The sequence below is a fragment of the Acinetobacter sp. NIPH 817 genome, assembly GCF_000368405.1.
In the GTDB taxonomy this organism is placed as follows: Bacteria; Pseudomonadota; Gammaproteobacteria; order Pseudomonadales; family Moraxellaceae; genus Acinetobacter.
The window spans coordinates 1394907-1452577 of record NZ_KB849420.1; the positions used below are offsets into that span (position 1 = coordinate 1394907).

The following is a 57671-nucleotide window of genomic DNA, read 5'->3' on the forward strand; positions in this document are numbered from 1 at the left end:
GGTGTAGACCGTCAAAAACCTGAAGATCAAGGTGCCGGTGACCAAGGTTTAATGTTCGGTTATGCAAGTCGTGAAACAGATGTTTTAATGCCTGCTCCGATTTCTTATGCTCACCGTTTAATGGAACGTCAGGCTGAACTTCGTCGCTCAGGCACACTTCCATGGTTACGCCCAGATGCAAAAAGCCAAGTTACTTTTGCATATGAAAATGGCAAGCCTGTACGTCTAGATGCAGTTGTTTTGTCTACTCAACATGATCCTGAAATTACTCAAAGCCAGCTTAAAGAAGCTGTTATTGAAGAAATTATCAAGCCGATCATTCCTGCGGAAATGTTCCACGCTGCGACTAAATTCCACATTAACCCAACAGGTATGTTCGTTATTGGCGGCCCTGTAGGTGACTGTGGTTTAACCGGTCGTAAAATTATTGTTGATACATACGGTGGTATGGCTCGTCACGGCGGTGGTGCTTTCTCTGGTAAAGATCCATCTAAAGTTGACCGTTCTGCTGCATATGCAGGCCGTTATGTTGCAAAAAATATTGTAGCAGCTGGTCTTGCTGACAAATGTGAAATTCAGGTGAGTTATGCAATTGGTGTAGCAGAACCTACTTCAATTTCAATTAATACATTTGGTACAGCAAAAGTTTCTGATGAGTTGATTATTCAACTTGTACGTGATCATTTCGATTTAAGACCGTTTGGTATTACTCGTATGCTGGATCTTATTCAGCCAATGTATAAACAAACTGCGGCTTATGGCCACTTTGGTCGCGAAGGATCAGATACTGCATTTACATGGGAAAAAACTGATAAAGTTGAAGCTCTTAAAGATGCTGCTGGCCTCTAATATAAAGTCATAAAAAAGCCCGCCAATGAGCGGGCTTTTTTACACTTCAAATTTCATAATATGTAGGGTTTGCTCTTCTAGCAACCATCCTTGATGCCATATCATTTGTAGCTCTGATCAAAATTTATTGTCTTGTGGTTTTATCATCCTGATTTAATACATCAAGTAATGTTGACTGCGTCGGAGTATCTTGATGGTTCTGGACGTAAATATGGACAACTTTAAATACAACGACAACCGCTAGACAAGCCATCACACAAAACACCCACAAACCATACGGGCTTCGAATATGTTGCGAACCACAATATGGACATGATTTATCAGTTGATGCCACAACTTTGTCGCAACACGCACAATGGTATTGATATAGCATAGGTAACCCTCCTTCCCTCATTTCAACCGTTGTTTTTTTAATAGGTTTGCTGCATTTTTAATTTATACATCCTTTATATTTATCCTATGTGAAATGAAAAGATAATTCAATCTGAATGAACAATTGAGTCAATTAAAAAATATTATTAAAATACAAAAATATAAGTTAAATATTATTTTTTTGGCACTATTTTTCTTATTTTGATATTTTGCCAAATTTGCTAAAATAAGCGAATAATCTCACATTTTAGGCAAATGCATGTCTCATACACAGCTGATTAATAAGGGTGGCTTTCGCGAAAGAGCAAACCGAAGTCGAGGTTATCAACAATCTGAAAACAAGCAAACCGCTCTACCTTCAAATAAATATCAACCACAGCCGAAACCACAAGAAGAAACTCAATTAGAAATAGACGATAGTGTTTCATCTGCTTCGGTTTCTCGAAATCAATAATAATTTTAGAAATAAAAAAAGCTTAAACCCATGAGGTTTAAGCTTTTTCATAACATAATTACTTATTAATCTTTATTTTTATGCTCAATTTTTTTGTGGTTTGGCGTAACATCTCGCGCTTCGCCATCAATAATGTTTGAGTCATGGTATTGGCCTTGACCACCACCTTGCTGATTCTGCATATCTTGCATTTGACGCATTAAATCAGCAAATGGATTTTGTCCTGAAGCATTACCGCCCATACCACCCATCATTTTATTCATCATAGCTTGTTGGCGTTTTGCAAGAGTTCTCATCGCTATGTTACGAAATGCAGTTTGAACACTAGGAATCAAAATTAAAACAGCCAAAACATCAGATACAAGACCAGGCAACATTAATAAGAAACCTGCAAAAGCGTAAGCAAGTTTTTTAGTTACAGTTGGGTCACTACCTAGCTGGCCTGTCATCTGCATTTGCTGTAATTGAGGCATAATACCAGCAGTACTTCTGCGAATAAGCCCCAAACCAATAAAGAAAGCAATAATGAACCAAAAGAACACGTACCATCCACTGATGAACTGTGCTACGCCAATCCATACGGCAATTTCAACAATCGCGCCCAGAACTACAATAAGAAGTAAATTCATGTAAAACTTTATCTATCTCAAAAAGAAAATTCATTGCAGTTTTATTTGACCTAACCCTATTTAAGTTTCACATAAGGATTAAGCATTTCTCTTAACTCTGATTGTTCTGTCTATTTTCTAAAAAATTAACAAGAACTATCGCATGGGAAAGAGTCTGCAATACTGGAGTACATTTGATTTTAACTCGATAAAAACAAACATGCTTTCTTATTAATGAGTGCTGTATCAGGTTTATCAAGTGCCACTTCAATCAGATTTTAAATTTTTTACTCTATTTGAGCGAAAAACTCTTCTAAAAAGAACATATTTAGTCAAAAAAGGTCTTATTTACTTAACAAAGTTCAGACTGTTCCTTTATTTCCGCTTTATCTTTAGAAAACTTTAAAAGTTCCACTAACATGTAGATTTCCCTAAATAGCTTACATTTTACCTATCTAAAGTCAGTTCTATCCAAGTTAAATTAATTAATAACACTTCACAAATTAAACTCAGTCAAAGCTATGTATAAAAAAGTCCTTGTCGTTGCAACAGCTACTCTATTTTTATCTGCCTGCTCTTCTAACACGGTAAAACAACATCAAATACATTCTATTTCCGCCAATAAAAATTCAGAAGAAATTAAATCTCTGTTTGATCAGGCACAGACCACAGGAGTTTTAGTGGTTAAGCGTGGGCAAACCGAAGAAATTTATGGCAATGATCTTAAAAGAGCATCAACCGAATATGTTCCCGCCTCTACCTTTAAAATGCTAAATGCTTTAATTGGACTTGAACATCATAAAGCAACGACAACTGAAATATTTAAATGGGATGGGCAAAAGCGTTTATTTCCTGATTGGGAAAAGGACATGACTCTAGGCGATGCTATGAAAGCTTCTGCTATTCCAGTTTATCAAGAACTAGCTCGTCGTATTAGACTTGATCTTATGACTAAAGAGGTAAAACGTATTGGTTTCGGTAATGCTGATATTGGTTCAAAAGTAGATAATTTTTGGCTTGTCGGTCCACTTAAAATTACACCTGAGCAAGAAACCCAATTTGCTTATAAATTAGCTAATAAAACTCTTCCATTTAGTAAAAATGTACAAGAGCAAGTCCAATCAATGGTGTTTATAGAAGAAAAAAATGGACGTAAAATTTATGCTAAAAGTGGTTGGGGATGGGATGTTGAACCACAAGTTGGCTGGTTAACCGGCTGGGTCGTTCAACCGCAAGGAGAAATTGTGGCATTCTCGCTCAATTTAGAAATGAAAAAAGGAATCCCTAGTTCTATCCGAAAAGAGATTGCTTATAAGGGATTAGAACAACTCGGCGTTTTATAATTTAGGCTCTATAGCCCAGTTTATACTTCACATTATAAACTGGGCTATTTTCAAAAATTCGAAATTTGAAAGCTTTATGATTTACCCATCAACTGGCTGCTGTGGCGTATTTAAATTTAACTGATAAAAAGCGGCATCCAACCATTGTCCAAACTTAAACCCGACTTGTTTAAAAGTACCTGCATGGATAAAGCCCATTTTTTCATGTAAACCAATGCTTGCCTGATTGGTCGCATCAATACAGCCTATCAATACATGTAGCTCAGCCTCTTGAGCACGCTTAATCAACTCTTGCATTAGAATTTTGCTTAATCCGCTGCCACGATGCTCATGATGAATATAAATACTATGTTCAACAGTATATTTATAGGCAGGAAAAGCCCTGAAAGTTCCCCAGCTCGCAAAACCCAACAACTTGTTTGTTTCGTCAATAATACCAATCACTGGAAAACCATTTTCTTTTTTAACTGAAAACCAGTTTTTCATCGATTCTTGAGAGCGCGGCACATAGTCATATAAAGCGGTAGAATTGATGATTGCCTCATTCAGAATCTCTAATATAGCCCCAGAATATTCTGCTTCACTACAATCAATTAAACGAAAATTAGAATTGAGGGAATAGGTCATAAAGATTCCTTAACGGCAGAAACAAGTTGATTAGAGACGACTAAAATATAGCGAGCGACTTGAGATGAATTATTGCTGTATATAACGGGCTGGTTGAGTTGCATTGCCAAGCAATCCCCTGTGCTTAAAGCATAAGAAGAATCACCTAATTGAATATCAATTCCCCCTTCAACTACCCAGAGTTGCTGTTGTACCACCTTGGAGGTTTCACTAATTTCATAAGTAATTCGTGACTGAGGCGGGAATTCGATTTCAACGATTTGAAATGGAGATTTCCAATTTGGCGGTGAAACCTGACGGCGAATATAACCTGTTTCGGGATCTTTCCATTCTGATTGTTGAGTACGCCGAACCATAGGTTGAGGTGATTGATTGTTTTGTGGGATATCAAATAGCTGAGTCAAAGGCACACCTAAACCATTTGCCAGCTTTTCAAGGACAACAGCTGTAGGACTCGCCTCACCTCTTTCAATGAGTGAAATTGCAGAACGACTTACCTGACATCGAGTTGCAAGAATATCTAAGGTATATCCACGTGCTAGACGCAATTCACGTACTTGCTGCGCAATGCGTATATTAATATCTTCCATCTGCCGACAGACTTTAATTCCAAAATTATAGATAAGTATTCCATTAAAATAGAATTACATCAAATGATTTTAGAAAATATAAATTGGTTTAATAAAAACCGAAAAATAACCATTCATCACAGCATTCTGTAAATTACTCATGCAGAACCGTTTTGGCTATGTAACAATATCCACTGAACTATTTATATAAGTCTTCACATGGCATTGATTATTGGTATTGACCCGGGTTCACGCTTAACAGGTTATGGAATCATTGAAAAAGATGGTAGTAAACTGCGTTTTGTTGATGCTGGTACAATCCGAACAGAAACTCAAGAAATGCCTGAACGTTTAAAACGTATTTTTGCTGGCGTTGAGCGAATTGTGAAATTTCATGGTCCCACTGAAGCTGCGGTTGAGCAGGTCTTTATGGCTCAAAACCCAGACTCTGCTTTAAAACTGGGACAAGCTCGTGGTGCTGCCATAGCCGCATTAGTTAATTTAGATTTACAAGTTGCAGAATATACTGCCCGTCAAATTAAACAGTCTGTCGTAGGGTATGGTGCAGCAGACAAAGAACAAGTACAAATGATGGTCATGCGGTTACTTAACTTGACGATTAAACCTCAATCCGATGCAGCCGATGCTCTTGCTGCCGCTATTTGCCATGCTCATGCATCGGGAAGTATGAGTAAACTTTCTGTTCTTAATGCCTTAGGTGGTATGGCGCGTGGACGAAGCCGCTCTAGCAGCCGTAGACGTTAAAACTTTCTTACTTAGTTCACTACTTGAGTAATTGCTTCATTCATTTGATAAGCCTGTAAACCACGCATACCTTGTTTTGCAAGTTCATCACCTGCCTGAGCATGAAGGGTAACAATCTCATGTAATGCAATTGCTTTATGGAACTGAGCTTTTAGACTTGCAATCATTCCAGCCAATACATCACCCATTCCACCAGTTCCCATACCGGCATTACCTTCGATACAAATATACAAGTTATCCTCTAAAATTAAGCTACCCGCTCCTTTAAGTACCCACTGACCCGCATATTTATGTTGCAAAGCATAAATTGCAGCAATTCGGTCATTTTCAATTTGTGCTGTAGAGGAACCAAGCAAGGTAGCAGCTTCTCCCGGATGAGGCGTCGCATAAACATGTACACCCAATTTTTCAGGCTGCTTGGCAAGAAACCATAAAGCATCTGCATCTAAAACAGTTTCTAGGTGTGTACTCTGATTTAACAAATTAAACCATTGCTGATAAATTTGCTGTGCCCAGTCATCTCGCCCTAGCCCCATTCCAAAACATACTGCATCAACTTGAGATAAAATCTCTCTAATATTTTCTTCATCTAAAGCATTAATATCACGGAGCATAATATTAGGTGCCCGCGACAAAATAGCTTGATGATGCTTTTGATGACAAATCATGGTCACCTTACCTGCACCTGCATGAAAAGCAGCCTCAGCAGCCATAATGACAGCGCCACCCATTTGCTCATGTCCACCAACCACTAAGACATGACCATAGCTCCCTTTATGACCAAAAGCCAAACGTTTAGGAAGCTTAATACTTGTCGGTGTCAAATAAGCTAATGGTTTCAGCTCTTCATCTACTGGAATTAAATTAACTAAATGAACTTGCCCCACATATTCTTTACCTTGACCTGTAAATAATCCTGCCTTAAGACCTAAAACAGTAAAGGTATGATCAGCTCGTATTGCAAAAGGTAAAGCACAGCCTGTATTTGCGTGCAAACCACTTGGTATATCAATCGAAACTTTTAAACCAGATTGTTCATTAAATTGTTGAATAGCTTGTTGCCAATTAGTATTTAATTCGCGATTTAAGCCTATGCCAAATAGAGCATCAATATGGCAATCGAATGTTCTTTTAATATCAAAATTTGAATGAATTTGAACTTTCTTTTCTATCGCAAATTGCGCTGCACAATGTAAATCGGTTGATTCACCCAATTGAGCTGCAAATATTTCAACGTGAAATCCAGCTTGTTTTAGATAACCTGCTATAAAGTAGCCATCACCTGCGTTATTGCCTTGCCCGCACCAGACAGCAATATTATTAATACTGCGCTCTTTAAAAAGCTCAATGAACTGCTGAGCGATTGACCAAGCCGCTTGTTGCATTAAACCTAATGAGGAGTTTTGTGCAGCAAACCAACGCTGCTCCCATGCTCGAATATCATCGCTATGATAAACTACCGCCTGCATATTATTATCCTCTTGCATTTTGGTTTATGACATCTTCCAACACATCACGCATTGCAGTGCAACAACTTGATCCTCACGAATTAAAAGCATGGATCAAAGCTCAAGCCTTAGACTTGGGTTTTGCTGATTGTGTCATTGCGAAACCAGATGCTCAAGAGCAAATGCCGCGTTTTTTAGAATATCTAGAACGTGGTTATCATGCAGACATGACTTATTTAGAAGAAAATCTAGAAAAACGAGCCGACCCTACATTATTAGTTCCTGGCACAAAAAGTATTATTTGCGTTCGTATGAACTATCTTGTGGAATCTCCCAAACCTCGATATGTACCTTTCGAACCAAATTCTGCGATTATCGCCCGTTATGCACGTGGCCGTGATTACCATAAAGTCATGCGTGGCAGATTGAAAACTTTAGCAACACGAATTCGCGAAAAAGTCGGCGATTTTGAATCTCGCCCTTTTGCAGATTCGGCTCCTATTTTTGAGAAATCATTAGCTGAAAGTGCAGGAATGGGTTGGACAGGTAAGCATACTTTACTCATTCATAAAAAGTCGGGTTCTTTTTTTGTATTAGGCGAGCTATTTACGTCACTCGATTTACCATTCGACGAACCGGCAACAGCACATTGTGGTTCTTGTAGCGCTTGTATTGATATTTGCCCAACGCAAGCGATTGTCGAGCCTTATATGCTAGATGCAAGGCGTTGCATTGCTTATTTAACTATCGAATACAAAGGAATTATTGCTGAAGAATTACGTTCAGGAATTGGTAATCGAATTTTTGGTTGTGACGACTGCCAATTAATTTGCCCATGGAATAGTTTTGCCAAAACTGCGTCCATTAGCGATTTCAATCCTAGAAATGGATTAGACAATATTAGTCTACTGGATATCTGGCAGTGGGATGAAGCCACTTTTTTAGCCAATACAGAAGGTAGCCCTATCCGCCGGACAGGTTATCAATCATTTAAACGTAATATTGCTATCGGATTAGGAAATGCTCCTTATTCAAAAGAAATTGTAGATCAGCTACACAAAGGCAAAAATTTACATGACGAAATCGTCAATGTGCATATTGATTGGGCAATTGAACAGCAACTTAATCAACTTCAGCTATCAAATTAAAAAAATGATGTTTTTTGCCCTATAGCTTTAATACGAATTCTGTATGATTATGTGTAGTGAATTAATGCCATCATCATGGATATGACAATGACTCTACGTAATGATTGGAATCGTGAAGAAATCCAAGCTTTATATGAACAACCTTTTTTGGATTTAGTTTTCAAGGCTCAGCAAGTACATCGTGAGCACTTCACTGCCAATTCGATTCAGGTCAGTACCCTTTTATCTATTAAAACGGGTAAGTGTCCTGAAGATTGCAAATACTGCTCACAATCCGCACATTACGAATCAAAATTAGAAGCAGAAAAACGTATCGCTGTAGAAAAAGTGATTAGCGAAGCAAAAGCTGCAAAAGATTCAGGTTCGTCTCGTTTTTGTATGGGTGCTGCTTGGCGTAACCCACATGAGCGCGATATGCCTTATGTTTTAGAAATGGTACGTGAAGTAAAAGCGTTAGGTTTAGAAACATGCATGACTTTAGGCATGCTTAACCAATCTCAAGCAGAACGTCTACAAGTTGCTGGTTTAGATTATTACAATCACAACCTAGATACATCTCGTGAGTACTACTCTCACATCATTAGTACACGTACTTTTGATGATCGTTTAAATACCCTAGATTATGTTCGCCAAGCTGGTATGAAAGTTTGTAGTGGCGGTATTGTAGGTTTAGGTGAAAGCCGTGATGACCGTGTTGGTTTATTGCATGAACTAGCTACCTTGCCAATTCATCCTGAATCAGTACCAATTAACATGCTTGTTCCAATTGAAGGAACACCTTTAGCAGATGTTGAAAAGCTTGATGTAATTGAGTGGATCCGTACTATTGCCGTTGCACGTATTATTATGCCGCATAGCTATATTCGTTTATCTGCTGGTCGTGAGTCATTAAGTGATTCAGATCAAGCATTAGCATTTATGGCAGGTGCAAACTCATTATTCTCTGGTGATAAATTACTCACCACACCAAATGCTGGTGAAGGTAAAGACCAAGCGTTGTTTAATAAACTAGGCTTAACCGCAGAAAAACCAAAACCTACAGTTGCTGACTTATCAGTAAATGCAATGAGTGCATAACTTAATGCAGTAGAACAAAAAGCCCTGATTTTTCAGGGCTTTTTGTTTATACAGAAGTAACTAAAATTCCGTAAGTGGCATTAAGAAATGTCCCTACCCGAATAATGTCTTTTCCTGCTGCATGCGTTATAGACAGCTCTTGGCTCAATACATCAAAATTAAAAGAATCAAAAACATCTTGATGGTGTAAGAGCCAAGTCACTGTATCTGCTATCTTATCATCCGCAATATAAGTTAAGGCCTTAAAGTCTTTACTCATAAATAACTCTTAAAAATAAATTTTATGAATTTTATATGAGTTCACTCTACCTTAAAAGAAAATCTAAGCTGCTTTAGGATTCACTAAAGAGCGACCTGACAATAAGCTTGTTAAAGCTTGCGGTGAAAATTCCAAAGAAAGTACATGATTCTTGAGATTAACAGAATGCTTACTAATCAATGGAAGTAAACCATCTTCTGTTTCAAAGACGTATTCATCTGCAATATTTAAGATACCCTCAAGATTAGTTGTACTTGAAGCAAGATCATGACTAAAGATGTCATAAATCGTCTGTAGGTTAAACGTTGTCTGCTGCTCCGTTGGGTGCTTAATCAGATAATCCTTTAAAAATAAAACTAGTTTATGAGCAAAGAAAAAGTAATTTGGTTTATAGCTATACTTCATACTATTCATGGAACGGAACTCCAGATTATCTTTTATTGAATTACAACTAAAACAGTAGGAATTGAATCTTAAAAAATTCTTAAAAAATAAATTTATTCACAAGATAAATTAAAAAATAATTTTATTATTTAAAAACATACAGTTATGCAAATAAAATATACTTTTTTACTCAAAAATATTTTAAAGTTAGATTAATTTAATAAAATACAAATACTTAAATATTACGAGTTTTTTAATTTTATTTTAAATAATGAATCATAAAGTATTTTACCAACTGATAAAAAATATATTTTAAAAAAATTTATTTATAAAAACAATTGATCAAAATATATATAAATATAATGTTCTTCTTGTTTTTTGGTTGAAAAGTGATATATTTCCTTCGCCTTACTTAAGCAGAATAAACTTGCTGGAAAGTAATGGATTTTATTTTAAAAGGCTATTCTGGGGATTTTATGAAAAAGTTTATTTTTATAGCAGCGGTTTCTCTCTTAAATATAACAAATGCACAAGCAGCAGATGGCACAATTACTATTAATGGTCTTGTCACGGATAATACTTGTACTATTGATACTGGAGATAAAAACTTAACAATTAATCTGCCTACAGTTTCATCTCAAACTTTAAAAAATACAGGTGATGTGGCTGGTCGTACCCCATTTCAAATTAATTTAACGAACTGTGCTTCTGCTGGTAAAGTTGCCACTTATTTCGAGCCAGGCGCTACCGTTGACTTTAATACTGGTCGTTTATTAAACCAAGCAACCTCGGGTGCGGCAACAAACGTGAATATTCAATTGCTAGGCAGTAATAATGCTGTAATCCCCGTACTTGCTACAAGCACGAATAGCACGCAGACCAACTCGCAATGGGTAAATGTTTCAGCAGGTGGTGATGCTGACCTTAATTATTATGCTGAATATTATGCTACAGGTGCTTCTACTGCTGGTACGGTAACGTCGCAAGTCAAATACACGATTATTTATCAATAAAATTAAAACTGAAGCTTCTATTTCTAAATAGAAGCTATCTCCTATCTATTATTCATTATTGAGAATATGGCTCATGCTTTTTCGTGGTCGTAAGTTTTTTTGGGGATTAGTTTGCCTACAGGTAGCACTGACTACCACAGGTCATACTGAAATTGTTTTGCATGGAACTCGTGTCGTTTATCCTTCAAATGCACGTGAGATCACATTACAACTAAGCAATAACGGCACAGCTCCGTCTCTTGTTCAAGCTTGGATTGATGATGGAAATGCAAAATCAACTCCCGATGAAGCAAATGTGCCTTTCATTATTACTCCTCCGATTTCACGAGTAGAAGCAACTAAGGGCCAAACTTTAAGAATTACAGCTCTACCTAATTCCTCTCAATTAAGTCAGCAACAAGAGTCCATTTTCTGGCTTAATGTTTTAGATATACCTCCTAAACCCGAAGGAAAAACTCAACAAGACCAAAGTACTCCAATTTCTAATAATTTTTTACAGCTCGCTGTTCGTTCGCGAATTAAATTCTTTTATCGACCTATAGATCTAAAAGAAAATATTGAACAGCTAAGTGAAAAAGTTCAATGGAAAATAAATGATCAATATCTTGTAGTAAAGAACCCGACTCCCTTTTTCCTCACTATCACTTCTATTTTTCAAGGAACTGAAAGCCATAAAGCAGACTTGTTACAACAAGGTTTAATGGTTGCCCCTTTTTCTGAAGATAAAATAAAACTTAAAAATAAAAATGTATCAGATATGCGCTTTGTATATATCAATGATTACGGTGGAAGAGTTGAGCATCCAATAAAGTTCTAAACTTACTGTATTACTAAAAAACCTAAATACCTATCATGAATAGGCTCTAAAACTATGTCTAAATGGTTTATACCTTATATATGTTTAAAAAGCCCTTTTACTTGTTATGTGGCCTCAAGTATTGCGTTATTTATACCTTTGGCAGCATATGCACAAAATAATGTTGATGTTTCAGGTTTCTCAAAAGCAGAATTTGATAGCAATTTTTTAGTAGGTAATGCACAAAAAATTGATATTGGTCGTTTCAAATATGGAAACCCCATCTTAGCTGGTGAATATAGCTTAGATGTCTATATTAATGGTCAATGGTTGGGTAAACGACGCATGCGCTTTAATGCCAGCTCTCCTAACGTAAATGCTGAAACCTGTTTTACAGAAACCATGTTACTAGAATATGGTGTAAAAGCTGATGTGCTTAGCCAACATTCTCATACATCCTCTCTTTCTTGTGATGCACTAGGTCATTGGATAGATAATGCTTTTTATTTATTTGATAGTTCTCGTTTAAGAATTGATATCTCTATCCCCCAAGTCACATTAGAAAAAAATGCACAGGGCTATATCGATCCACATCTTTGGGATCGAGGAATTAATGCAGCTTTTTTGACATATAACGCGACTGCTTATCGAATAGTTAACGAACAACATGAAAGTGCATATGCTTTTATGGGAACTAATCTTGGAGCAAATTTAGCGAGTTGGCAATTTCGCCATAATGGACAATGGAAATGGCAAAGCCAGTCTAGCTCTCAATCCAATAATTCTTCTTATACTTCAACAAATACATATATACAAAAGGCCTTTCCCCAGATTCATGGTGTTGTGACTTTAGGCGATTATTTTACTAATAGTGATTTTATCGATTCTTTACCGTATCGCGGCGTAAATATTTCAAGTGATGACCGAATGCTTCCAAACAGTATGCTCGGTTATGCTCCCAGAGTGAGAGGTTATGCAAAAACCAATGCGAAAGTCGAGGTTAGGCAACAAGGCAACTTAATTTATCAAACAACGGTACCACCCGGAAATTTTGAAATTAATGATCTTTACCCAACAGGATTTGGAGGCGAGCTACAAGTTTCGGTAATTGAATCTAATGGCGTAATTCAGAAATTCGCTATTCCCTATGCTTCTGTCGTCGAAATGCTACGTCCGCAAATGAGTCGATACTCTTTCACTTTAGGGCAATTTAGAGATTCAAACCTTGGCCTAAATCCTTGGCTAATACAAGGTAAATATCAACGGGGAATTAATAATTACTTCACAGCTTACAGTGCAGTTCAAGCAACGCAACAATATCTCTCACTCTTACTAGGTACAGCTTTTTCTACACCCATTGGAGCTATTTCTTTTGATGCGACCCAGTCAAAAGCTGAGTTTGATCATCAACCTAAAATGACAGGACAAAGCTATCGTTTAAGCTACAATAAGTTATTTTCCCCAACAAATACTAATTTAACATTAGCGACTTATCGCTATTCAACAGAAAACTACCTCAAATTGCGTGATGCAATTTTAATTCAAGATTTACAAAAGCAAAATATTGATAGCCTTTCCGTAGGCAAACAAAAAAGTGAATTTCAGATTACTTTAAATCAGGTGCTTCCAAAGCAATGGGGAAATTTCTACCTAGTTGGTTCATGGATAAATTATTGGAATCAACCCAAGACCAATAAACAGTTCCAATTAGGTTATAGCAATCAATTTAAAGATTTAACTTATAGTTTATCTGCAATGAGCAGCGAGATTACCGAAGCTGATGGGCGGGCTGGCCAAGATACTCAATACCTAGCGTCCCTATCCTTTCCCTTAGATTTTAAGAAAAATTCTCTAACTTTTAATAATGTTATTGGTGACGACAGTCAGATTTTAAGCTTCAGTGGCTTTTCAGGAAATCGCTTAAACTACGGCGCATCAATTTCTAATCAGGACCATGATCAAACCAACTTAAATATTAATGGTACCTATAAAACTAACTATACAACACTTGGTGCTTCATTCAGTCATGCAGATTCATACCAACAAGAAATGCTTAGCTTGAGTGGTAATGTTGTTGCACATTCTCAAGGAATTTTGTTTGGGCCAGATCAAGCCCAAACCATGGTGTTGGTCTATGCGCCGAATGCTACTGGAGCACAAGTCGGTAATACACCTGGGCTAAGTATTAACAAAAACGGATATGCCGTTATTCCGTATGTTACACCCTACCGTATGAATGACATTAGCCTTGACCCGCAAAATATGTCTACACAAGTTGAGCTAGCTGAAAGTAGCTTACGTATCGCCCCTTATGCAGGCTCAATCACTAAAGTCCAATTCTCAACAAAAAAAGGTTATGCACTTTTTATTAGTACAACAACATTGGATGGTTCACATCTACCTTTTGCCGCACAGGTATATAACCAGAATAACGAAGTAATAGGCATTGTCGCACAAGGTAGTCGCATTTATTTACGAACACCCTTAATCCATGACCGTTTATATGTGAAATGGGGAAATACGAGTACTGAAAAATGCGAGATTGAATACGATATAGCGGATCAAATAAAGCATAACAACCAACCAATTATTATGACAAAGGCAGTCTGTAAATGAATAATATTTTTAAAAAAATTGGTTTTTTAGCGGTGAGTCTATTTGCTTATAACCATACAAATGCAAATTGTACTTTAAGTAAAGGATTTACCACTGTCGATATTCCAATGACGATAGGTAAAATCGTAGTAAAACCAAACGATCCAATAGGAACGATCTTACAAAAGAATACTTTTACAATATCTCCTAATAATTCTACCGCCACTTGTAATCGAGCAAGTGATCAAATTATTGCAGCTCTCCCCTTAAATTATCCAATTAGTCCAATAGGCAATAATGTTTATGCAACCAATATTCCAGGTATTGGTATTCGTCTTTATCGCGAAGCAGCAGATGCTTCAGATTTTTCAGGATATTATCCTTATAGACGTACATTAACACCTAATCAAACATATACACTTTCCCCTGGATATTTTGTTATGGAAGTAATTAAAACTGCCATGACAACGGGTTCTGGAGCACTAGTCGCAGGCCGTTACAGTACTTATTACGTATCAGGACAACAGAATCGCCCATTTTTAACCACTACCGTATTAAGTAATGCCCCTATTCTTATTGCATCTTCATCTTGTGAAATTCAAAGTGGTGTAGATTCGCCAGTTCAACTCCCAACCGTGATGAAATCAGCCTTTAGAGCGATTGGGTCAACCCAAGGGGAACAGAATTTTAATCTATCGATCTTATGTAATGGTGGCGAAAACAACTCTGGTATCGCTACGAGCAATACGATCAGCTTAAGTTTTGATTATAATTCTGATACCTCCAATAATCAGGTGATTAACAACAGTGCTGCAAATTCAATAAAAGCTAACGGTGTTGGTGTTGAACTGTTATGGAATCTGAATGGAGCAAATAATCCGATTAAAAAAGCAACCAAACTCAATATAGGTAGCGTGAGTTCCAACCAAACTGTTGAATATGATATTCCTTTAACTGCTCGTTATTATCAGACCGCTACCAATGTGACCGCAGGTGAGGTTAAAGCCACAGCGACGGTGACGATTCAATATGATTAATATTCTCTATAAAACTACTAATCAAGTAAGCTTAATACTAATAAGGGAACTAAAAGGCTAATTTTTAGAACTTTGTAGTTCTATTAAAAAATCACATAAAAAAATGCTCATAAGCAAAAATAGCAAATGAGCATTAGTGATAACCACTTAACCTGAAATACAAATTGTGGGAAATAGATCACAATTTGCATAACTATAATTTCAAAAAACAGCTTAAAGATCAAGTCTTTTTTTTAACAAATATTCTAATAACCAACATAACATATTGTTTTAAATAAATTAAAAAAATAAATTTAATTCATGAGCACTATTTTATAGTGTTTCTAAAGAATTATCATTCTATTAATTAATAAAAACTTAATTTTAAGAAAAATTAAAATTCACTCACTAAGCCTAAAAAAAACAAAAATCCATTTATTTTCATAAATTTAGATTAAAACCATAAAAATTAAAATTTTAATGAATTACATAATTTATAATAAAAAAAACATAAATAAATTTAGAATTCCCCTTCAATTACAAATAATATCCTTAGACTTTTTATCAGAACGTAACATGCTCATTTTTTGGAAAATATTATGTATCTTATTACTAAGTCTAGGTGCTACAAGTATAGGTTTTGCGATTAGTAACATCGATCTTTTTCTTTTCTTTATAGGTTTCCTTTTATTAATCTGCTTTATCTTAGCTTTAAAGCAAGCACGTGAAGATGCAGGTTTCTTTCCTGACAATTAAAATATTATGAATTTCTAGGATATAGCATCAATACTAAAATCATGATTGAATGCGCCATATAGTCTATAGGAATGGTTGTAATCAAAATATGTCAAAAAGTTCTTCAGATGCTGGAATTTTTTTATTGATGACTTATCAGACTATGCAAAAGATGGGTTTAGATGCCGCATCTATTTTTGCAAGTGTAAATTTACCCAATCAACCACCCGATAAAAATATTCGTAGAGATAATTCTACCCAGCAACGGTTTTGGACAGCGGCTGAAAAAATTAGCCAAGATACAGACATTGGTCTGCATGTCGGTAGGCAAATGCCACCCTTCAGAGGCTTGGTAATTGAATATCTATTTTTGAGTAGTTCAACTTTCGGTGAGGGTTTGCAACGTGCTCTAAGATATCAGGCCATACTTACAGATGTATTTGACCTAAAATTAACAGTTAAAGAAGATGAAGCAATATTATCTGGTTTTGAACATCCCGTAAGACATTACCTTGAGTGTGGAATTGGTATTTTTCTTAATTTTTTTAAATATATTACAAATAACGAGTTTAGACCTAGTCAAATTACTTTATCTTATCAACAAGGTGCTTCAGCTAGCGATTATCAAGAAGCTTGGAATTGTCCCGTAATTTTAAATACAAATCAAGGCGCTATAATTTTTCCTAGTGCGTTATTAAATAAAACATCACCAGCAGCTGAACCTGAATTATTAAAAATTCATGAAACAATTGCTGAACAACAACTATCAACTTTAGAAAAGCATCAACTTGTTTATGAAATTGAGCGCTTGCTCAGCAATGGGCTACTCGAATCGGGAGAATTCGATCAAAAATTTATTGCTGAGAAATTAAATCGTAACCCACGTACTCTGCGTGCTGATTTACAAGCAATAAATACCAATTATGAGAAAATTTTAAACCAACATCGGGAAAAACTTGCTAGACGCTTGCTAGCACACACCCAAGAAACTATTGATCAGATTGTTTATTTGACCGGTTTTTCTGAACCCTCAGCATTTACACGGGCTTTTAAACGTTGGAGTGGTGAAACTCCAAGCGCATATCGCCAGCGCAAACAAAAACAGTCAAATTGATTCTAAAGGCAATTATTCTGCTGCCTATTAGGTCAAAGAGATAAAACTTCCTTCTTTTAGAATAGCTTTAAATTGTAATTGATGAGAAGTGATTAATATGCTCGGACTCCCTGTAGGTATTTTTGTTGCAAATGGTCTTGAATGGTACTTTCATAAAGTTTGGTTACATGAATATCCAAGTCAGTACCGTAATAGTCCTTTTTTCACCCATATCGCGCATCATAAGCGTGCTCGTTTAAATAGCTTTCAAGATGAAGGTTATGCCGAATCAATGTTTAAAAATGCTGAAATGTATAACGAAAAAACAGCTCTGCTTGGGTTAGCTGGGGCCGCTACTATTTTTTTACCTGTAGCACCCTTTTTTACTGCCGGGCTTTATTATGGCTTATGGAATTATTGGCGTGTACATTCAAAGGCTCATTTAGACCCAGAATATGCAAAGAAACGTATCCCTTGGCACTATGATCATCATATGACGAGCAATCAAAATGCTAACTGGTGCGTTACCAAACCTTGGTTTGACTATATTATGGGAACTCGGGTCACGACAGAAGCGTCTCAAACTGAAAGTAATCCTTTAGGTATCAAATTACCAAAGTTGTTAGAAAAACCGATTAATTTTGCTGCTCGACGCATACTTGCCAAATCGTATACCAAGATTGTTTTAAACTCCGATCAAGACCAATCTAATTTACGTAAAGGAATAGAAGTTAGTTTGTCTTAAAATTTTATCCAAATATAAAAGCTGCGGACTCCAGCAGCTTTTATATAAATGGATCGCAATTAAGAGATTAGACTTTAAAAGGCTCAAAACAAGACATAAGAAAATCCATTACTACTCGGATAGCTGGACTATGCCGTAAATCTTCATGTGTAACTAACCAAATTTCAGCACTCATCGGATAATCATCTTGTAATCTAACTAAATTGCTAATAGCGCCTAAAAAATCCGGTAAGACCGCTAAACCCACTTCTCCACATGCAGCTCTCCACTGTAACTCAGGATGGTTGGTCACCATTATGGGTTCTTTATGATCTAATCTTTCTTTTAACTTCTGCTGTTTTTGACCATGTACTCCCCCTACTTCTACACTAATCCATTCATAATTTTCAGGAGCTGTTGAAGCCAAATAATTTGGACTAGCATATATTCCAAAGGGTATTTCCCCTACTTTACGAGCTACTAAATTTTCATCTTTAGGACGGCCAAATCTTACCGCAATATCAGCCTTACTATGTTGTAAAGAAACATAATGAACATCACCGAGCACACGCAATTTTAATTGAGGGTAATAACGATAAAATCTGCCCAGATGAGGCATGATGAGATGTGCCGCAGTTAAAGGAGGCATACTAATAGAAACACTTCCCATCACTTCTTGCTGACCAGCCTGAGTTAAACGTTCAATTGAAAAAGTTTCTTCCATCATACGAGCAACCACCTGTGCAAGACGTTCACCATCAGGAGTTAGGATGTAGGTACGTGGTCTACGATCAACTAATTTAAGTTTTAAGTTTTGTTCTAGCTGGGCAATTCTTCTAGATACAGTTGCATGATCTACTCCCAATTTTCGGGCAGCAGCTGACAGTGACTTTTCTTCTGTAAAAACTGAAAAGTAATGTAAATTTTCCCAATCGATCATTGTGCAAATTTTCACATTAGAAGTGTATTAATATGGAATTGTACACCTTTATGTAATTGCCCAGAATAAAACCTTTCTTGATGGGAGCCTGTCCATGAACAGAACGGTGGCGTATGCCTATGCTGGTGTTGTCTTAACAATGTTTTTTTGGGGATCAGCATTTAATGCAATGTCTTATATTATTCAACATATGCCTCCGCTATCTGCTGCATCTGAACGGTTTTCAATTGCAAGCCTAGCCTTACTTCTGATCTTTTCAATAACAGGCCAACTAAGATGGGCAGCCTTAAGCCAGAATTTAGTTATCTACCTTGTGATTGGGGTAATTGGAATTGCAGGCTTCAACATAGGCTGTTTTTATGGATTGCAAACGACATCTGCCGTGAATGGTGCTCTAATTATGGCAACTACACCGTTAATGACTCTATTAATGACAATCATGTTAGATGGTGAAAAACTTACCACTAGTAAATTTTTAGGCGTTTTATTCGGCTTAAGTGGTGTGTTACTTGTGATTAGTCAGGGCCATATAACAACTTTACTTCACCTCAAAATAGACATTGGAGATCTATTTATATTATTGGGTGCATTTGGATTTTGTTTCGCAAATGTACTGTCTCGTCGTTATGTAAAAAATGCTACGCCGCTAGAAACAACGACTTTTTCTATGATGTTTGGGGCAATAACACTTGGTTTGTTAAGTGTGATATTTGAAAATCCTCTTTCAGCCATTGCATCTGCACCTGTAAATACACATTTAGCCATGGGATATGTGGTGATCTGCTCTACCATGATTGCTTATTTATTCTGGTTTAATGGCATACAAAAATTAGGTGCTGGTCGCGCTTCGGTATTTTTTAACTTTGTACCAGTATTCAGTATGATAATTGCTCTGCTTGCTGGGCAGACCCTTAATATCTGGCAGTTAGTAGGAACAGGTTTGGTGATGCTTGGTGTCATGAGTAGCGGAGGTTTTTTAAAAATTAAAAGTACTCCACTTCTAGCAAAACATTGTACAAAATAAGAAATATGCTGCTACATTAAAAATCTATCACTAATATGTAGCAGCGTTTTCAAATATAAAATAATAATAATTTCTTTAAGTTCTTATATTTTCAAACATATTCTTACCTTTGTAATGGCTTATACAAAAGCTCATCTTAATTATTCCGTTGTAACAAATACTGTATGTTTCTTTAAAACTTAATAAAAGATTGCCATATATAGTTTTAAAACAACCAAAGGAGATATTAAAATGAAGCTGGATTTTACAACAATTGAAAAGCAAGCCAAATTGCTACAAGAAGAGCAAGAAAAGATCGAGCAACGAGATCATGAATTTCAAGTTGCTTTAGATAAGCACAGGGAGACCCTGAAGAGTTTATTTAAAGATCTTTTCTCTGACCGAGAGGTTAAGACAGAAAATGGAGGCCACTTTTGTGTAAATTTTGGTGATTTCAAAATTTCTTTATTGATTGAAACTGCTAAATTTGAAAATGGTGTTCCTGTAAAATTAAACTCGGTAAATCCCGTTATTATTAAATGCAAAAAAGATAAGCCTATTGCAAAAGCACAGTTTACTGATGCAACACAATATCTAGATAACCATTTAGAAACTCCAAATTATCAATATTATTTTAAGCAAGAAGATAAAACCCAACTCGTGCAATTTTCTGAACTTCCTACTTATTTCCAAATCGTTTTAGATGCTAACGCATAAAGTTGAGCCCTCTATAGAGGGCTTTTTTATATATTATTTTTCTATTATTTAACTTTTTAAAAAATAAAATTCGTCAAATACTTTTTCTATTTATCTATGAATTATTTAAGCTACTTTTAGCTTTTACAGCCTCAAAAATTGTTTGATTATTCTTTAAATTACTTGTATATACATGTTTGTATTTGTTTGTACAAAGATTGAATTAATAAAAATAGAGTGAACTCTTAAAGGACAAGGAGAGTGAAATGGACTCATCGGCTGAGAAAGCAAATAGTAGTTTTATTGAAAACCGAAGCATTGATTTTATTCCAGAAAATGAAAGACATGGCGGAGTATTTGCTCAATTCACCCTCTGGTTTGGTGCTAATTTACAAATCACAGCCATTGTGACGGGTGCGCTAGCAGTTGTATTAGGTGGGGATGTTTTTTGGTCTATTATTGGTTTATTCGTGGGACAGTGTTTTGGTGCTGCCGTTATGGCACTACATGCTGCCCAAGGTCCTAAACTTGGCCTTCCTCAAATGATTTCAAGCCGTGTGCAATTTGGGGTATATGGTGCTTGTATTCCAATCATACTTGTTTGCTTCATGTATATTGGCTTTACTGCAACTGGAGAGGTATTGGCTGGTAAAGCAATTGCACATCTAGCACATGTCAGTAATACAACTGGTATCTTAATTTACGCATGTTTAATCATTATATTTGCAACGATTGGATATCGTTTAATTCATTTGGTAGGCAAAGTAGCCAGTATTATTGGTTTAATCGCTTTTGTGATTATCTTGACTCAAATTTTAGCACTTTCTGATTTTTCTGAACTCTTAGCCGTACGTCATTTCAGTTGGTCTTCATTTTTATTAGCAGTTTCACTTTCTGCTTCTTGGCAAATTTCTTTTGGGCCTTATGTTGCAGACTACTCCCGTTACCTTCCAACTAAAACGTCTTCATCTCGTGTATTTTGGGCCGTTGGCTTAGGTTCGCTATTGGGTTCACAAATTTCTATGAGCTTAGGTGTTTTGATTGCTCAGGTCGCAAACGGCAATTTTGTCGGAAATGAAGTTCAATATGTTGTGGGTATGAACCCAATTTCCCTAGTCGTGACCTTTTTATATTTTAGTATCGCTTTTGGCAAAGTTACTCTGACAACCTTAAATGCTTACGGTAGTTTTATGTGCATTGCTACGGTTTGGAATAGTTTTAAATCGACAAATCAAATCTCAAAAATAACAAGATTACTCATTGTCCTTGCTATGGTTGTGATTTCGACTTTTATTGCAATTATAGGTGAACATACTTTTTTAAGTGCTTTTAAAGCATTTATTTTGTTTTTACTTACCTTCTTTATTCCATGGAGTGCTATTAATCTGGTTGATTACTACTTTATCTCTAAAGAAGAATGTGATGTAGATGCGCTCTATGATCCAAATGGCAAGTATGGCCGTTGGAATCGAATTGGTATCACCTGCTACTTTCTCGGTATTTTGATCCAACTGCCCTTTATTGATAGTAAATTTTATACGGGACAAATTGCTGCAATGTTAGGAGGGATTGACTTATCATGGCTGGTAGGACTTATTTCTACAGCAGTGATTTATTATATTTTCGCCAAGAAAGCTCAACTTAAGTTTTCAAAACAGTTAGTCATTGATCAAATCAAATAATTAAACTAGAGATAAGCTATCAAAGTCACACACCTTGATAGCTTATTAAGCTGATTTAGTGACTATTCTTGCAATGCTTTAGCTTGTGCCGAAACAGGCAATCCAAATAACTTATCAAAGCTCCAATTAAATATAAAAGTATAGATAGGAATAATGATAATAAAGGCCAGATCTAACCAAAAAGCAGCAATCAGAGAAATATCCATCCACCATGCAATAAGAGGAATCAAAAACAAAACTAAAGTAAGCTGGAAACCAATAGCATGTCCAACTCTACGCTTAACTGTACGAACATTACTGCTCTGTCTAACCTCCCACTTCTCATATAAAATATTGTAGATAAAATTCCAAGTTACAGCGATGGTCGTAATCATGACAGAGAGTGGTCCTGTATGTTCCACACTATCACCTGCCAAAATCGCTAAACCAACAGATGAAATAATCATTCCGATGACTTCATAAGAAGAAACATAGACAATTCGACGCTTTACACCTTGCATAATAGGCAAACTCTAACTAATTCTTTATATTTTAATTTCAGTCAAAATCATATATAAAGTTAATAGCTTTCAGTTCTACTGATATCAAAATGAATTTTAACAGCGAAAATATTGAACTCTTTATTACTGTACTTGATACAGGCTCTTTCTCTGCGGCCGCCCGTAAACTAAATCGAGTCCCCTCAGCAGTCAGTATGGCGGTTGCTAATCTAGAAGCAGAATTGGGTTACACCTTATTTGAACGTACTCCACGCAAGGTCATTCCTACACCTAACGCATTAGCTTTGGAACCTCAAGCACGAATTATTTCTGAACAACTTAAACTATTTAGTACTCATGCCCATGAACTTTCTTTAGGACTAGAGAGTAAATTACGTATTGGTGTGGTCTCAGATGTAAATACAAAACTATTATTTTCTTCAATAAAGAAGTTAGCTGATAAATTCCCCTTACTAAATATAGAGGTTATTACTGCACCTCAAGATGACATCCTTAATTTACTTTATAGGGAAGAAATTAGTCTTTGCTTAGCTGGTTCAGACCTGAATATAAAAATGCGTGAAAATCTACAATTAGTAATGACTGAAACAGTCGTTGCTACTATCTCGTCTAGTCATGCTCTTCTACAAGAAAAAACAAAGCATTTTTCTATTGAAGAGTTAATCAATATTAGACAAATTGTAGTGGCGAGTAGCGACCATGAAATGACTGATTCTCGATCAATTATTGGTGCTATGTACTGGAAAACGAATAGTCTACAAACAGCAATTAATATGGTTGAAGCAGGACTCGGTTGGGGAAATTTCCCCTTATCATTAGTACAAGAAAAAATTGATCAAGGTCATTTAGTTCTTTTAGATTTTAAAAATACTAAAAATCATTTACCTCTATCCATTTACTTAATTTGGCTTCAAGACCGCCCCTTATCTAAAGCGGCTCGAGAACTCATTCAGATTATTCAAGAAAATTTATAATTTCTTATACTGTAGCTATGAACACACATGATCTTTCTATAGATTTATTCCTGATTATATATACTTACTTTTAAAATTTAGATTATTGCTCTAACCTATTTTCTCTATATTACAAAAAGCAAGAAGCCTACTTTAAAAAGTAGGCTTCTTACTGTATTTCAGGACTAAGCAATAGTTTTTTATTTTGGGAAAATACATTTGTACTTTATTAAAACCTAGCATTTTAGTCAAGAATAAATTCAATAAAATACAATCATTTGTATCGAGCGTGAAAGTAGTCACACTTTAAGTTTTGTATAGAAAACACATGAGAGAAAGAAAGAAATTTCAATTAAAAAAACTTCCAATTACCCCACCTAAAAACTTCTAATTTTTAATAAAATCAGATAAAGGTCTTAATTTTAAGGAGGCTCAATTTGCTCCCTTATTTTTTTGTATTTCCTCGTTAAAGCTTATGGATTTTTTTCCTATGCCCTAAACAAAATTAATTTCATAAATATTATCTTTGTACTCTTATTTTTTGAAAATTAATTAGAATTTTAGATTTATCTTACTCAAAAAATTAATTACTTTCATTAGATTTATTACAGTAACTATTAGACTGCAAAGAATAACCCTCATTAAAATGATATAGAATTGACTATGATAAGAGTACATCATTCTATAAATATGATTTTATAAAGTTGTACGTTTTCTAAATATTTAGCGTAGATAAATATTTCTTAAATTAAGTTTATTTAGAATATTCTATAGTCGTTATTGAACAAATATTTATAAATTCTGCGTAAGACATAAATGTATAAATTATGTTTGTAAACTTTTTTGAAAAACCATCTTTGCTCACATTTTAAGCAATATTCAATCAACCTGAAATTTGATTATTTTTCAAACAAAAGATGTTTTAAAAGAATTAACTATTCGAATGGATAATTAACTAAAACCCAATCACTATAAACTTCTGACTGGCATAAGTTCTAATTGATCGATAAATAACTAAGTTCACTTTACTCATGAAGTACTCATACGCTAGAATCACTCTCGCTCGTAATATTTAACCAAAATAACACAATATTTTTTGGGTCTTGTATACGCCTAGTTTAGAAAATGACTTGTGTTTGATTAAAAAATTGATTAGTATTGCACGCACTGAAAGGCCTTGAGATTTAAAGCTTTTCTGACTTATAGGGCCTATAGCTCAGTTGGTTAGAGCAGCGGACTCATAATCCGTTGGTCCCGTGTTCAAGTCACGGTGGGCCCACCAAATACAAACCTCATAAACTAAAAAGTTTATGGGGTTTTTTAATGCTTATCTAAATAGAATTCGTTTTACCGTTATAAACAATATTCAAAATTTAATTATCAAAATGTAAATTTTATTTTCTCTTAAAATTTTAACTGCTTTAAAATACGTTTTTCTAAACTTAATACTTCGATTTCTTCTATTAAGCTAAGATTTTCTTCCGCATAAGCTCTGTATGTTCTAATTGAGCGTCCCAAAATTTTTCCCATAAATCACAATACTCTAAACATAACTTTTCGATATAGTTATAATCTTCTTCCGTACAAGCTTGCATTAAGACATACCATAAGTCTTCTTCATGATCATCATCTGCGGCTTCGGCACTTTCATCTTCAGAAATACCATGTACATGATAATAGCCACCACCCTCTACCTCTAAACCTACAGCTTTAGTCGCTTTACGTAACGGTGGACTATAAAGAATCACCTCTTCTTCTGCGACTGCTAATAAGGCTGAAACAGCTTTATAGTCATCATAAGCATTTTCTAAAAACACTCTAACTTGATCTGCAATTTCAGTCGGCTGATAAGTCAAACGATCTTGTTCTGTAATACCAAAATCATTTAATACATCTTCAAATAAAGGATAGTGAGCATATTCAGGATTTCCCTGATAATAACCATCTTTGTCTAAACCAGGACGAAATCCAAACTCATCAAAAATATTTAGGCTCAAAAGAAAACGCGGAAACATTTTCGCACCAGCATGCAATCTTGGCTCTAGTTGTTTAGTTTGAAATTGGGCCATGAGCAATGCATCAGTAAAAGTTTGTACGATTGCATGGCGGTATTCTAAGTGTATTTTTTTTAAATTTTCTTTATTAATTTCTCCGTTATTTAAAATATCAATTGCTGGATGATGTGATACCGCATGCTTAGCAATTTTTTCTCTTAATCGGGTCAAAAAGTCTAAATTTTTTTCCCATAGTTCGGTAGAAATGCTTTGCTTCATCCCTGCGAGTGCTTTCTTTCTAGGGTTATTAAAATTCTCAAATTTCTTAGGCATATCTACTCTCATTAAACTTATTGAAGCCTGATCGATTTTTACATATTTTATTATAAAAACAATGACTTAAATTAATATTTAAATATGTTCCCTTATCAATCCATATTAGAATTAAAATCGTACGAAATCAAATAGAAAATTAAAAAAAACTTATGTTAATGATAATCATTATCACAATATCAACTTGAATCTAAGCCCTTTTTTTATTATGATCATTGATATTAAAATTTTAATTTTTCGATTAAGTTATAATTAGTTCTAACTATATGGAATAGTAATGTCAAAAAAAGAAGATATTATAAATACTGCTTTAAATTTATTTAATCAGATTGGCTACAATGCAACTGGTGTTGACCGTATTATTGCTGAATCTAATGTTGCAAAGATGACCTTTTATAAATATTTTCCTTCAAAAGAAAATTTAATTATGGAGTGTTTGCAACATAGAAACTTAAATATTCAAAATTCAATTAATGAACAATTAAATTTACGTCAAGATGCTAACCCGCTTGAGAAAATTCATATTATTTTTAATTGGTATATTGAATGGATCAATAGCGAAACATTTAATGGTTGCTTATTTAAAAAAGCATTTATTGAAGTATCTAAACAATATACTTCAATCCGTGAACCATTTTACGAGTATACAAAGTGGTTAACTCATTTATTACAAGATCAGCTCACTCAACTAGGTATAGAAAACCCTACTCCCCTTACTCATATCATTATTTCTATTATTGATGGAATGATTATTGATGGAACAACAGATAAAAAACTAATTAATGCTGAAAAAATTTGGCAGTATATTGAGTTTTTAATTAATGAAGAAATACCTCAACAGACTTCTTAATTTTAAAATTATCTAAGTTTATTATGTTTAAAGAAAAATAAAAAAGAACTTTTTAAATCTTCAAGCTTAGATAATGTTCATTTTTAATTGGCTACTTTAGCTTTCATAATTTTTCTAGGCTTTTTTACAAACTCATATTAGAATCCTGCAAATTTATCACCTTGCACTGATCTATGAAAAAATTTCTAGCTAACTCTATCTTTAAAGCTGCTGGTTGGACCTATAATGTAGATCCTAAAATTCTTGAAAAAAAACAAGTTATTATTGGATTTGAACATACCTCAAATCTAGATGCAGTGCTCTCTATTGCTCTCTTCCAAATTTTAGACATTAAGATTCATACTTTAATAAAGAAAGAACTTTTTAAGGGTCCCCTTAAGCCAGTTTTAGAAAAACTTGGTGGCATTCCAGTTGATCGCAAAGCGAGTAAAGATATTGTTTCTCAAATGGTTGAACAATTTCAAACTCATGAAACTTTTAACTTGGTGATTGCTCCAGAAGCTACTCGGGCGAAAGATGGTTCAGAACGTAAACCTATCCGTACAGGTTTTTGGCATATTGCGAAAGCTGCTAATGTTCCAATTGTACTCATGTATGCCAACGCCCGAAGCAAACAAGGCGGGATTCTAGGCAAAATTTATCCAACAGACTTACAAAAAGATTTAGAAACCATTAAAGAGCTATATGCTCAATTTGACATAGATGTCAAAATTAACTAGATCAAATTGGATTTGATTCGGCCTAATCTCACTCATTAGGCTTTAACGTTATTATTCTTATTCAATTGGCTAACAAAACGCAGGGCAACAGTTTTCAACAAAACCAAGCCTATGCTAATATTCCAGCACTTTTGCATTTTCTTTTTTGGAGTTCACGTCCATGGCGGGTCATTCTAAATGGGCCAATATTAAGCATCGTAAAGCGAAACAAGATGCAAGTCGCGGTAAAGTTTTTACTAAATATATTCGTGAAATTGTGACTGCTGCCAAACTTGGTGGTGGAGATGCTGCTAGTAATCCTCGTTTGCGTGCAGTAGTTGAAAAAGCTCTTTCAGTTAATATGACACGTGACACCATCAACCGTGCAATCCAACGTGGTGCCGGTGGTGAAGATAATGATGATTTAAAAGAAGTAACTTACGAAGGTTATGGTGTTGGCGGTGTTGCTGTTCTTGTTGAGACAATGACAGATAACTTAAACCGTACAGTACCAGATGTACGTCACTGTTTTAGTAAAACAAATGGTAACCTAGGAACTGCGGGTTCTGTTGCTTATCTATTTACTAAACGTGGTGAAATTACTTTTGAAGATGTTTCTTTAGAAGACAAAATCATGGAAGTTGCTTTAGAAGCTGGCGCTGAAGATATTGAAGTTTCAGAAGATGAAATTTTAGTAATCACTTCACCAGAAACTTTTGGTGAAGTTCAAGATGCTCTAACTGCTGCTGGTTTAAAATCTGACAACGCAGAAGTTGTTATGAGTCCATCAACTAAAGCTGAAATTACTGATGTCGACCAAGCAAAACAAATTCTTAAAATGATTGATATGTTTGAAGATCTTGATGATGTACAAAACGTTTATACTAACGTTGAGTTCACAGATGAAGTTTTGGCTCAGCTTGATGCCTAAATCAAACATTTGAATTGAAAAAACGCACCATTTGGTGCGTTTTTTTATAGTTTATTAAGTAAGTTATAGCAGTTAAAAACATTATATTTTTTAATCACAAAGCTCGAATGCAGCGCAACAACATTATCAATTTTTCCAATACGTCTTAATAAAATTTCACTGTAGTCATCCATGTTGCGTGCTACAAGTTCTAAAATAAAATCGGCACTTTGCCCTGTCACAAGAAATGCATTGGTCACTTCTGGAATTGCTTCTATTTCAGAAAGAAACTTATCAAATGTTTCGGTGTCATGCTTACTCAGTGACACTTGCAATAAAATGTGTAGGGTAAATCCAAGTTTACTAAAATTAATTTCCCTTTTGAGCTGCCCCATAACGTTGGCTTCAATCAGATGCTTAATTCGGCGATGCACAGAACTGACTGACAGATTGATCCGTTCTGAAAGTTCATTCAAATTTAAGTCTTCATGAGACAAAATTTCTAGAATTTGTTTATCAAAACGATCTAACTCCATTGTTATCTCCAGCCAGAATTTTACAGTGAGGACAGTATACCCTATACAACTCACCTGCATTTAAAATACAAAGGTTTAAAAATAGCTAAAACGTTTAATTCTTTTACACATTTTATTGCAGACGTGCATTTTAACCGTGCAAATAATGGAGCATATGGCGCATTTTAGAAAGTCAATTTCATGCTCTCATTTATTTTTTTAAATATAAGATCTTACTCGCCCCATTATTTAAACGTAGACCAATGATAATTATAGAAATTTGACTATTTTTCTAAATTCTTAAAGTTGGCATTATTATTGTTATGTATTTGCAGGAAAATTTTTTATCCATGTCGGGGAGTTCCTGTGAATAAGATCAAAACACTCGTGCTAGCAATGAGTTCTTTAGGCGCAATTAGCGTGACGATGCCTGTGCATGCCGCTACAGATGCTGAAGTTAACGCCTTACGTGATGAAGTAAAGGAGTTAAAACAACTCGTCCAGAAACTATCTGATCAACAAAAAACAGCTTTGTCGGTTAGTGCTCCAACAACAATTCCCGTAGCACCAGCTAATCCTACACCTCCTGTATCAAAACCAGGTTGGATGGCTATGAGCGATGGGCAAACCCAAGTTAAGCTTTATGGTAATGTCCGCGCAGATGCAACCTATGACTTTAAAGGTTCAAATGGCAGCATTTCAAATGGCGCTAACTATCCATTAAATAAAGATGATCCAAAACAAGACTCACTAAATGTATCTGCTGCAACTTCAAGAATTGGTCTAGACATTACTCGACCTACTCAGTACGGAGATTTAACCGGAAAAATTGAAGCCGATTTCATGGGCGGAAATGGCGATAATGGTAATGGTACCTTCCGTGTTCGCCATGCATATATGTCTTTAGGAAAATGGTTAGCTGGTCAAACCACCTCACCTTTTGTAAACACTGATACATCACCAGAAACAGTAGATTTTAATGGCGCTATTGGTACAGGTACTACACGTACAGTACAAGTTAGGTACACTCAGCCAATTAATGCACAACAGAAAATATTAGTTGCCTTAGAAGGTGGTGATGTTGAAAAAGCTGGTAATGCTGCCGGTGGAAGCCGCTTTCCTGCTTTAACAGCACGATATGATTTCAAAACTACGGATAATAAAGGCCTATTACAGTTACATGGTCTTGCCCATGAAAACCGCGTAGCTCCCAAAGATAGTGCTTCAGAAGAAAAATTCGGTTGGGGTGTCGGCGTTGGTGGTAAATATGATTTAACACCTCAAGATAGCGTGGTTGCTAACTACTATCATGTTAAAGGAGATGGCCGCTATTTACTTTATAGCAACTCAGCTTATGCCTATGACACAACAACTCAGGATATTAATTTAGGTGAATTTGATAGTGCTGTTATTGGCTATCAACGAAAATGGAGCCCTATCCTCCGCTCTACTTTTGCAATAGGTGGTATTCAATACAAAGATGATAGCATCTATGCAAATAGCAATTTAACCAGCACCAGCTATAACAAAGAAATTTATAATGCTTTGGTCAATTTAATCTGGAATCCGGTTAAAAATATTGATTTAGGTGCAGAATATACCTACGGTCAACGAGAAACTTTCGCAGGTGATAAAGGTGATTACTCTCGCGTCAATTTATTAGCAAAATATAGTTTCTAAAATTTGGATGTAAAAAAAGAGCCTTTCAAAAGGCTCTTTTTTTATTAATAGTATTAGTGCATGGCTTGAATTTTTTCTAAAAAGAGCTTCGCGCGCTCGTGGCGAGCATCTAAATTATCGAAGAATTCATGCGTTGGGCAGTCTTCTAAAATTTTACCTTCATCCATAAAAATTAAACGGTTAGATACTCTTTTAGCAAACCCCATTTCATGTGTCACACACATCATGGTCATACCTTCATGTGCAAGTTGCACCATTACTTCAAGTACTTCACCTACCATTTCTGGGTCAAGTGCAGAAGTTGGTTCATCAAACAACATACAGATTGGGTCCATGGACAAGCCCCGAGCAATCGCTACACGTTGTTGCTGGCCCCCAGACAATTGACCTGGAAACTTATCTTTATGTGCAAGTAAACCTACACGCTCTAAATATTTCAAACCTTTTTCACGAGCATCGGCAACTGAACGCTTTAACACTTTAACTTGAGCAATGGTTAAATTTTCCAAAACAGTCATGTGTGGAAAAAGTTCAAAGTGTTGAAACACCATTCCTACTCGTGAACGGAATTTAGCAAGATCCGTTTTTGGATCTTTCAGAGAAACTCCATCAACAATAATATCGCCTTGTTGAAATGGTTCTAACGCATTTACTGTTTTAATGAGTGTTGATTTTCCTGAACCAGAAGGTCCGCAAACAACAACGACATCACCTTTTTCAATACTCGTCGTGCAATCTGTTAAAACCTGAAAATCACCATACCATTTAGAGATATGTTGGATGTCTATCATTGGCATTTAAAATCTCCAATTAGCGAATGATGGCAATTTTTTGCTGTAAGCGTTTGACTAATTGTGACAGCACAAACGAACTACAGAAGTAAACTACAGCGACGATTAAATAGAATGTTGCTTTCGTTTCAGGACCATATGTATTGGCCAATGTATCTGCACGACCTAAAAAGTCTGGTGCACTAATCACATAAACTAATGAGATATCCTGAAATAAAATAATTGTTTGAGTTAACAATACTGGGAGCATGTTACGAAAGGCTTGAGGTAAAACCACGTAGCGCATTGATTGACCATAGGTAAAACCTAGCGCGTATCCTGCATTTACCTGACCTCTTGAAATAGACTGAATTCCGGAACGTACAATTTCCGAGAAAAATGCAGCTTCAAAAATAGCAAAAGTCACAACACTTGAAAACAATGGTCCCCAATACGTATCAGATTGAAACTCAAATATTTTTGGCAACAAAAAGTAGAATATGAAGATCACCTGAATCAGTGGAATACCACGAAACAGATCGACATAAAATTTTGCGAAATTACTTGCGATGGCATTGCTTGATAAACGCATCATTGCCAATGGGGTTCCGATTAGGATACCGCCCATCATGGCCAATACAGTCACGGTCAGGGTAAAAATGAAACCTTCTTTGAGTGCCGCGATCACATCAGGGTTATGTAATAAAGAAAAATCCATAATTACTTCCCTCCTGAACCTAAGCCAGGCACAGCCATTCGTTTCTCAATCCATGCCATGATAAATTTAATACTATAAGTAATAATTAAATAAACAGGCGTAGATAGAATAAGAATAATGATGTCCTGAGAAGTTTCTTCCCGCATGGTTTTTGTATAAGCAAAGAAGTTCAAAACACTCAAAGCATATAAAACAGCCGAGTTCTTGAAAACGTTCATTGCTTCAGAAGTAATCGTTGGCCACACTGTACGATATGCAACAGGTAAAATAACATAACGATAGCTTTGTGCAGTGGTAAAACCCATTGCAGAAGCTGCGAACTTTTGTCCACGAGAAACAGTATTAATACCGGCACGTATGTGTTCAGATACACGCGCAGCAGTGTAAAGACCTAATGCAAAAACACCAATAACCGCAGGTTGCTGATTTAAAATATTTTTCCACCATCCACCTGCAACCACGTCCCCACTGCCTGCACTTAAGCTGTCCGGTAAGAATTCCGGAAAAACAAATGCCCAGAAGAATAGCTGTACAATAAGTGGAATATTACGGAAGATTTCAACGTAACAATTGCCAATAAATGCGAGAGGTTTGTTAGGTAATGTACGAATTACCCCTAGGAGAGAACCTAATAAAAATGCGATAAGAAAGGCTATAACAGCTGTCCAAACCATAGTAAAGACGCCTGAACCTAACATTTGTAACCATGTGGGCGCTTCAGCATGAGCATTGTAGCTTGTACTACCAATTACTCTACAGACTGATTCTGCCCATGCGGCTTTATCGACACCATATTCATTAGACTCCGCACAGAATATAGTCCAGTTTAGCGAGCCGACTGACATGTTTGCCCCTTAAATGAATATCTTTAGGAAAATAGACCGCTTAAGCAAGTGAGTCTCACTTGCTTAAGTAAATTTAGGACAAAAAGATCTTGTTAGATCCCTGCATCTGTTGGGTGAGCTTTTAGTTTTTTATAAGATGAACTTTGTGGCATGTTCAAATTTGTATTTTTTGGTGGAATTGGCGATAAGAACCACTTCTTATATAAAGCGTCCATTTGACCAGTTTTCCATAGATTATTTACAGTACGGTCAGCAATCGCTTTGAATTTTGTATCACCTTTAGCAAGCATAATGCCATAAGGCTCTGATGAAAGTACTGGACCAACAATTGCGAAAGCTTTAGGTGTAGAAGATTTAGCAACTAAGCCAGCTAAAATATTATCATCCATAACAAATGCAGCAGCACGGCCTGACGCCATCATTGCAAACGAGTCAGAATGATCTTTACCATAGATATTTTGGATATTAAGCGCTTGGCCTTTTTCATTCATCTTGATGTATTTATCAGATGTTGTGCCTTGAGTTGTTACAACTGCCTTGCCATTTAAATCTGCCAAACTCTTAATGCCTGAGTTCGCTTTAACTGCCATACGTACTTCTGTCGCATAGTAGTTTGTTGAGAAGCCCACTTGTTCTTGGCGTTGCTTAGAGTTTGTGGTCGTACCACATTCCATATCAATATTACCTGCTAAAAGTTCAGGAATACGTGTTGATGAAGTTACTGCCTTGTATTCAACTTTTAGCCCAGGCATTTTCAATTCTTTTTTAATGTCATTTGCAAACTGGTTACAGATATCGACTGCATAACCTACTGGTTTACCTGCAACAACATATGAAATTGGGTCAGAAGATTCTCGGTGGCCAATAACGATTTTTCCGGTACTTTTAATTTTAGCTAATGTATCTGCTGCCTGAATTTGAGAAGTAGCGCCAACCGTACAAAGCATAAATGTTGAAACAATGAGAGAGGTTGCAGAACGTTTCATAAGAACTCCTTGATGATCATTCTCTCTATTTATCTATAGAATCATTCATATAGAGTAATAGAGTGATTTATTATTAAATTGCAATTATCGCGCCAACTTTTCCAAGTAGGACACATCCATTTGCTTCACTTATTTTATTCAGTCTGTTTTGCAGAGTTAATACCTTTAAAACTGCTAACATGTTTCTACTTTAATCTATGTTTTAATCTTCTGTCTATTATTAAGCTCATCTATTTACACTTTAATGTGGCAATTATTGATTACAATGTAAACATATGCACAATAAAGTGGCTTAACTTCAGCTAAAAACTGTTTTTAAAAAAATTGTATTTTGTGAAAAAACATAAAAATTAAAATTATTAAGTATTTAGACTAAAGTTGAATAATGAGCTAAATGAAGAAATTCCCACAGCAAAATAATATATATAAATGTTTTAATAAAAAGCATTTAGAAAATTGATAGTAATATTTAAGTTAATAACTGACCTTAGAAATATTACAAAAAAGCCCTGATAAAATCAGGGCTTTTTATAAAGTTTAAATTCCTCGCCAATCTACGCGTGCGTTTCTTTCGGTTTGATATATTCTTAAAACATATTGGCCTAGAGGTAAATCAAGCAAATATTTTTGATAATTGCTCCATTCCTCAGAAACCTGTTCTGCTTCTTCACGCTCCCATGGCGTGCCTTTCACCTCTAATAGTGGTGCAAGCATAGAACACACAGAAATATCAGCTAGACTTAAGCGATCACCCACCATATAACGTGCCTGATTTTCTATTAAGCAGTTATTGAGTTCATTTATGAGTTCATCCATACGCTCTTTGGACTGACCCACCAACTCCTCTTCAAGTTTATAGTTCTTCTTTACAAGGGTTTTGAGAAAAGGCTTCGATATTTTCTCAAACTGGCGTAAATAGCCTTGTTCACCCATCATAATTTCTAAAGCATGGTCTCCTTGCGCCAATGTATGAGCTAGAGCCCAACGGCGTACATGTATACCAAGCTCATCAGCTAAACTATCAATTTTCAGAGTTTGTTGTCTAAGTTGCTCATCACGACGCAAAAGCGCATGTTCTGGGTAGGTATCATCCAGATAAAGTGCAATCTTGGTTGATTCAGCAATCCATTGATGGTCATCTTTCAAAATTGGCAATAAATTTTGGCCTGTTTTGAGTTGCGCAAAAGCACGATGAAATCCTGGAATTAAGTTATGAGCCACATAATCAAGTTCTTTATGGTCTAACAACCAGCGAGCTTTCTCACAATAATGGGACAAAGGAAACTGATACAAAACCCGCATAAAATCTCCACGTTTATTTTTATTTGACTATTTGTACAAAAATGGTCGATGGTAAGTAGATACTTTAGAAGCTATTTTTATTTAAAACAATGGATATTGTGCTCATTTTTTGCTGACAGTTAGGTCTATATTTTTTATATCTTTTTTTACCGTACTTATAGCTCTTTTTCATATTAAAACTAATTTTATTATTAGCTTTACGCATAAAAACAATAATTAATTGATTTATAAAGAATTTTAATATCTTTATTTTCCCATTAAAAATCAAATAAAATGCTTTGCACTTTATTTCATAAGCTGAGCATAAGTCCTCGTTTAGTGGAAAAATATTTCTTTTGTAAGGTAATGACAGCAATACAAGGTGTCATTATGTCTAATTCTCTATCTAAAACGACGGCATACGTCCAAATCATTCAAAATGATCAACAAGCCATTAATGCTGCTTATCAAGTGGCTGATTATGCTTTAGAGGGTCGTAATACACGTGATCAACAACGCTTATTACCGTATGAGCAAATTGAAAGCTTTAGCCAAAAAGGGTTAGGCGGAATTCGCATTGCAAAAAAATACGGCGGAGCTTTTGTTTCCAATAAAACACTAGCTCAAGTTTTCCGTATTTTAAGTAAAGGTGATGCGAACGTTGGTCAGATTCCACAAAATCAGATTAGCCTTTTAAACCTGATCGAAATTATGGGCACAGAACAACAAAAACAATTTATCTTTTCAGAAATATTAGCTGGTAAACGTCTTGCCAACGGTGGTCCCGAACGAAATACCCATGACTCAAAAACTTTAGAAACCACACTTACCATTGAAAATGGCAAATATATTTTAAACGGTGAAAAGTTTTATTCGACAGGTACAAGTTTTGCACATTGGCTCGCAATTAAAGCGGTTCATCCTGAAGGTCATGTCGTTTTAGTCATTGTGAATCGAGAGGCTCAAGGTATTGAAGTCATTAATGACTGGAATGGATTTGGGCAACGTACTACAGCGAGTGGTACAGTTAAATTAAATAACGTTGAAGTTAATCCAGATCTCATTTTTGATGAACGCTTATTAACTAAAGCCCCTACTTATCGGGGTGCTTATTCTCAGTTATTACAAGTTGCAATTGATGTAGGTATAGCGGAAGCCGCTTTTGACGATACTTTATCGACTATTCATAAAGCACGCCCAATTATTGATGCAAATGTTGAAAAAGCCAGCTTTGAACATTACACCCTGCAAGAAGTGGGTAAGTTAAATATTTTGCTCGATGCTGCAATTCTACTGCTTGATGAAGCTGCTGAATATTTAGATGAACTTGACCAACTTCAAACTGTGACTGATGAACAAGTAGCAAAAGCTTCAATTTTAGTTGCTGAAGCAAAAGTCTATGCCAATGATGCGGCTCTACAAATCTCTGAAAAATTACTGGAACTGGGCGGTAGCCGTTCAAGTTTAAGCCAACATAATTTAGATCAACATTGGCGAAATGCGCGTGTACATACTTTACACGACCCTGTTCGCTGGAAATTACATGCCATTGGCAATTATTACCTTAATGGTCATTTCCCTGCCCGCCATGCTTGGATTTAAGGAGAAATTGTCATGACTTCATATCAATCGGTTCAAACTAAACAAACATCGGCATCAAACCAAGCACACATTATTCAAAATGATGCTGAAGCTTTAGAAATTGCCAAAGAGTTTGCCGAACAATTTAAAAAGACTGCAGTTGAGCGAGACGCTAAACGGATTCTACCGTATACCGAAATCGATGCATTGAGCCAATCAGGGCTGTGGGCAATTACAGTGCCAAAACAATATGGCGGTGCCGAAGTTTCAAGCCATACAGTTGCTAAAGTGATTGCACTCTTAAGCGGTGCCGATGGTTCAATCGGACAAATTCCACAAAACCATTTCTATGCCTTAGAAGTATTGCGCAATACAGGCACAGAAGCTCAAAAACAACGCTTATACGGCGAAGTTTTAAATGGCACTCGTTTTGGTAATGCACTTGCTGAGTTTAAAACTAAAACTTCTACTCACAAACAAACCAATATCCGCCCTCATGAAAATGGATATTTGATTCAGGGTGAAAAGTTTTATTGCACAGGAAGTTTATTTGCACACCGTATTCCAACTCTAGTTTTAGACGATGCAGGCCGAGAGTATCTAGCCTTTGTAAAAAGTGGTTCACAAGGACTAAAACTTGTTGATGACTGGTCTGGTTTTGGACAGAAAACCACAGGCAGCGGCACAGTTAAATTTGATCAGGTTTTTGTCGATGCAGATGATGTCATTCCTTTTGATACTGCATTTTTACAACCAACCTTAGTGGGCCCTTTTGCCCAAATTATGCATGCATCAATTGAGGTAGGCATTGCTCGAGCGGCCTTTGAAGAAAGCTTGCAAAGAGTACATCAAGCTCGCCCATGGATCGATTCAAATGTAGAAACTGCAAACCAAGATCCTTTAACAATTTATGAATTAGGGCGCATTGCCGTAGATGTACGGGCAAGTGAAGTGTTATTAAAACAGGCAGCTCAATCAATTGATGCCGCAAAAATTGAAACCACACCTGAAAGCATTGCAAAAGCATCCATTGATGTTGCCAAAGTACGTGCTCATAGTAGCGATACAGCTCTCAAAGCATCATCGAAGCTGATTGAACTTGCTGGTAGTCGTGGTAGTCAATCACAAGATGGTCTAGACCGTTTCTGGCGCAATGCACGTGTGCATACGTTGCATGATGCTGCACGATGGAAATATTACTTTATTGGGAACTATGTACTTAACGGTGTTCTACCACCTCGTCGGGGGACATTGTAATGACAGATGTTAAAGCGAAAGAAATTTTACTTAATGCCTTTGATATGAACTGTGTTGGACATATCAATCATGGCTTATGGACACATCCACGTGATGAATCACACCGTTTTAATGAGTTGAGCTATTGGACAGAGCAAGCCAAAACCTTAGAAAGTGGTTTATTTGATGGTTTGTTTATTGCAGACATTACAGGTGTGTATGACGTCTATCAAAACGGTATAGATCTCACTTTAAAAGAGTCTATTCAACTTCCAAGCCATGACCCATCCACACTCATTTCAGCTATGGCGGCAGTCACTCAAAACTTAAGTTTTGGAGTCACTGTGAACTTAAGCTATGAGCATCCGTATCAATTTGCCCGCCGCTTTGCGAGTCTCGACCATTTAACTCAAGGTCGTATTGGTTGGAATATCGTGACAGGTTATCTAGATAGTGCGGAACGCTTAATTGGTCAAAAAGGTTTAAAAGACCACGATGCTCGCTATGAACAAGCTAAAGAATTTTTAGAACTTTGCTATAAATATTGGGAAGGTTCATGGGAAAACGACGCAGTAAAAAAAGATAAAGCACGGCGCGTTTTTACAGATCCATCTAAAGTGCACACCATTCACCACCATGGAAAGTATTACAAGAGTGAAGGTGTGTTTCAGGTGTCTCCTTCTGTGCAACGCACTCCGACTCTATTTCAAGCAGGTGCTTCACCAAAAGGTATGGAGTTTGCGACGCGTCATGCTGAATGTGTATTTATTGGCGGGGATAAACCCGAAAAAATTCGCGAACAGGTGAAAAAGATTCGTGCTCTTGCCGAACAGCAAGGTCGTTCAGCGGATGACATTAAAGTCTTTGTTGGCATAACTGTTGTTGTTGCCGAAACACATGATCTGGCTGTACAGAAACTTAATGAATACCGTCAGTATGCAAGCCCTGAAGCAGGCTTAGCGCATTATGCAAGTTCAACAGGCATTGACTTAAGTAAGTTTGATGACGATGAAGCGATTCCTTACCAGAAAAGTAACAGTATTGTTTCGATTACCGAAAAATTTAAAGAGCAACAAATCACGAAAAATGACTTAAAAGCTCAGCATGTCCTAGGTGGTCGTTATCCCCTCATCGTGGGCAGTGGCGAAGAAGTTGCTGAATACTTAATTCATCTTTTAGATGAGACAGATATTGATGGCTTTAATTTGACACGTACAGTTGCACCAGAGTCTCACCACGACTTTATTCGCTTGGTTATTCCTGAGCTTCAACAACGTGGTCGCTATAAAACTGCATATAAAACGGGTTCACTGCGGAACAAAATTTTTAATCGGGGTGATCAATTACCAAAACAACACCCTGTTCAAGCGTTCCGATGTAGTCCCTATAACAACAGCAAAAACCTAACAACAATTGAAGAAATAACCGCTTAAATTTGGAGATAGACATGGCTCAAACAGCCTCTAAAAAATGGCTAGGTGTAGGCTTAGTCGTTGTAGTCCTTTTTGTTGCTTTATTCTTTTGGAATAAACACCGTCAAAGTGGCTCAAATGAACTTGTGATTGGTATTAGTCCACCATTTGCAAAAACTTTACAAGCTGCTGCCGATGAAGCAAAGCAACAAGGTTTAAATGTGAAACTAGTTGAGTTTTCTGACTGGAACACACCAACCATTACTTTAAATCATGGGGATATTGATGCAAACTTTTTCCAGCATCAACCGTTCTTAGACAATGCAATTAAAGAAACTGGCTTTAAATTAAAGGCCTTTGCAGTAGGTGCAGCATCACATGTGGGACTTTATTCAAAGAAATACAAAAGCCTTGATGAATTGCCACAAAACGCACGTGTAGTCATTCCAAATGATCCAGTGAATCAAGGTCGTGCCCTACTACTTTTACAGCAAGCTAAGTTAATTACGCTTAAAGATTCAAATAATCATTTATCTGCACTCAAAGATGTTGTTTCAAACCCTAAAAACTTGCAATTCATTGAGGTTGAAGGACCACAGACTGCTCGTGCAATTGATGATGTTGATTTGGCTTTTGGCTATCCACATTACTTGCGCTTAGCAAAAACAGCTGACCCTGATAGTGCGCTTTTACTTGATGACAATACCAATAGACGTTACGCGATTTTGTTTGTGGTACGTGATGACTATCAAGACAAGGGCGACAAATTAAAGAAATTTGTTGAGATCTATCAAAACTCGCCAAAAGTTAAAGCTGTGTTAGATGCTGAGATTGGGCCAAAACTTTGGTTCCCTGGCTGGAAATAAGGAGAATGACAATGGTGAGTTTTGGATCACAAGTTGATTTTTCTCTACCTCATATCAAAATTCGTGGTTTAAATAAGTTTTATCAATCGCAGGGTCAAAAGCTGCATGCTTTAAAAGAGATTAACCTTGATATTCCTCAAGGTAAGATTTTAGGCATTATTGGTAAAAGTGGTGCGGGAAAATCTTCCCTACTCCGCACTTTAAATGGTTTAGAACAAGTGAATACAGGCAGTATTCATATTCATCAACAAAACATTGCTGAATTGAGTCATGCCGAGCTTATTCAAACTCGCCAACGAATTGGAATGATTTTTCAACATTTCAATTTGATGTCTGCAAAAACGGTCTGGGAAAATGTGGCATTGCCCTTAAAAGTTTCCAATTACAACAAAGCAGATATCGATGAGCGTGTAAATGAAGTTCTGGCACTCGTAGGCCTTGCAGATAAGTCTGGTCATTATCCGTCACAACTTTCAGGCGGACAAAAGCAACGGGTCGGTATTGCACGTGCACTTGTTCACCACCCTGAAATTTTACTGTGTGATGAAGCCACCTCAGCACTTGACCCAGAAAGTACTGCTACTATTTTGGCTTTACTTAAAAAGATTAATCAGGAACTTGGCCTAACCATTGTACTCATTACTCATGAAATGCAGGTCATTCGAGAAATTTGTGATCAGGTCGTTGTGATTGACCAAGGTGAAATTGTAGAGGCTGGGCAAGTCTGGTCTGTATTTTCACGACCAGAGCAACAAATTACTCAAGAATTGTTAAACCTTGAACAGATCACTCTGCCTTTTAAAATTACTCCACTCCCCGATGAAGATTCGACTCATATTATTGTAAAACTGAAATATGAAGCTGAAGCACATCAGGTTCCAGATATTCAAGAACTACTTGCTAGATTTAAAGCGCCCGTCAATTTATATCAAAGTCAGGTCGATACCATTCAAGGGCACATTATTGGTTCTCTTTTAGTCGGTATTCCTAACGTAGAAATTGATCTTTCATCTATACGACAAGAAGCATCAACTGCAATTGCACAATTTGAGGTACTTGGCTATGCACGACCAGCTCATTGATTTATTAATTACTGGAACTGTAGATACCTTACTCATGGTAGGTGCATCTGCATTTATTGCTTTTTTAATTGGCTTACCGATTGCTGTTGTTTTAGTTAGCACTTCTGAGCACGGCATTCACCCGTCACAAAAGATTAATCAGGCTTTAGGTTGGGTCATCAACATTACTCGTTCTGTGCCCTTTCTTATTTTAATGGTTGCACTTATTCCACTTACTCGCTGGATTGTAGGTACAAGTTATGGCGTTTGGGCAGCCGTTGTTCCATTGACGATTGCGGCAATTCCCTTCTTTGCTCGTATTGCAGAAGTTAGCTTACGTGAAGTCGATCAAGGCTTAATTGAAGCTGCACAAGCCATGGGTTGTAACCGTAAACAAATTATTTGGCACGTGCTTTTACCAGAGGCTTTGCCAGGTATTGTGGCAGGCTTTACCGTGACTATTGTGACTATGATTAACTCCTCTGCGATTGCTGGTGCTATTGGTGCAGGCGGTCTAGGAGACATCGCATATAGATATGGCTATCAACGTTTTGATATGCAAATTATGTTGGCTGTAATTTTTGTGCTCATTGTTTTAGTCATGTTAGTACAAGCAACTGGCGATGCATTAGCCCAGCAACTTGATAAACGTAAAGTTTAAACGCAATACAACCCCGCTCTAGCCATGACTTTGTCATGGCTTTCATGTAAAATCAGCGACAATTTTTAATTTACACATTTGTGAGTGGTTTTCATGGGTTTTAATTGCGGTATTGTTGGTCTGCCAAACGTAGGGAAATCTACCCTTTTCAATGCATTAACGAAAGCAGCGATTGCAGCGGAAAACTTCCCTTTCTGTACCATTGAACCAAACACAGGTATTGTTCCTGTACCAGATCCACGTTTAGACAAACTTGCTGCGATTGTTAAACCACAGCGTATTTTGCCAACTACAATGGAATTTGTGGACATTGCAGGTCTTGTTGCTGGTGCATCAAAAGGTGAAGGCTTAGGTAACCAGTTCCTTGCTAACATCCGTGAAACTGATGCAATCGCTCATGTTGTACGTTGTTTCGAAGATGAAAACGTAATTCACGTAAATGGTAAAATTGATCCATTAGACGACATCGCAACGATTAATACTGAACTTGCGCTTGCAGACCTTGAAACTGTAGCTAAAGCAATTTTACGTTTAACTAAAGTTGCTAAAGGCGGTGACAAAGAAGCTGTAGCAACGAAAGCAGTTTTAGAAAAAATCCAACCTTTACTTGACGAAGGTAAACCAGCTCGCGCGGCTGATTTGTCTGATGACGAACGTAAATTAGTTCGTGGTTTTGGTTTAATGACTTTAAAACCAACCATGTATATTGCAAACGTTGCAGAAGATGGTTTTGAAAACAACCCACATTTAGAAGCAGTTAAAAAACTTGCGGCTGAAGAAAACGCAATTGTTGTTCCTCTTTGCAACCAGATCGAAGCTGAAATTTCATTATTAGAAGATGAAGATCGTGCTGAGTTCTTAGAAGCAATGGGCATGGAAGAACCAGGTTTAAATGTGGTTATTCGTGCAGGTTATGCGCTTTTAGGTTTACAAACTTATTTCACTGCTGGTGTACAAGAAGTTCGTGCATGGACAGTAAAAGTTGGCGCAACCGCTCCTCAAGCAGCTGGTGTGATTCATACTGACTTCGAAAAAGGCTTTATCCGTGCTGAAGTTGTTGCATATGACGACTTCGTACAATACAACGGTGAAAACGGCGCTAAAGAAGCTGGTAAATGGCGTTTAGAAGGTAAAACTTACGTTGTTCAAGACGGCGATGTAATGCACTTCCGTTTTAACGTATAAGTTAAAGCTCAAAAAAAGCCCCATCATATTGGGGCTTTTTTTCTTGTTAATGACTTAAATCCATCGCCTCTCGTTTACTGCGCGCCTCTTGTAAAATACGCGCATGCAAAGGCTTTCTAAAACCTAGCATAAATATAAATTCTGCCAATACAAATAACGGCCCTATGGCAAGTCCAATCACATCATCAACAAAAGCTGGTTTTTTCTTTTCGAAATAATGTCCCACAAACTGAAAGACCCACCCCACCACAAAGAAACCAATACTTGCAGCTAACCATTGTCCCAAAGATAACTGGGCAATTTGGCTCGCCAGTGGATAAACAGCGGCTAAAAGAATCAGCATGAGTAAACCAAAAACTTTATCTAAAATGAAATAATAGATCGTACTAACTGCAATCAACACTACAGCTAAAGTCAGTTTAAAATCGCCAATATCGACTCCAGCTCTCGCAGTTAAACATAAAATTGAAAACACGATGAGTGGAATACCAATAAAATGCGTCAAAATATTTTTATGATTTAAGTGGTAAGCAGCATATTTGCTAAGTTGTTGCTCCAGATTCGACATGAGTTGTTCCCTATTCATCTATCTATAGTCATACTGTACAAATAAGGAAAACTTAAAGTTGTCAGCTAATTGACAAAGTAATGATTTTTTTCATGGATGGGCTGATATTGGATCTTATTTATATTAATCGACTAAGAGAAAATACATGGTTTAGTTTGCTTCCGGAAGCATTCCAAAACTTTATTCTAGAACATGGCAAGCAAATCACCTTTGAGAAAAATAGCTATGTTTTCCATGCTCAAGATGTATTTGATGGCATTTATACAGTACTTGAAGGCTCAATTAGTTTGGGTTATGTCGATGTAAACGGTAATGAAGCTCTTTCTGCTATTGCTGAGCCGATTATGTGGTTTGGTGAAATATCACTGATTGACCATGAGTCACGATCGCATGACGCAATTGCTTTGAAAAAAAGTATGGTTCTACATGTTCCCGCGAAGCCTTTAAATGAGCTACTCAAAGACAATCCATATTACTGGTATTACTTTGCTCGTTTAACCAGCCAAAAACTCAGGTACGTTTTCTTAGAACAGATTGCGATACAAACACGCAGTATTTCTCAAAGGCTTGCTCAACGTCTTCTATTCATTTTAGAAGGTTATGGCAATCATATTCTTATTCAAGATCATCACATCCATATTTCTCAAGAACAATTGGCAAATATGCTGACCACATCCAGACAGACGATCAACCATGAGTTGAGCCTACTCGAAAAACAGAAAATCATTAAAATTGCTTTTAGAAAAATTGAGATTATAGATATTGAGAAATTAAAAGTAGTTGCTCAAGCCCATTCCTAATCTTTGCACAACCAGCTATATGACAAAAACTTAAAACCAAATTAAAAAATAGATAACGCTGCAAAACAACACATTGTTCAAACTCTATTTCACAAAATAAATGTTTTAAAGCAGATATTTTCATTTTACACTCAAGCTGAGCAATAATACTCAACAAGGCGCTGATTAACATGAAAAAATTATCAACAATTCTTACAGCTGGCGTATTGGCTATGTTAAGTGTTTCGGCATTTGCATGTCCAAAAGGAACTCAATTACAAGGTGGTACAGGGCCAAATCATAAAGGCGGAAAATGTGTTGCTGCACACGGCAAAGCAACTGCTAAAAAAGAAGCAGTAAAAGCAAAACAAGATGTTAAAAAAGATATGACTGAACAAAAGCATGAAGCAATGATGAAATCTACGCATGCTCAACATGAATCACAGCAAATGACTCATCAAATGAAACAAGATGCAGTGAAAACAGCAAACACAGCTAAAGCTGCGACAAAGCCGTAATTAACATTCACTCATTATCGTTTTAAAAGCAAAAAAGCGAGATTAATCATCTCGCTTTTTTATATTTATAAATTTTATTTTGGAGATGTGTTTCCAAGATTCGGCGTATTGATCGCATCCTTACATTGCGCTTTATCTCGCTCATAGTCTGCTTGTTTCTTAGCAACCGAATCATTATTTTCAAGCGTTTCACGAGCCCACACATCTAGACTAGTGAGAGCTTTACGACAAAGCGCGTATTTCCCTTCTGTCACTGAGTCAGTCATTTTCACATTGATACGCCAGTCTGTACTCAATTGACGTAAAGGTTTACGAACTTTGTCATCGATTTGACTTAGTTGCTTTTCATAAACCAAATGCTCAACCGTATTAATCAATGTCCATGCTTTTTGAGCATAAACAGTTGCATCATTGGTCAGTTTAGGTGCTGGCTTAATTTCTACTTTTTTTTCTGCCTCATGATTACCATTGTCACAGCCCTGTAATGTAAAAATACCTGCACTCAACATGGCGATATAAACTAAACGAATCTTTGCGTTGAACATAGCAAACTGCCGATTAAACATTTCGGCACTATGCTATTAAATTCGGCTACAATACTCAATCTTTCAAGTATTTTTATCATTTGGTTTATTGCCAAGGTGTATTGTGTACGAACAACAATTGATGCCTGCCCAAACGGCAACTTTTTGGCAAGGCGCCAAAGATAGTCAAGCTATCGTATTTACCTATTTACCTGTTTCTTTTGCCTTTGGCGTTTCTGCATCTCAGTTTGGTTTTACACCATGGGAAGCTTTTTTCCTATCTTGTTCAATGTATGCTGGAGCTAGCCAGTTCTTGGTTGTCGCGCTTTTGGCTAGCGGTTCATCTATTTGGTTAACTGCATTAACAGTCATTGCACTTGATATTCGCCATGTCCTTTATGGACCAGCTTTATATAACCTGATTCCAAACAAATTAAATCTTAAAAAAACGGCGGTGTGGGCTTGGGGCTTAACCGATGAAGTTTTTGCCAGTGGAATGATTCAACTTTCACAGCGCAGACAACAATGGTCCGAGTCTTGGATGCTAGGCTTGAGCCTATTTAGTTGGATGGCTTGGGCAACTGGCTCATTGCTAGGCGGATTATTTGCAGATCAGGTCTCTCATCTTCCAAAGTTTTTACAAGCAGCATTAGACTTTTTATTGCCAGCTTTATTTTTGAGTTTCTTGTTAGCGGCTTTTGAGCGAAAACATAGCCTTGTAGTCGCTGTATCTTTAGTCGTTTCAGCTTTAGCCTGCTATTGGATTAACTTATCTGCTGCCATCTTTATTGGTATTCTTTCAGGCATTTTAGCCGGCTTGTTTAAACATTATGTGCTGAAACAACAAGAAGAGGTCGAAGTTTAAAATGAATCTAGAGATTATTCTGGTTGGCATCATTGTTGGTATTGCCAATTTCGCCTCACGTTTTGGACCATTCTTTGTTATACAGAAGCTACAAGGTACACAGCAAAGACGCGGTTCAATCTGGCTAAAAATTGCTTTGGGAAGCATTGGTATCTCTGCAATTAGCGCTATGCTTGTGGTTGCAACTCTTCCACCACTCCTTGAAACCCCAGATAAAAGCTTAGCGATGCTGATCGGTTTTTTTGTTTTAGCAGGTCTTTATTTTAAATTTAAGAAAATTGTTCTGGCAACGTTAACTGCCGCAATTGTTTATGGCCTGATCTATACATATTTACCTTTATAAATAGATAAACTGATCTTCCTTATATAAAATAAAACCTAGCCAGAAGCCTTTAAGATTGAAACTTCTGGCGTAAAAATCTAATTTTTCAATTGTTTAAAAAGATAACCTTACTTAATAGAGATAATAATGTCACAAGTTAAAATTTACGCAAATGAACAAACGATTATGCAGTATCGAGAATTACTTTCTCATGCAATCCATCAAGCGCTGATTGAAGAATTGAAATATCCTATCGAGAAAAGATTTCAACGTTTTATCAGTCTTAAGCCTGGAAATTTTATCTATCCTTCTGACCGCAGCCAACACTACGTTATTATCGAACTCTCAATGTTTGCAGGACGTAGCGCAGCCACGAAGAAACAACTCATTCAAACTTTATTTCGCAATATTCAAGAACAATGCAAAATAGCTCCGCAAGATATTGAAATTACGATTTTTGAAACCCCTAAAGAAAATTGGGGTATTCGCGGCAAAAATGCAGATGAGTTACTTTTAAACTATCAAGTTAATATCTAAAAAATGACATCTTAATTGTCCGACAAAATTAATTTTTTTATGTGTGATAAAGCTTAACTCCCTCATAAGTTCTGCTATGCTTAAAAAAATAATTTTGTCAGGATGATTCGCATGAGCGTGACACTCGGTACCCCACTTCAATCTTCTGCATTTAAAGTTTTATTGTTAGGTTCAGGAGAGCTTGGCAAAGAAGTTGTAATTTCTTTACAACGTCTTGGTGTAGAAGTACATGCAGCCGACCGTTATGATCATGCACCAGCCATGCAAGTTGCACATTTTTCTTATGTGTTAAATATGGCTAATCCAACTGAGTTAAAACAACTCATCGAGAAAATTAAACCGAATTTAATTGTTCCAGAAATTGAAGCCATCGCTACAGAAGTTTTGCTTGAAATTGAAGCGAGCCAAACTGCCACGGTTATTCCTTCTGCTAAAGCTGTAAACCTGACCATGAACCGTGAAGGCATTCGTCGTCTTGCAGCTGAAGAACTTGGTTTACCTACCTCTGCTTACCGCTTTGCTGACTCACTAGAAAGCTTCCGTGCTGCTTGTGACGATATTGGTTATCCAAACTTTGTAAAACCAGTAATGTCATCTTCAGGTAAAGGTCAGTCTCGTGTAAAAAGTTTCGATGAAGTCGATGCTGCTTGGGAATATGCGATGCAAGGTGGTCGTGTTAACCAAGGTACGGTCATCATTGAATCTCAAATTGATTTTGATTTTGAAATTACATTACTTACCGTTCGTGCTAAAAATCCTGAAACTGGCGAAATTGAAACTCACTACTGTGACCCAATTGGTCACCGCCAAGATGCCGGTGATTATGTAGAAAGCTGGCAGCCTCAACCAATGACTGCGGCTGCACTTGAAGAAGCAAAACGTATTGCAAATAAAGTGACAACAGCGCTGGGTGGTTGTGGTATTTTTGGTGTAGAGCTGTTTATTAAAGGCGACAAGGTTTGGTTTAGTGAAGTTTCACCTCGTCCACATGATACTGGCCTAGTGACTTTAGCATCACAATTTCAAAGCGAATTTGAACTGCATGCTCGTGCAATTTTAGGATTGCCAGTAAATACAGCTCGCCATAGTGTTGCTGCTAGTGCAGTTATTTATGCGGGGGTCGATGCCAACAATTTAAGCTACAGCGGCTTAAATATGGCATTAGCCAACCCACATACCGACTTACGCTTGTTTGGTAAACCAGAAGGTTTCAAACGACGTCGTATGGGTGTAGCAACTGCTCGTGCAGAAAATACTGATCTTGCTCGTACTTTAGCGAAAGAAACCGCTGATCAAGTAAGCGTAAAAACCAACTCTTAATATTTACTTTTTGGTAGACCCATTTTCATGATCAATACATCGCCATTGCTGAACTACGTTACAAGCCATCATGATATTAAAGCCATTAATCAATGGCGAACGGATGTAGAAAAGCAATTGCAGGATTCATATGAAAATGGGCAATCTATCCGGGAAGTGATTAAAGCACGCTCAGACCTCGTTGACGAAGCACTGATCTTTTTATGGAAACATGCTGAACTTGATCAGACAGGGCTAGGTCTTTTTGCTGTAGGTGGTTATGGGCGCCGTGAAATGTTGCCCTATTCCGATGTTGATATAATGATTTTATCGGAACATGAAATTAACGAAGAAAATGAAAAACGTATCTCTACTTTTATTTCTTCATTATGGGACGTTGGAAACTTTAAACCCGGCATTAGCGTTCGCACCATTCAAAGTTGTGTTGAACAAGCTGCTACCGATTTAACTGTTGCAACTACACTCATCGAAGCTCGTTTAATTACCGGTAATAATCAACTTGCAAAATGGCCGCGTCGTATTGTTTCGCAAACGTGGACAGACAAAACCTTTTTTGATGCAAAAATGGCTGAACAAGCCAAGCGTTACCACCAACACAACAATACTGAAAGCAACTTAGAACCTGACATTAAAAATGCGCCTGGCGGCATTCGTGATATTAACCAGATTGGTTGGATTGCTAAGCGTCATTTCCGCGTAAACCGCATTTATGACTTAGTTCATTTAGGCTTTATTTCAGAATTTGAATTAAACGTTTTAGAAGAAGCTGAAAGTTTTCTTTGGGAAATTCGTCACCATTTACATCGCTTAGCGAAGCGTGATGAAAACCGTCTTCTGTTCGATCATCAAAGAGAAATTGCGGCTCAATTTGGTTACGCCCGTCAAGAAGGTCAGCCTGTAAACTACGGTGTTGAGCAGTTCATGAAACGCTACTACCGTACGGCCCAACAGGTTTCAACACTCAATGAAATGTTATTGGCCTATTTTAGCGAATCAGTTATTACTCCACGCTTACCAAATTACGAACGTAAAATTGAAGTCGTTAATGACCACTTTAAGATTGTCGACAATAAACTTGCCGTACAGCACCACAAAATCTTCGCAGAACATCCAAGTGCTATTTTAGAACTATTCTATATTTTGGCTAATCGACCAGATATTGAAGGTATTCGCGCTCGTACTTTACGCTTACTTATTCTTGCTGCAAAACGTATTAACCAAAATTTTCGAGATAACCCTGAGCATCAAGCCCTATTCATGTCAATCATTCGCTCGCCTTATCGTCTATACGATACTTTGGTTGCGATGAAACGATATGGTGTTTTAGGAAACTATATTCCAGCCTTTGGTCAGATTATGGGCCTTATGCAATATGACCTATTCCATATCTATACAGTTGATGCTCACACATTATTATTACTGCGCAATTTAAACCGTTTTAAAGAACCTGAATTTGCCAAAGAATTCCCTGTTGTAAGCTCAGTTTTCCAACGTCTCGCCCGTCAAGATATTGTATTTATAGCTGCATTATTTCATGACATTGCCAAAGGTCGCGGTGGAGACCATAGTGAACTTGGTGCAGAAGACGCGATCGAGTTTGGACGTGCGCACGGTTTTACAGAGCGTGAATGTAAATTAATTGCATGGCTCATCCACAACCATTTGCTCATGTCGCTAACAGCTCAGAAAAAGGATATTTCCGATCCGGATGTTGTTAAAGATTTTGCCGAAAAACTTGGCGATATGGAACATCTTGATTATTTATATACCTTAACAGTTGCAGATATTAATGCGACAAATCCAAAACTGTGGAATACATGGCGTGCCTCGCTTATGCGTCAACTTTATACGCATGCCCGTGATGTCATTCGTACAGGTTTAAGTCGTCCTGTTGACTATCAAATGCTGATTGAAGACACCAAATTTGCAGCAAGCGAATTACTGGTAAATAACTTCTCATTGGCAGACGTTGAAAAAGTATGGCAAGAACTGGGCGATGAATACTTCATTAAAGAATCGGCAGATGAAATTGCATGGCACACTCAAGCAATTTTGAAACACGGCGATAATCCAGAGCCATTAGTACTCTTACGTGCTCACCGTAAAGCTGCGCAAGATGCCGTGCAAATCTTTATATATACGCGCGACCAACCCAATCTTTTTGCAACAACTGTGGCAGTTTTGGACCGTATGAACTTAGACGTTCAGGATGCAAAAATTATCACAGCAAGTACCGCATTTAGTTTAGACACCTATGTGGTGCTGGATCGCTTTGGTACATTGCTAACCGACCCCGAACGCGAAGAAACGGTTAAAACCGCATTAGTGAAGGCGCTTAGTCAGCCAGACCAATATCCGGGACTTATGCAACGCCGTATTCCACGTCAACTACGTCACTTCGATATTGAAAATACAGTTGACGTAACATTGAATGAAGCGTTACAGCAAAATATGGTTGAAATTTCAACACTCGATCACCCCGGCCTACTTGCACGTGTAGGTGGCTTATTTATGATGCAAGGTTTAGACATCCATTCAGCTAGAATTGCAACTTTAGGTGAACGTGCAGAAGATATTTTCTTTGTCACGAAAAAAGATGGAAAACCGTTAAATAACGAAGAGGTTAAACTCTTCTCGGAAAAGCTTAAAGCTGCATTAGATGAAGCATCTAATCAAATTTGTCAGCACTGAAACTCAACTACTTGGTAACTGTTTAATGAACTCTAGCTTGTCGTTATTGCACCCATATCCATTTGAAAAGTTAAACCAGCTTTTTAAGGATACTACTCCTGCTAACCTTCCCTTGATCCCTCTATCAATTGGTGAACCAAAGCACCCAGCACCAGAGTTTGTTAAACAGGCAATTATTGACAACTTCAATCATCTATCAACTTATCCAAACAGCAAAGGCTTACCTGAGCTTCGCCAAAGTATTGCAGACTGGCTCACTAAGCGCTTTAAACTTAATAGCATTAGTGCTGAAAACCACATTTTGCCAGTATCTGGTACGCGTGAAGGGATTTTCTCATTTGTTCAGGCGCTCATTAACCGTGAAGATGCTCCGTATGTGGTAATGCCGAATCCGTTTTATCAAATTTACGAAGGCGCAGCTCTACTTGCGGGCGCAAAACCTTATTTCATCAATTGCACCGAAGAAAATGGTTACTTAGGTGATTTTGATGCTGTACCCGCAGAAGTATGGGAAAAAACTGCCCTTCTTTTTGTATGTACGCCGGGCAACCCAACTGGCACTGTGCTTTCTAAAGAACAATTCAAAAAGCTAATCGCGTTATCTGATCAATATAATTTTGTTATTGCTTCTGACGAATGTTATTCAGAACTTTGGTTCGAGCAAGCACCTACTGGTTTATTAGAAGTATGTGCAGAACTTGGTCGTGATGACTATAAAAACTGTATCGTATTTCATTCACTTTCTAAACGCTCAAACTTACCGGGTTTACGCTCGGGTTTTGTAGCGGGTGATGCAGAATTATTAAAACCATATTTGCAATACCGTACCTATCATGGTGCAGCAATGCCTGTTCAACATCAGCTTGCATCAATTGCGGCATGGAATGATGAAAACCATGTTGAAGAAAACCGTAAGCAATATCGTGCAAAGTTTGATTTATTTCAAAACGAACTAGGTCACTTATTACCTCTGCAAAAGCCAGATGCAGGTTTCTATTATTGGTTAAAAGTCGATAACGATGAAACTTTTGCCAAGATGTTAATGGAAAAAGCCCATATTAAAATTTTACCGGGTCGTTATTTATCTCGTGACACAGATCAAGGTAACCCTGGGGAAAATCATGTACGTATGGCTTTAGTTGCCGATTTAGCGCAATGCGAAGAAGTAGTTAAGCGTTTAAAAGCAATTCTTTAAGCATACATAAGTTGTATAGCCTTCATAATTATTTAGCATGAAGGCTATACAACCGACATTAACTATAAGCAATGAGTAAGATTGCAAAACATATAAAAGCCAGACTAGAACAATAATATAAGCCTATCGCTGAACGTTTAATCTGTTCTAGAACTCGATTTTGAAGCAATAACCGAACCAACAGTAAGTTCCAACCAAGTACGACTCCAGTCATCCACGTACTCATCAGAAATTTTTGAACTAAACTAAATTGATGCTGAATAAGCAGCATTAAGCTACTATAAAACATAATATTTTTGGGATTAAGAAGACTAGATTGTATTCCCAACATTAAGCTCTTAACTTTATCCTGATGTTGATACTCTTGATCAATCAAATCATTTTTTTCAGTAGCAAAAGTTAAGGTGCCAGCGCGAGCAGCCTTAAAACAAAGATAACTCAAATAAACCAAATACCCTGCCCCAAGCCACTTAAGTACTAAAAGAATGGTCGTACTCAAATTTCCAAGTAACATAAATCCAAACATACATGCCATTAAGATTAAGGCATTGCCAAACGTAATTCCTGCAATGACACCATATGTATAGCGTACCCCCTTTTGCAAAAGACTGGTGAGGATAAGAAAAAAATCAGGTCCCGGAGATAGCAGCGCTAAAAAGTGAGTAAAGGCAATAACTAAAAAAACTTCCATAACGATTTCATCTTTAAAACTGTATGGAATAGCTTAAAAATAGAGAAAAATAATTTATTGTAAATTATTGCGCGGCTGCCAGTTGAAACTGACGAGGAGTGATTCCAGTATGCGCTTTGAAGGCTTTATGAAAATGGCTCTGATCACTAAAGCCCAAACTTACTGCCAACTCCACAAGCGAAATCCCTTGTTTCAATTGAGCTCTGGCTTGATTAATCTTTAAATTAATTTGAAATGCATGGGGTGTTAAGCCAACATTAGCTTTAAATAGGCGAATAATTGCATATCGACTAAGACCTACCTGCTGTGCAAGCTCTTCTAGAGAAATAAATCGTTCGGATGATTTAATAATATGAATTAAGTCCAAGAAGTCCTCATACAAATATTGAGTTTTCTGTATTTCTTCTAATATAAAATGAGGGAGTAACAACTGAGTAAGGCAATAGATAAGCGACTGTTCTTTTTCAAGAATCAATCTTTGAGAGTCAAATAAAGTTTTATTCATCCCAGAAAAAGCCTGATATAAAGACTCATCTTTAATAATGAGAGGTTTATGCTGGGGTAAATTTAAATCAAAGCCCTCTTTTTGAAATTCGGCATACCATTGATTAAGCCAAGATATATCCAGATGCAACATCTGGTAACTCCAAGCCTGATCAGGTAATGGGTTACAAGAATGTTCTATGTGCGCAGGTACAATGACTAAGGTACCAGCAGAAATCTTTTGTGCTGTACCAAATGAACTTTGAAAAACGCTATTCCCTTCATCTATAGCTCCAATAGAAAATGTTGGATGACTATGAGACTTATAACATGTTCGACTAAAACAAGATTTTCTGGCTTCAACATAAGGCATTCGCCCATCTTGCCAAAACTCAAATGCTTGAGGAATAGCGTTCATTCAATTTATTAACTTGCTAATGCTTTTTCAATATCAGCTTCTAATGCTTCTGGTTTAGTCGTAGGAGCATAGCGATTAAGCACTGTGCCATCTCTCCCTACCAAAAATTTAGTAAAGTTCCATTTAATAGTACTACTGCCTAAAATGCCTTTCGCTTCACGCGTCAAATATCTAAAAATCACGTGGGCTTCTGGTCCTTTTACATCTACTTTTGCAAACATCGGGAATTTCACCCCATAGTTGCGTTGGCAGAACGTACCGATTTCTTTATTATTACCCGGATCTTGCCCGCCAAACTGGTTGCAGGGAAACCCTAAAACTTCCAAGCCCTGATCTTTATATTTCTCATAAAGTTTTTCAAGGCCAGCAAATTGTGGTGTAAAACCACATTTACTTGCAGTATTTACAATTAGTAAAACTTTACCTTTGTAATCAGCTAATTGCTTAACTTCACCCTCTAACAGTTCAGCTTCAAACTGATAAATATTACTCATGGATAGGTTTCCTCATCATTTTTTTCTTGTGATTTAAGTTGTAATGATGCCGAGTTTACACAATAGCGCAAACCAGTCGGCTGTGGTCCATCTTCAAAAACATGCCCTAAATGGGCTTCGCAATCATGACAAACAATTTCTGTTCTGACCATACCATGCGATAAATCGTCATGTTCTTCAATTGCAGTTGGCTCAATCGGTTTAAAGAAGCTAGGCCAACCACAACCACTGTCATATTTAGTATCTGATGAGAACAATTCTGCACCGCAGCAACGGCAGACATAGGTGCCATGTTGCTTAGTATTCCAGTATTGCCCCGTAAATGCAGGTTCAGTGCCCTTTTGTCGTGTGATCCGATACTCTTCTGGTGATAACTCTCTTTGCCATTCCCGGTCTGTTTTATTGACTTTTCCCATGACATGCACCTTTATTCTGAAGTAAACATTTCTGATGATTGAGTTTTATATTTACGCCATTCCTCGCAAAAACACTAGTCTCTGAACGTAAAATTTGTTGGAATTTAATCACCTAAGCAATAGAAAGCAAAAGGTAAGCAAAATTCAAAATTAAAAGTAAGCAAATTTATATTTTATTTTCTTCCAAGGAAGCAAAGATGGTGCTATTCTTGTTCGGCACGGTTGTATAGGACAAAACATGTCTCAGAAAAAAAGTGTGCTTTTCCAGCAACTATTACCAGTTATCAAACAGTATCAGCAATCGGGCTTTACCCATGAAAAAATTGTTGAATTACTAAAAGATCAACACGATCTGAATTTGGTAACAGTTAAAACATTTAAAAGTTATTTATACCGATATGCAAAAGTGAATCCAGCTATGTCTAAAAATACTGCTATCCTCCAATCCATGCCAACTTCTCGAGAAATAAAGAAATCATCGAAGCTTGAGCATGTTTGTTATGACATTCGCGGACCAGTATTACGAGCCGCCAATGAAATGGAAGAGCAAGGACATAAAATCATCAAGCTCAATATCGGCAACCCTGCTCCGTTTGGTTTTGAAGCTCCACAAGAAATTATTAATGACGTTGCTTTAAACCTACCAAATGCGATTGGTTATGTTGACTCAAAAGGTATCTTTCCAGCACGTAAAGCTATCTGCCAGTATTATCAACAAAAAGGCATCCTAAATATGCACGTGAATGACGTGTATATTGGTAATGGTGTGTCTGAACTTATTGTAATGGCGATGCAAGGCTTGCTTGATGATGGCGACGAAATGTTGATTCCAATGCCGGATTATCCGCTTTGGACAGCAGCTGTTAATCTTTCAGGTGGTACAGCAATTCACTATAAATGTGATGAAGAAAATAGCTGGTATCCAGATATTGCTGACATTGAAAGCAAGATTACATCGAATACTCGCGGTATTGTCATCATTAACCCGAACAACCCTACTGGTTCAGTCTATCCACGTCATATTCTTGAACAAATTGTAGTGCTGGCAAAAAAATATGATCTAATTTTATTTGCTGATGAAATTTACGACAAAATTATTTATGACGGCATTGAACATGTTTCAGTAGCCTCATTAGCTGGCGACCAGCTTTGCGTATCTTTTAATGGTTTATCAAAAGCTTATCGTATTGCAGGTTTCCGTTCAGGCTGGATGGCAATTACCGGAGATAAAAGCCGCGCTGCTGACTATATCGAAGGTTTAGATATGTTGGCGTCAATGCGCCTATGTGCAAACGTTCAAGCTCAATATGCGATTCAAACTGCTTTAGGCGGTTATCAATCAATTAATGACCTGATTCGTCCAGGTGGTCGTTTGTACGAACAGCGTAATATTGCTTGGGAAATGCTAAATGAAATTCCTGGTGTAAGCTGTGTAAAACCAGATGGAGCAATGTACTGCTTCCCTCGCCTCGATCCAAACATCTATCCAATTGAAGATGATGAAAAATTAATGCTTGATTTGTTACGTGCAGAGAAAGTGTTACTGGTACAAGGTACGGGCTTTAATTGGCCAACTCCAGATCATTTCCGTGTGGTTTTCTTACCGGCCGAAAATGAATTACGAGAGGCAATCACTCGTTTAGGTCGTTTCTTAGCCAATCGTCGTTAAAAAAATGCATATCAAAAAAGGCATCTTAAATTGGATGCCTTTTTTGATAATTTTATTTAACTAATTTAAGAAAAGAATAATTATAAACACCTCCACACTTTCATTTTCCCTAAAATAAAAAATTGAATTTAAATAACTTTTATTAAAAATTTAATTTATTTAATCTTTAAATTCTGTTTAACAATTTATTTCTATATTTTTTACCATACGTTTAAATTTGTGCGTAATTTCACATTTCGCCCAATCTTCATTATGCAAAAAATGCATGGATCAATATTTTTTTGCATTTCACACTGCTTCAAAATCGAGCAACAATCCCCCTCCATAACAACATCACCATATTCGATTCGGTTAAAACAGATACAGGTATCTAGGAAGATAAAATCGGTAGAACGACCGGACTGAACTAACAAGGAAAGCTTTCAATCATTCAAATCCCATCAAAGAATGATTGAATCAAATGGATAGAGGTTCATATGAAGCAAAAGAAATTGCTCAAGTATATTGTTATTGCTATTTTACTTGGCGTACTGACAGGTTGGATTTGTCACCACTTCTTCAATGAGGGCGAACAACTCAAACAGATCGCTTCTTATTTCAGCATCGGCACAGACATCTTTTTACGCCTCATCAAAATGATTATTGCTCCATTGGTATTTGCCACAATTGTTTCAGGCATTGTATCAATGGGGAAATCTACATCAATTGGTAGTATCACACTCAAGTCAATGACTTGGTTCATTACTGCTTCGTTTGTATCGCTTGCTATCGGAATGGGTTTAGCAAACTTTTTCCAACCTGGTGCAGCTCTAGATTTAGCACTACCAACAGCTCAACAACTTAGTGGCGCTTCTCTCCCAGCGACCACTGGCTTTACGCTGCAATCATTCTTAAGTCATGTGTTTCCACGCAGTATTGCAGAAGCAATGGCAAATAACGATATTTTACAA

General features: G+C 36.8%; 60 protein-coding genes and 1 tRNA gene (2 of these 61 cut by a window edge). 39 read left to right on the forward strand and 22 right to left on the reverse strand.

The genetic code is table 11. The features are described 5' to 3' along the window. Window positions 1-849 carry the 3' portion of a methionine adenosyltransferase gene (gene metK / locus F968_RS10210; protein ID WP_004792802.1) on the forward strand. The gene continues 318 nt to the left of window position 1, outside the view, so only the last 849 of its 1167 coding nucleotides appear in the window; its start codon lies off the left edge, out of view; its stop codon occupies window positions 847-849. A 124-nt stretch (window positions 850-973) separates the two neighbouring features. Here the strand turns inward: metK and F968_RS20455 are convergent, their stop codons facing one another. Continuing rightward, window positions 974-1222 (reverse strand): hypothetical protein, encoded by a 249-nt coding sequence (locus F968_RS20455; RefSeq protein WP_004792804.1) that lies wholly within the window; start codon window positions 1220-1222, stop codon window positions 974-976. Window positions 1223-1480: 258 nt separating this feature from the next. On the opposite strand from F968_RS20455, the gene F968_RS10215 reads away from it, so the two are divergent. Next, window positions 1481-1675, forward strand: a complete 195-nt coding sequence (locus tag F968_RS10215) for a hypothetical protein (RefSeq protein WP_004792806.1) — start codon at window positions 1481-1483, stop codon at window positions 1673-1675. 65 nt (window positions 1676-1740) lie between these two features. Here F968_RS10215 and F968_RS10220 read toward each other — a convergent pair whose 3' ends face one another. Beyond that, window positions 1741-2304, reverse strand: coding sequence for an FxsA family protein (locus F968_RS10220; RefSeq protein WP_004792808.1), 564 nt, complete (start codon window positions 2302-2304; stop codon window positions 1741-1743). A gap of 500 nt (window positions 2305-2804) precedes the next feature. Here F968_RS10220 and F968_RS10225 point away from each other — a divergent pair, with 500 nt between their 5' ends. After that, the gene (locus tag F968_RS10225) at window positions 2805-3626 is read left to right on the forward strand and encodes an OXA-213 family carbapenem-hydrolyzing class D beta-lactamase OXA-305 (RefSeq protein ID WP_004792810.1); all 822 of its coding nucleotides are present in this window, start codon (window positions 2805-2807) and stop codon (window positions 3624-3626) included. A gap of 81 nt (window positions 3627-3707) precedes the next feature. Here F968_RS10225 and F968_RS10230 read toward each other — a convergent pair whose 3' ends face one another. Both F968_RS10230 and F968_RS10235 read right to left on the reverse strand, forming a co-directional pair. Next, window positions 3708-4253 carry a GNAT family N-acetyltransferase gene (locus tag F968_RS10230; RefSeq protein WP_004792811.1) on the reverse strand — a complete coding sequence of 182 codons (546 nt, stop codon included), beginning with the start codon at window positions 4251-4253 and terminating at the stop codon, window positions 3708-3710. Continuing rightward, window positions 4250-4843: a helix-turn-helix domain-containing protein gene (locus F968_RS10235; protein ID WP_004792812.1), complete on the reverse strand. Its 594-nt coding sequence runs from the start codon at window positions 4841-4843 to the stop codon at window positions 4250-4252. Before F968_RS10235 ends, F968_RS10230 begins: the two co-directional genes overlap by 4 nt. 198 nt (window positions 4844-5041) lie before the next feature. Between F968_RS10235 and ruvC the strand changes: the two genes are divergently transcribed. Next, window positions 5042-5587: a crossover junction endodeoxyribonuclease RuvC gene (gene ruvC, locus F968_RS10240; RefSeq protein ID WP_002121356.1), complete on the forward strand. Its 546-nt coding sequence runs from the start codon at window positions 5042-5044 to the stop codon at window positions 5585-5587. 11 nt (window positions 5588-5598) lie between these two features. On the opposite strand, the gene F968_RS10245 is transcribed toward ruvC, so the two are convergent. Then, on the reverse strand, window positions 5599-7056 hold the full coding sequence (locus F968_RS10245; protein ID WP_004792813.1) for a bifunctional ADP-dependent NAD(P)H-hydrate dehydratase/NAD(P)H-hydrate epimerase: 1458 nt from the start codon (window positions 7054-7056) through the stop codon (window positions 5599-5601). 26 nt (window positions 7057-7082) lie between these two features. Between F968_RS10245 and queG the strand changes: the two genes are divergently transcribed. Both queG and bioB read left to right on the forward strand, forming a co-directional pair. Then, window positions 7083-8183 carry a tRNA epoxyqueuosine(34) reductase QueG gene (gene queG / locus F968_RS10250; RefSeq protein WP_004792814.1) on the forward strand — a complete coding sequence of 367 codons (1101 nt, stop codon included), beginning with the start codon at window positions 7083-7085 and terminating at the stop codon, window positions 8181-8183. Between the two features lie 87 nt (window positions 8184-8270). Next, window positions 8271-9260 carry a biotin synthase BioB gene (bioB, locus tag F968_RS10255; RefSeq protein ID WP_004792815.1) on the forward strand — a complete coding sequence of 330 codons (990 nt, stop codon included), beginning with the start codon at window positions 8271-8273 and terminating at the stop codon, window positions 9258-9260. 46 nt (window positions 9261-9306) lie between these two features. Here bioB and F968_RS10260 read toward each other — a convergent pair whose 3' ends face one another. Both F968_RS10260 and F968_RS10265 read right to left on the reverse strand, forming a co-directional pair. Then, entirely contained in the window at window positions 9307-9519 is a 213-nt protein-coding gene (locus tag F968_RS10260) for a hypothetical protein (RefSeq protein ID WP_004792816.1), read from the reverse strand. 63 nt (window positions 9520-9582) lie between these two features. Then, window positions 9583-9933, reverse strand: coding sequence for a hypothetical protein (locus tag F968_RS10265; RefSeq protein ID WP_004792817.1), 351 nt, complete (start codon window positions 9931-9933; stop codon window positions 9583-9585). A 410-nt stretch (window positions 9934-10343) separates the two neighbouring features. On the opposite strand from F968_RS10265, the gene F968_RS10270 reads away from it, so the two are divergent. From F968_RS10270 to F968_RS10300, 7 genes are all read left to right on the forward strand, one after another. Next, a complete protein-coding gene (locus F968_RS10270) occupies window positions 10344-10916 on the forward strand; it encodes a fimbrial protein (RefSeq protein WP_004792818.1) in 573 nt (190 codons plus the stop codon). A gap of 73 nt (window positions 10917-10989) precedes the next feature. Continuing rightward, window positions 10990-11733, forward strand: a complete 744-nt coding sequence (locus tag F968_RS10275) for a fimbrial biogenesis chaperone (RefSeq protein WP_004792819.1) — start codon at window positions 10990-10992, stop codon at window positions 11731-11733. 138 nt (window positions 11734-11871) lie between these two features. Then, window positions 11872-14328: a fimbria/pilus outer membrane usher protein gene (locus tag F968_RS10280; protein ID WP_081399651.1), complete on the forward strand. Its 2457-nt coding sequence runs from the start codon at window positions 11872-11874 to the stop codon at window positions 14326-14328. Then, window positions 14325-15344, forward strand: a complete 1020-nt coding sequence (locus F968_RS10285) for a fimbrial protein (RefSeq protein ID WP_004792821.1) — start codon at window positions 14325-14327, stop codon at window positions 15342-15344. Before F968_RS10280 ends, F968_RS10285 begins: the two co-directional genes overlap by 4 nt. Before the next feature lie 555 nt (window positions 15345-15899). Then, complete coding sequence (locus F968_RS10290; protein ID WP_034596619.1) at window positions 15900-16079, forward strand: hypothetical protein; 180 nt, start codon at window positions 15900-15902, stop codon at window positions 16077-16079. Window positions 16080-16167: 88 nt separating this feature from the next. Continuing rightward, complete coding sequence (locus F968_RS10295) at window positions 16168-17172, forward strand: AraC family transcriptional regulator (protein ID WP_004792823.1); 1005 nt, start codon at window positions 16168-16170, stop codon at window positions 17170-17172. A 97-nt stretch (window positions 17173-17269) separates the two neighbouring features. Further along, window positions 17270-17896 carry a sterol desaturase family protein gene (locus tag F968_RS10300; RefSeq protein WP_004792824.1) on the forward strand — a complete coding sequence of 209 codons (627 nt, stop codon included), beginning with the start codon at window positions 17270-17272 and terminating at the stop codon, window positions 17894-17896. A gap of 67 nt (window positions 17897-17963) precedes the next feature. Here the strand turns inward: F968_RS10300 and F968_RS10305 are convergent, their stop codons facing one another. After that, window positions 17964-18815: a LysR family transcriptional regulator gene (locus F968_RS10305; RefSeq protein WP_004792825.1), complete on the reverse strand. Its 852-nt coding sequence runs from the start codon at window positions 18813-18815 to the stop codon at window positions 17964-17966. A 94-nt stretch (window positions 18816-18909) separates the two neighbouring features. Between F968_RS10305 and F968_RS10310 the strand changes: the two genes are divergently transcribed. From F968_RS10310 to F968_RS10320, 3 genes are all read left to right on the forward strand, one after another. After that, window positions 18910-19839, forward strand: a complete 930-nt coding sequence (locus F968_RS10310) for a DMT family transporter (RefSeq protein WP_004792826.1) — start codon at window positions 18910-18912, stop codon at window positions 19837-19839. 231 nt (window positions 19840-20070) lie between these two features. Further along, window positions 20071-20535 carry a hypothetical protein gene (locus F968_RS10315; protein WP_004792827.1) on the forward strand — a complete coding sequence of 155 codons (465 nt, stop codon included), beginning with the start codon at window positions 20071-20073 and terminating at the stop codon, window positions 20533-20535. Between the two features lie 245 nt (window positions 20536-20780). Next, window positions 20781-22196, forward strand: a complete 1416-nt coding sequence (locus tag F968_RS10320) for a purine-cytosine permease family protein (RefSeq protein WP_004792828.1) — start codon at window positions 20781-20783, stop codon at window positions 22194-22196. Between the two features lie 62 nt (window positions 22197-22258). Here F968_RS10320 and F968_RS10325 read toward each other — a convergent pair whose 3' ends face one another. Further along, a complete protein-coding gene (locus F968_RS10325) occupies window positions 22259-22696 on the reverse strand; it encodes a PACE efflux transporter (RefSeq protein ID WP_004792830.1) in 438 nt (145 codons plus the stop codon). An 89-nt stretch (window positions 22697-22785) separates the two neighbouring features. Here F968_RS10325 and F968_RS10330 point away from each other — a divergent pair, with 89 nt between their 5' ends. Together F968_RS10330 and F968_RS10335 are read left to right on the forward strand one after the other, a co-directional pair. Beyond that, a complete protein-coding gene (locus tag F968_RS10330; RefSeq protein WP_004792832.1) occupies window positions 22786-23670 on the forward strand; it encodes a LysR family transcriptional regulator in 885 nt (294 codons plus the stop codon). 1184 nt (window positions 23671-24854) lie between these two features. Beyond that, a tRNA-Ile gene (locus F968_RS10335) sits at window positions 24855-24931 on the forward strand. Window positions 24932-25112: 181 nt separating this feature from the next. On the opposite strand, the gene F968_RS10340 is transcribed toward F968_RS10335, so the two are convergent. Further along, complete coding sequence (locus F968_RS10340; protein WP_004792833.1) at window positions 25113-25976, reverse strand: heme oxygenase-like domain-containing protein; 864 nt, start codon at window positions 25974-25976, stop codon at window positions 25113-25115. 277 nt (window positions 25977-26253) lie between these two features. Here F968_RS10340 and F968_RS10345 point away from each other — a divergent pair, with 277 nt between their 5' ends. The 3 genes from F968_RS10345 to F968_RS10355 all read left to right on the forward strand — a co-directional run bounded on the left by F968_RS10345 (window position 26254) and on the right by F968_RS10355 (window position 28455). Continuing rightward, window positions 26254-26826, forward strand: coding sequence for a TetR/AcrR family transcriptional regulator (locus tag F968_RS10345; protein WP_004792835.1), 573 nt, complete (start codon window positions 26254-26256; stop codon window positions 26824-26826). Between the two features lie 173 nt (window positions 26827-26999). Next, window positions 27000-27545 carry a 1-acyl-sn-glycerol-3-phosphate acyltransferase gene (locus F968_RS10350; RefSeq protein ID WP_004792837.1) on the forward strand — a complete coding sequence of 182 codons (546 nt, stop codon included), beginning with the start codon at window positions 27000-27002 and terminating at the stop codon, window positions 27543-27545. Window positions 27546-27705: 160 nt separating this feature from the next. Continuing rightward, entirely contained in the window at window positions 27706-28455 is a 750-nt protein-coding gene (locus F968_RS10355; RefSeq protein ID WP_004792840.1) for a YebC/PmpR family DNA-binding transcriptional regulator, read from the forward strand. A gap of 44 nt (window positions 28456-28499) precedes the next feature. On the opposite strand, the gene F968_RS10360 is transcribed toward F968_RS10355, so the two are convergent. Next, window positions 28500-28970, reverse strand: coding sequence for an Lrp/AsnC family transcriptional regulator (locus F968_RS10360; protein WP_004642558.1), 471 nt, complete (start codon window positions 28968-28970; stop codon window positions 28500-28502). A 345-nt stretch (window positions 28971-29315) separates the two neighbouring features. Between F968_RS10360 and F968_RS10365 the strand changes: the two genes are divergently transcribed. Then, a complete protein-coding gene (locus F968_RS10365; protein ID WP_004792841.1) occupies window positions 29316-30629 on the forward strand; it encodes a DcaP family trimeric outer membrane transporter in 1314 nt (437 codons plus the stop codon). A 53-nt stretch (window positions 30630-30682) separates the two neighbouring features. On the opposite strand, the gene F968_RS10370 is transcribed toward F968_RS10365, so the two are convergent. The 5 genes from F968_RS10370 to F968_RS10390 form a co-directional block, all read right to left on the reverse strand. Continuing rightward, on the reverse strand, window positions 30683-31426 hold the full coding sequence (locus F968_RS10370; protein WP_004792844.1) for an amino acid ABC transporter ATP-binding protein: 744 nt from the start codon (window positions 31424-31426) through the stop codon (window positions 30683-30685). 13 nt (window positions 31427-31439) lie between these two features. Further along, a complete protein-coding gene (locus F968_RS10375) occupies window positions 31440-32117 on the reverse strand; it encodes an amino acid ABC transporter permease (protein WP_004792846.1) in 678 nt (225 codons plus the stop codon). A gap of 2 nt (window positions 32118-32119) precedes the next feature. Beyond that, on the reverse strand, window positions 32120-32962 hold the full coding sequence (locus F968_RS10380) for an amino acid ABC transporter permease (protein ID WP_004792848.1): 843 nt from the start codon (window positions 32960-32962) through the stop codon (window positions 32120-32122). 92 nt (window positions 32963-33054) lie between these two features. Next, window positions 33055-33948 carry an amino acid ABC transporter substrate-binding protein gene (locus F968_RS10385; protein WP_004792851.1) on the reverse strand — a complete coding sequence of 298 codons (894 nt, stop codon included), beginning with the start codon at window positions 33946-33948 and terminating at the stop codon, window positions 33055-33057. Between the two features lie 537 nt (window positions 33949-34485). Further along, window positions 34486-35250 (reverse strand): glutathione S-transferase family protein, encoded by a 765-nt coding sequence (locus F968_RS10390; RefSeq protein WP_004792853.1) that lies wholly within the window; start codon window positions 35248-35250, stop codon window positions 34486-34488. A gap of 345 nt (window positions 35251-35595) precedes the next feature. Between F968_RS10390 and F968_RS10400 the strand changes: the two genes are divergently transcribed. The 7 genes from F968_RS10400 (at window position 35596) to ychF (ending at window position 43231) form a co-directional block, all read left to right on the forward strand. Continuing rightward, the gene (locus F968_RS10400; protein ID WP_081399527.1) at window positions 35596-36831 is read left to right on the forward strand and encodes an SfnB family sulfur acquisition oxidoreductase; all 1236 of its coding nucleotides are present in this window, start codon (window positions 35596-35598) and stop codon (window positions 36829-36831) included. Window positions 36832-36843: 12 nt separating this feature from the next. Continuing rightward, entirely contained in the window at window positions 36844-38067 is a 1224-nt protein-coding gene (locus tag F968_RS10405; protein ID WP_004792856.1) for an SfnB family sulfur acquisition oxidoreductase, read from the forward strand. Then, a complete protein-coding gene (locus F968_RS10410; protein ID WP_004792858.1) occupies window positions 38067-39479 on the forward strand; it encodes an LLM class flavin-dependent oxidoreductase in 1413 nt (470 codons plus the stop codon). The genes F968_RS10405 and F968_RS10410 overlap by 1 nt, the downstream gene beginning before the upstream one ends. A 14-nt stretch (window positions 39480-39493) precedes the next feature. Then, window positions 39494-40324, forward strand: coding sequence for a MetQ/NlpA family ABC transporter substrate-binding protein (locus F968_RS10415; protein WP_004792861.1), 831 nt, complete (start codon window positions 39494-39496; stop codon window positions 40322-40324). A gap of 5 nt (window positions 40325-40329) precedes the next feature. After that, complete coding sequence (locus F968_RS10420; protein ID WP_081399528.1) at window positions 40330-41406, forward strand: methionine ABC transporter ATP-binding protein; 1077 nt, start codon at window positions 40330-40332, stop codon at window positions 41404-41406. After that, on the forward strand, window positions 41387-42046 hold the full coding sequence (locus F968_RS10425) for a methionine ABC transporter permease (RefSeq protein ID WP_004792864.1): 660 nt from the start codon (window positions 41387-41389) through the stop codon (window positions 42044-42046). Before F968_RS10420 ends, F968_RS10425 begins: the two co-directional genes overlap by 20 nt. A 93-nt stretch (window positions 42047-42139) precedes the next feature. Then, window positions 42140-43231: a redox-regulated ATPase YchF gene (gene ychF / locus F968_RS10430; RefSeq protein WP_002050104.1), complete on the forward strand. Its 1092-nt coding sequence runs from the start codon at window positions 42140-42142 to the stop codon at window positions 43229-43231. 46 nt (window positions 43232-43277) lie between these two features. Here the strand turns inward: ychF and F968_RS10435 are convergent, their stop codons facing one another. Further along, entirely contained in the window at window positions 43278-43799 is a 522-nt protein-coding gene (locus F968_RS10435) for an Mpo1 family 2-hydroxy fatty acid dioxygenase (RefSeq protein WP_004792866.1), read from the reverse strand. A 92-nt stretch (window positions 43800-43891) separates the two neighbouring features. Here F968_RS10435 and F968_RS10440 point away from each other — a divergent pair, with 92 nt between their 5' ends. Next, window positions 43892-44599, forward strand: coding sequence for a Crp/Fnr family transcriptional regulator (locus F968_RS10440; protein WP_004792868.1), 708 nt, complete (start codon window positions 43892-43894; stop codon window positions 44597-44599). Between the two features lie 170 nt (window positions 44600-44769). Next, the gene (locus tag F968_RS10445; RefSeq protein WP_004792870.1) at window positions 44770-45096 is read left to right on the forward strand and encodes a hypothetical protein; all 327 of its coding nucleotides are present in this window, start codon (window positions 44770-44772) and stop codon (window positions 45094-45096) included. Between the two features lie 74 nt (window positions 45097-45170). Here F968_RS10445 and F968_RS10450 read toward each other — a convergent pair whose 3' ends face one another. Beyond that, window positions 45171-45641 carry a hypothetical protein gene (locus tag F968_RS10450; RefSeq protein WP_176564279.1) on the reverse strand — a complete coding sequence of 157 codons (471 nt, stop codon included), beginning with the start codon at window positions 45639-45641 and terminating at the stop codon, window positions 45171-45173. A gap of 121 nt (window positions 45642-45762) precedes the next feature. Here F968_RS10450 and F968_RS10455 point away from each other — a divergent pair, with 121 nt between their 5' ends. The 6 genes from F968_RS10455 to dapC all read left to right on the forward strand — a co-directional run bounded on the left by F968_RS10455 (window position 45763) and on the right by dapC (window position 52550). Then, a complete protein-coding gene (locus F968_RS10455) occupies window positions 45763-46485 on the forward strand; it encodes an AzlC family ABC transporter permease (protein ID WP_081399530.1) in 723 nt (240 codons plus the stop codon). 1 nt (window position 46486) lies between these two features. After that, window positions 46487-46828, forward strand: a complete 342-nt coding sequence (ygaH, locus tag F968_RS10460; protein ID WP_004792874.1) for an L-valine transporter subunit YgaH — start codon at window positions 46487-46489, stop codon at window positions 46826-46828. Window positions 46829-46954: 126 nt separating this feature from the next. Next, complete coding sequence (locus F968_RS10465) at window positions 46955-47344, forward strand: tautomerase family protein (RefSeq protein ID WP_004792877.1); 390 nt, start codon at window positions 46955-46957, stop codon at window positions 47342-47344. A 102-nt stretch (window positions 47345-47446) separates the two neighbouring features. Continuing rightward, the gene (gene purT / locus F968_RS10470) at window positions 47447-48664 is read left to right on the forward strand and encodes a formate-dependent phosphoribosylglycinamide formyltransferase (RefSeq protein WP_081399531.1); all 1218 of its coding nucleotides are present in this window, start codon (window positions 47447-47449) and stop codon (window positions 48662-48664) included. Between the two features lie 27 nt (window positions 48665-48691). After that, complete coding sequence (gene glnD / locus F968_RS10475; protein ID WP_004792881.1) at window positions 48692-51355, forward strand: [protein-PII] uridylyltransferase; 2664 nt, start codon at window positions 48692-48694, stop codon at window positions 51353-51355. 25 nt (window positions 51356-51380) lie between these two features. Then, a complete protein-coding gene (gene dapC, locus F968_RS10480; protein WP_034596620.1) occupies window positions 51381-52550 on the forward strand; it encodes a succinyldiaminopimelate transaminase in 1170 nt (389 codons plus the stop codon). 58 nt (window positions 52551-52608) lie between these two features. Here the strand turns inward: dapC and F968_RS10485 are convergent, their stop codons facing one another. The 4 genes from F968_RS10485 to msrB all read right to left on the reverse strand — a co-directional run bounded on the left by F968_RS10485 (window position 52609) and on the right by msrB (window position 55052). Further along, window positions 52609-53241 carry a LysE family translocator gene (locus F968_RS10485; RefSeq protein WP_004792884.1) on the reverse strand — a complete coding sequence of 211 codons (633 nt, stop codon included), beginning with the start codon at window positions 53239-53241 and terminating at the stop codon, window positions 52609-52611. A 64-nt stretch (window positions 53242-53305) separates the two neighbouring features. Continuing rightward, complete coding sequence (locus tag F968_RS10490) at window positions 53306-54142, reverse strand: AraC family transcriptional regulator (protein ID WP_004792886.1); 837 nt, start codon at window positions 54140-54142, stop codon at window positions 53306-53308. Between the two features lie 8 nt (window positions 54143-54150). Then, complete coding sequence (locus F968_RS10495; RefSeq protein ID WP_004792887.1) at window positions 54151-54636, reverse strand: glutathione peroxidase; 486 nt, start codon at window positions 54634-54636, stop codon at window positions 54151-54153. Further along, window positions 54633-55052, reverse strand: a complete 420-nt coding sequence (gene msrB / locus F968_RS10500; RefSeq protein ID WP_004792889.1) for a peptide-methionine (R)-S-oxide reductase MsrB — start codon at window positions 55050-55052, stop codon at window positions 54633-54635. Before msrB ends, F968_RS10495 begins: the two co-directional genes overlap by 4 nt. A 238-nt stretch (window positions 55053-55290) precedes the next feature. Between msrB and F968_RS10505 the strand changes: the two genes are divergently transcribed. Both F968_RS10505 and F968_RS10510 read left to right on the forward strand, forming a co-directional pair. Continuing rightward, on the forward strand, window positions 55291-56721 hold the full coding sequence (locus F968_RS10505; RefSeq protein WP_004792890.1) for a pyridoxal phosphate-dependent aminotransferase: 1431 nt from the start codon (window positions 55291-55293) through the stop codon (window positions 56719-56721). Window positions 56722-57197: 476 nt separating this feature from the next. Continuing rightward, window positions 57198-57671 carry the start of a dicarboxylate/amino acid:cation symporter gene (locus F968_RS10510; RefSeq protein WP_004792892.1) on the forward strand. It continues 834 nt past the right edge of the window, so 474 of the gene's 1308 nt are visible here — the first part of the coding sequence; it begins with the start codon at window positions 57198-57200; its stop codon lies off the right edge, out of view.

Excerpts from the sequence above, each read along its gene's own strand:
- ychF (WP_002050104.1), top strand. The coding sequence starts at position 42,140 with ATGGGTTTTAATTGCGGTATTGTTGGTCTGCCAAACGTAGGGAAATCT.
- F968_RS10505 (WP_004792890.1), top strand. The coding sequence starts at position 55,291 with ATGTCTCAGAAAAAAAGTGTGCTTTTCCAGCAACTATTACCAGTTATC.
- F968_RS10425 (WP_004792864.1), top strand. The coding sequence starts at position 41,387 with ATGCACGACCAGCTCATTGATTTATTAATTACTGGAACTGTAGATACC.
- F968_RS10220 (WP_004792808.1), bottom strand. The coding sequence starts at position 2,304 with ATGAATTTACTTCTTATTGTAGTTCTGGGCGCGATTGTTGAAATTGCC.
- F968_RS10485 (WP_004792884.1), bottom strand. The coding sequence starts at position 53,241 with ATGGAAGTTTTTTTAGTTATTGCCTTTACTCACTTTTTAGCGCTGCTA.
- F968_RS10275 (WP_004792819.1), top strand. The coding sequence starts at position 10,990 with ATGCTTTTTCGTGGTCGTAAGTTTTTTTGGGGATTAGTTTGCCTACAG.
- F968_RS10330 (WP_004792832.1), top strand. The coding sequence starts at position 22,786 with ATGAATTTTAACAGCGAAAATATTGAACTCTTTATTACTGTACTTGAT.
- F968_RS10225 (WP_004792810.1), top strand. The coding sequence starts at position 2,805 with ATGTATAAAAAAGTCCTTGTCGTTGCAACAGCTACTCTATTTTTATCT.
- F968_RS10320 (WP_004792828.1), top strand. The coding sequence starts at position 20,781 with ATGGACTCATCGGCTGAGAAAGCAAATAGTAGTTTTATTGAAAACCGA.
- F968_RS10345 (WP_004792835.1), top strand. The coding sequence starts at position 26,254 with ATGTCAAAAAAAGAAGATATTATAAATACTGCTTTAAATTTATTTAAT.
- F968_RS10400 (WP_081399527.1), top strand. The coding sequence starts at position 35,596 with ATGACAGCAATACAAGGTGTCATTATGTCTAATTCTCTATCTAAAACG.
- F968_RS10375 (WP_004792846.1), bottom strand. The coding sequence starts at position 32,117 with ATGGATTTTTCTTTATTACATAACCCTGATGTGATCGCGGCACTCAAA.
- F968_RS10265 (WP_004792817.1), bottom strand. The coding sequence starts at position 9,933 with ATGAATAGTATGAAGTATAGCTATAAACCAAATTACTTTTTCTTTGCT.
- F968_RS10260 (WP_004792816.1), bottom strand. The coding sequence starts at position 9,519 with ATGAGTAAAGACTTTAAGGCCTTAACTTATATTGCGGATGATAAGATA.
- F968_RS10325 (WP_004792830.1), bottom strand. The coding sequence starts at position 22,696 with ATGCAAGGTGTAAAGCGTCGAATTGTCTATGTTTCTTCTTATGAAGTC.
- F968_RS10355 (WP_004792840.1), top strand. The coding sequence starts at position 27,706 with ATGGCGGGTCATTCTAAATGGGCCAATATTAAGCATCGTAAAGCGAAA.
- F968_RS10340 (WP_004792833.1), bottom strand. The coding sequence starts at position 25,976 with ATGCCTAAGAAATTTGAGAATTTTAATAACCCTAGAAAGAAAGCACTC.
- F968_RS10450 (WP_176564279.1), bottom strand. The coding sequence starts at position 45,641 with ATGTTCAACGCAAAGATTCGTTTAGTTTATATCGCCATGTTGAGTGCA.
- F968_RS10440 (WP_004792868.1), top strand. The coding sequence starts at position 43,892 with ATGGATGGGCTGATATTGGATCTTATTTATATTAATCGACTAAGAGAA.
- F968_RS10300 (WP_004792824.1), top strand. The coding sequence starts at position 17,270 with ATGCTCGGACTCCCTGTAGGTATTTTTGTTGCAAATGGTCTTGAATGG.
- F968_RS10390 (WP_004792853.1), bottom strand. The coding sequence starts at position 35,250 with ATGCGGGTTTTGTATCAGTTTCCTTTGTCCCATTATTGTGAGAAAGCT.
- F968_RS10385 (WP_004792851.1), bottom strand. The coding sequence starts at position 33,948 with ATGAAACGTTCTGCAACCTCTCTCATTGTTTCAACATTTATGCTTTGT.
- F968_RS10415 (WP_004792861.1), top strand. The coding sequence starts at position 39,494 with ATGGCTCAAACAGCCTCTAAAAAATGGCTAGGTGTAGGCTTAGTCGTT.
- glnD (WP_004792881.1), top strand. The coding sequence starts at position 48,692 with ATGATCAATACATCGCCATTGCTGAACTACGTTACAAGCCATCATGAT.
- F968_RS10350 (WP_004792837.1), top strand. The coding sequence starts at position 27,000 with ATGAAAAAATTTCTAGCTAACTCTATCTTTAAAGCTGCTGGTTGGACC.
- F968_RS10290 (WP_034596619.1), top strand. The coding sequence starts at position 15,900 with ATGCTCATTTTTTGGAAAATATTATGTATCTTATTACTAAGTCTAGGT.
- F968_RS10360 (WP_004642558.1), bottom strand. The coding sequence starts at position 28,970 with ATGGAGTTAGATCGTTTTGATAAACAAATTCTAGAAATTTTGTCTCAT.
- F968_RS10245 (WP_004792813.1), bottom strand. The coding sequence starts at position 7,056 with ATGCAGGCGGTAGTTTATCATAGCGATGATATTCGAGCATGGGAGCAG.
- F968_RS10445 (WP_004792870.1), top strand. The coding sequence starts at position 44,770 with ATGAAAAAATTATCAACAATTCTTACAGCTGGCGTATTGGCTATGTTA.
- F968_RS10310 (WP_004792826.1), top strand. The coding sequence starts at position 18,910 with ATGAACAGAACGGTGGCGTATGCCTATGCTGGTGTTGTCTTAACAATG.
- F968_RS10285 (WP_004792821.1), top strand. The coding sequence starts at position 14,325 with ATGAATAATATTTTTAAAAAAATTGGTTTTTTAGCGGTGAGTCTATTT.
- dapC (WP_034596620.1), top strand. The coding sequence starts at position 51,381 with ATGAACTCTAGCTTGTCGTTATTGCACCCATATCCATTTGAAAAGTTA.
- queG (WP_004792814.1), top strand. The coding sequence starts at position 7,083 with ATGACATCTTCCAACACATCACGCATTGCAGTGCAACAACTTGATCCT.
- F968_RS10215 (WP_004792806.1), top strand. The coding sequence starts at position 1,481 with ATGTCTCATACACAGCTGATTAATAAGGGTGGCTTTCGCGAAAGAGCA.
- F968_RS10235 (WP_004792812.1), bottom strand. The coding sequence starts at position 4,843 with ATGGAAGATATTAATATACGCATTGCGCAGCAAGTACGTGAATTGCGT.
- purT (WP_081399531.1), top strand. The coding sequence starts at position 47,447 with ATGATTCGCATGAGCGTGACACTCGGTACCCCACTTCAATCTTCTGCA.
- F968_RS10295 (WP_004792823.1), top strand. The coding sequence starts at position 16,168 with ATGTCAAAAAGTTCTTCAGATGCTGGAATTTTTTTATTGATGACTTAT.
- F968_RS10315 (WP_004792827.1), top strand. The coding sequence starts at position 20,071 with ATGAAGCTGGATTTTACAACAATTGAAAAGCAAGCCAAATTGCTACAA.
- F968_RS10410 (WP_004792858.1), top strand. The coding sequence starts at position 38,067 with ATGACAGATGTTAAAGCGAAAGAAATTTTACTTAATGCCTTTGATATG.
- F968_RS20455 (WP_004792804.1), bottom strand. The coding sequence starts at position 1,222 with ATGCTATATCAATACCATTGTGCGTGTTGCGACAAAGTTGTGGCATCA.
- F968_RS10370 (WP_004792844.1), bottom strand. The coding sequence starts at position 31,426 with ATGCCAATGATAGACATCCAACATATCTCTAAATGGTATGGTGATTTT.
- ruvC (WP_002121356.1), top strand. The coding sequence starts at position 5,042 with ATGGCATTGATTATTGGTATTGACCCGGGTTCACGCTTAACAGGTTAT.
- F968_RS10305 (WP_004792825.1), bottom strand. The coding sequence starts at position 18,815 with ATGATCGATTGGGAAAATTTACATTACTTTTCAGTTTTTACAGAAGAA.
- F968_RS10455 (WP_081399530.1), top strand. The coding sequence starts at position 45,763 with ATGCCTGCCCAAACGGCAACTTTTTGGCAAGGCGCCAAAGATAGTCAA.
- F968_RS10495 (WP_004792887.1), bottom strand. The coding sequence starts at position 54,636 with ATGAGTAATATTTATCAGTTTGAAGCTGAACTGTTAGAGGGTGAAGTT.
- F968_RS10465 (WP_004792877.1), top strand. The coding sequence starts at position 46,955 with ATGTCACAAGTTAAAATTTACGCAAATGAACAAACGATTATGCAGTAT.
- F968_RS10435 (WP_004792866.1), bottom strand. The coding sequence starts at position 43,799 with ATGTCGAATCTGGAGCAACAACTTAGCAAATATGCTGCTTACCACTTA.
- ygaH (WP_004792874.1), top strand. The coding sequence starts at position 46,487 with ATGAATCTAGAGATTATTCTGGTTGGCATCATTGTTGGTATTGCCAAT.
- msrB (WP_004792889.1), bottom strand. The coding sequence starts at position 55,052 with ATGGGAAAAGTCAATAAAACAGACCGGGAATGGCAAAGAGAGTTATCA.
- F968_RS10490 (WP_004792886.1), bottom strand. The coding sequence starts at position 54,142 with ATGAACGCTATTCCTCAAGCATTTGAGTTTTGGCAAGATGGGCGAATG.
- F968_RS10380 (WP_004792848.1), bottom strand. The coding sequence starts at position 32,962 with ATGTCAGTCGGCTCGCTAAACTGGACTATATTCTGTGCGGAGTCTAAT.
- bioB (WP_004792815.1), top strand. The coding sequence starts at position 8,271 with ATGACTCTACGTAATGATTGGAATCGTGAAGAAATCCAAGCTTTATAT.
- F968_RS10230 (WP_004792811.1), bottom strand. The coding sequence starts at position 4,253 with ATGACCTATTCCCTCAATTCTAATTTTCGTTTAATTGATTGTAGTGAA.
- F968_RS10420 (WP_081399528.1), top strand. The coding sequence starts at position 40,330 with ATGACAATGGTGAGTTTTGGATCACAAGTTGATTTTTCTCTACCTCAT.
- F968_RS10405 (WP_004792856.1), top strand. The coding sequence starts at position 36,844 with ATGACTTCATATCAATCGGTTCAAACTAAACAAACATCGGCATCAAAC.
- F968_RS10270 (WP_004792818.1), top strand. The coding sequence starts at position 10,344 with ATGGATTTTATTTTAAAAGGCTATTCTGGGGATTTTATGAAAAAGTTT.